Origin of the sequence: Paraburkholderia sp. GAS32 (assembly GCF_050434225.1) — a bacterium.
GTDB lineage: Bacteria > Pseudomonadota > Gammaproteobacteria > Burkholderiales > Burkholderiaceae > Paraburkholderia > Paraburkholderia madseniana.
Window position 1 is genome coordinate 57,672 of record NZ_JBNPVS010000038.1, and the last position, 47,824, is coordinate 105,495.

At 62.4% G+C, this 47,824-nt stretch carries 36 protein-coding genes, 2 pseudogenes and 1 riboswitch (1 of these 39 running past the window's edge); of the genes and pseudogenes, 27 read left to right on the forward strand and 11 right to left on the reverse strand.

Features of this window, described 5'->3' with window-relative positions; all coding sequences use genetic code 11:
• Both xylG and P3T25_RS34610 read left to right on the forward strand, forming a co-directional pair.
• On the forward strand, window positions 1-1,258 hold the 3' portion of the coding sequence (xylG, locus tag P3T25_RS34605) for a D-xylose ABC transporter ATP-binding protein (RefSeq protein WP_154557821.1). Its footprint begins 311 nt before the window's first position; 1,258 of the gene's 1,569 nt are visible here — the last part of the coding sequence; its start codon lies beyond the left edge, outside the window; it ends in the stop codon at window positions 1,256-1,258.
• Window positions 1,255-2,454, forward strand: coding sequence for a sugar ABC transporter permease (locus P3T25_RS34610; protein WP_429361493.1), 1,200 nt, complete (start codon window positions 1,255-1,257; stop codon window positions 2,452-2,454). The genes xylG and P3T25_RS34610 overlap by 4 nt, the downstream gene beginning before the upstream one ends.
• Window positions 2,455-2,517: 63 nt before the next feature.
• On the opposite strand, the gene P3T25_RS34615 is transcribed toward P3T25_RS34610, so the two are convergent.
• A complete protein-coding gene (locus P3T25_RS34615; RefSeq protein ID WP_429361495.1) occupies window positions 2,518-3,960 on the reverse strand; it encodes an aldehyde dehydrogenase family protein in 1,443 nt (480 codons plus the stop codon).
• A 100-nt stretch (window positions 3,961-4,060) separates the two neighbouring features.
• On the opposite strand from P3T25_RS34615, the gene P3T25_RS34620 reads away from it, so the two are divergent.
• The 3 genes from P3T25_RS34620 (at window position 4,061) to P3T25_RS34630 (ending at window position 7,987) form a co-directional block, all read left to right on the forward strand.
• The gene (locus P3T25_RS34620; protein WP_266238172.1) at window positions 4,061-4,948 is read left to right on the forward strand and encodes a LysR family transcriptional regulator; all 888 of its coding nucleotides are present in this window, start codon (window positions 4,061-4,063) and stop codon (window positions 4,946-4,948) included.
• 281 nt (window positions 4,949-5,229) lie between these two features.
• Window positions 5,230-7,500 carry a xanthine dehydrogenase family protein molybdopterin-binding subunit gene (locus P3T25_RS34625; RefSeq protein WP_154557817.1) on the forward strand — a complete coding sequence of 757 codons (2,271 nt, stop codon included), beginning with the start codon at window positions 5,230-5,232 and terminating at the stop codon, window positions 7,498-7,500.
• 25 nt (window positions 7,501-7,525) lie between these two features.
• Window positions 7,526-7,987 (forward strand): (2Fe-2S)-binding protein, encoded by a 462-nt coding sequence (locus P3T25_RS34630; protein ID WP_171925854.1) that lies wholly within the window; start codon window positions 7,526-7,528, stop codon window positions 7,985-7,987.
• 259 nt (window positions 7,988-8,246) lie between these two features.
• Here P3T25_RS34630 and P3T25_RS34635 read toward each other — a convergent pair whose 3' ends face one another.
• The 6 genes from P3T25_RS34635 to P3T25_RS34660 form a co-directional block, all read right to left on the reverse strand.
• Entirely contained in the window at window positions 8,247-9,785 is a 1,539-nt protein-coding gene (locus P3T25_RS34635; protein WP_429361498.1) for an efflux transporter outer membrane subunit, read from the reverse strand.
• Complete coding sequence (locus P3T25_RS34640) at window positions 9,782-10,807, reverse strand: efflux RND transporter periplasmic adaptor subunit (protein WP_429361500.1); 1,026 nt, start codon at window positions 10,805-10,807, stop codon at window positions 9,782-9,784. The genes P3T25_RS34635 and P3T25_RS34640 overlap by 4 nt, the downstream gene beginning before the upstream one ends.
• Window positions 10,804-11,013, reverse strand: a complete 210-nt coding sequence (locus P3T25_RS34645) for a DUF1656 domain-containing protein (RefSeq protein WP_054040146.1) — start codon at window positions 11,011-11,013, stop codon at window positions 10,804-10,806. Before P3T25_RS34645 ends, P3T25_RS34640 begins: the two co-directional genes overlap by 4 nt.
• A 45-nt stretch (window positions 11,014-11,058) precedes the next feature.
• The gene (locus tag P3T25_RS34650) at window positions 11,059-13,161 is read right to left on the reverse strand and encodes an FUSC family protein (protein ID WP_429361502.1); all 2,103 of its coding nucleotides are present in this window, start codon (window positions 13,159-13,161) and stop codon (window positions 11,059-11,061) included.
• Between the two features lie 6 nt (window positions 13,162-13,167).
• Window positions 13,168-13,302 (reverse strand): hypothetical protein, encoded by a 135-nt coding sequence (locus P3T25_RS34655; RefSeq protein WP_429361537.1) that lies wholly within the window; start codon window positions 13,300-13,302, stop codon window positions 13,168-13,170.
• A 100-nt stretch (window positions 13,303-13,402) separates the two neighbouring features.
• On the reverse strand, window positions 13,403-14,311 hold the full coding sequence (locus P3T25_RS34660) for a LysR family transcriptional regulator (protein WP_429361504.1): 909 nt from the start codon (window positions 14,309-14,311) through the stop codon (window positions 13,403-13,405).
• Window positions 14,312-14,647: 336 nt separating this feature from the next.
• Between P3T25_RS34660 and P3T25_RS34665 the strand changes: the two genes are divergently transcribed.
• From P3T25_RS34665 to P3T25_RS34680, 4 genes and pseudogenes are all read left to right on the forward strand, one after another.
• Window positions 14,648-15,724: an alpha/beta hydrolase gene (locus P3T25_RS34665; protein WP_429361506.1), complete on the forward strand. Its 1,077-nt coding sequence runs from the start codon at window positions 14,648-14,650 to the stop codon at window positions 15,722-15,724.
• Window positions 15,721-17,078 (forward strand): annotated as a pseudogene (locus P3T25_RS34670) (MFS transporter). The gene P3T25_RS34665 and the pseudogene P3T25_RS34670 overlap by 4 nt, the downstream one beginning before the upstream one ends.
• A gap of 43 nt (window positions 17,079-17,121) precedes the next feature.
• The gene (locus P3T25_RS34675) at window positions 17,122-18,132 is read left to right on the forward strand and encodes an alpha/beta hydrolase (RefSeq protein WP_429361508.1); all 1,011 of its coding nucleotides are present in this window, start codon (window positions 17,122-17,124) and stop codon (window positions 18,130-18,132) included.
• A gap of 45 nt (window positions 18,133-18,177) precedes the next feature.
• Entirely contained in the window at window positions 18,178-18,618 is a 441-nt protein-coding gene (locus P3T25_RS34680; protein WP_154557809.1) for a hypothetical protein, read from the forward strand.
• Window positions 18,619-18,655: 37 nt separating this feature from the next.
• On the opposite strand, the gene P3T25_RS34685 is transcribed toward P3T25_RS34680, so the two are convergent.
• Window positions 18,656-19,270 (reverse strand): histidine phosphatase family protein, encoded by a 615-nt coding sequence (locus P3T25_RS34685; protein ID WP_171925860.1) that lies wholly within the window; start codon window positions 19,268-19,270, stop codon window positions 18,656-18,658.
• Window positions 19,271-19,365: 95 nt separating this feature from the next.
• Window positions 19,366-19,453: riboswitch (adenosylcobalamin (AdoCbl) riboswitch) on the forward strand.
• A gap of 53 nt (window positions 19,454-19,506) precedes the next feature.
• On the opposite strand from P3T25_RS34685, the gene P3T25_RS34690 reads away from it, so the two are divergent.
• The 4 genes from P3T25_RS34690 to P3T25_RS34705 all read left to right on the forward strand — a co-directional run bounded on the left by P3T25_RS34690 (window position 19,507) and on the right by P3T25_RS34705 (window position 22,762).
• Window positions 19,507-19,728 carry a CbtB domain-containing protein gene (locus P3T25_RS34690; protein WP_154557807.1) on the forward strand — a complete coding sequence of 74 codons (222 nt, stop codon included), beginning with the start codon at window positions 19,507-19,509 and terminating at the stop codon, window positions 19,726-19,728.
• 11 nt (window positions 19,729-19,739) lie between these two features.
• A complete protein-coding gene (locus P3T25_RS34695) occupies window positions 19,740-20,486 on the forward strand; it encodes a CbtA family protein (protein ID WP_154557806.1) in 747 nt (248 codons plus the stop codon).
• A gap of 224 nt (window positions 20,487-20,710) precedes the next feature.
• A complete protein-coding gene (locus P3T25_RS34700; protein WP_429361511.1) occupies window positions 20,711-21,895 on the forward strand; it encodes an ABC transporter substrate-binding protein in 1,185 nt (394 codons plus the stop codon).
• 57 nt (window positions 21,896-21,952) lie between these two features.
• Complete coding sequence (locus P3T25_RS34705) at window positions 21,953-22,762, forward strand: VOC family protein (protein ID WP_154557804.1); 810 nt, start codon at window positions 21,953-21,955, stop codon at window positions 22,760-22,762.
• 274 nt (window positions 22,763-23,036) lie between these two features.
• Here P3T25_RS34705 and P3T25_RS34710 read toward each other — a convergent pair whose 3' ends face one another.
• Window positions 23,037-23,861 carry a 2OG-Fe(II) oxygenase gene (locus P3T25_RS34710; protein WP_429361513.1) on the reverse strand — a complete coding sequence of 275 codons (825 nt, stop codon included), beginning with the start codon at window positions 23,859-23,861 and terminating at the stop codon, window positions 23,037-23,039.
• A 251-nt stretch (window positions 23,862-24,112) separates the two neighbouring features.
• Between P3T25_RS34710 and P3T25_RS34715 the strand changes: the two genes are divergently transcribed.
• A complete protein-coding gene (locus P3T25_RS34715) occupies window positions 24,113-24,955 on the forward strand; it encodes an FAS1-like dehydratase domain-containing protein (protein WP_154557802.1) in 843 nt (280 codons plus the stop codon).
• Between the two features lie 114 nt (window positions 24,956-25,069).
• Here P3T25_RS34715 and P3T25_RS34720 read toward each other — a convergent pair.
• Window positions 25,070-25,657 (reverse strand): annotated as a pseudogene (locus P3T25_RS34720) (type VI secretion IcmF C-terminal domain-containing protein); the annotation flags it as partial.
• Window positions 25,658-25,668: 11 nt separating this feature from the next.
• On the opposite strand from P3T25_RS34720, the gene P3T25_RS34725 reads away from it, so the two are divergent.
• From P3T25_RS34725 to P3T25_RS34785, 13 genes are all read left to right on the forward strand, one after another.
• Complete coding sequence (locus P3T25_RS34725; protein ID WP_325099678.1) at window positions 25,669-26,499, forward strand: ImpA family type VI secretion system protein; 831 nt, start codon at window positions 25,669-25,671, stop codon at window positions 26,497-26,499.
• A gap of 244 nt (window positions 26,500-26,743) precedes the next feature.
• On the forward strand, window positions 26,744-28,243 hold the full coding sequence (gene amaB / locus P3T25_RS34730) for an L-piperidine-6-carboxylate dehydrogenase (RefSeq protein ID WP_429361515.1): 1,500 nt from the start codon (window positions 26,744-26,746) through the stop codon (window positions 28,241-28,243).
• A gap of 156 nt (window positions 28,244-28,399) precedes the next feature.
• A complete protein-coding gene (locus P3T25_RS34735) occupies window positions 28,400-29,572 on the forward strand; it encodes an NAD(P)/FAD-dependent oxidoreductase (protein ID WP_168435508.1) in 1,173 nt (390 codons plus the stop codon).
• Window positions 29,573-29,695: 123 nt separating this feature from the next.
• Window positions 29,696-30,892 carry a PLP-dependent aminotransferase family protein gene (locus tag P3T25_RS34740; RefSeq protein ID WP_429361517.1) on the forward strand — a complete coding sequence of 399 codons (1,197 nt, stop codon included), beginning with the start codon at window positions 29,696-29,698 and terminating at the stop codon, window positions 30,890-30,892.
• Window positions 30,893-31,381: 489 nt separating this feature from the next.
• A complete protein-coding gene (locus P3T25_RS34745; RefSeq protein WP_429361519.1) occupies window positions 31,382-33,172 on the forward strand; it encodes a DUF2138 domain-containing protein in 1,791 nt (596 codons plus the stop codon).
• Window positions 33,173-33,904 carry a DUF1175 domain-containing protein gene (locus tag P3T25_RS34750; RefSeq protein ID WP_408382072.1) on the forward strand — a complete coding sequence of 244 codons (732 nt, stop codon included), beginning with the start codon at window positions 33,173-33,175 and terminating at the stop codon, window positions 33,902-33,904. It abuts the gene before it with no gap.
• A 5-nt stretch (window positions 33,905-33,909) separates the two neighbouring features.
• Entirely contained in the window at window positions 33,910-38,706 is a 4,797-nt protein-coding gene (locus P3T25_RS34755; protein ID WP_429361535.1) for an alpha-2-macroglobulin family protein, read from the forward strand.
• A gap of 11 nt (window positions 38,707-38,717) precedes the next feature.
• Window positions 38,718-40,634 (forward strand): DUF2300 domain-containing protein, encoded by a 1,917-nt coding sequence (locus tag P3T25_RS34760; RefSeq protein ID WP_429361522.1) that lies wholly within the window; start codon window positions 38,718-38,720, stop codon window positions 40,632-40,634.
• A 203-nt stretch (window positions 40,635-40,837) separates the two neighbouring features.
• Window positions 40,838-41,617, forward strand: a complete 780-nt coding sequence (locus tag P3T25_RS34765; protein ID WP_171925887.1) for a YfaP family protein — start codon at window positions 40,838-40,840, stop codon at window positions 41,615-41,617.
• 22 nt (window positions 41,618-41,639) lie between these two features.
• On the forward strand, window positions 41,640-42,437 hold the full coding sequence (locus tag P3T25_RS34770; RefSeq protein ID WP_429361524.1) for a YfaP family protein: 798 nt from the start codon (window positions 41,640-41,642) through the stop codon (window positions 42,435-42,437).
• A gap of 147 nt (window positions 42,438-42,584) precedes the next feature.
• Window positions 42,585-43,691 carry a YjgN family protein gene (locus P3T25_RS34775; RefSeq protein WP_408516674.1) on the forward strand — a complete coding sequence of 369 codons (1,107 nt, stop codon included), beginning with the start codon at window positions 42,585-42,587 and terminating at the stop codon, window positions 43,689-43,691.
• Between the two features lie 19 nt (window positions 43,692-43,710).
• Complete coding sequence (locus P3T25_RS34780; protein ID WP_429361526.1) at window positions 43,711-44,163, forward strand: M48 family metalloprotease; 453 nt, start codon at window positions 43,711-43,713, stop codon at window positions 44,161-44,163.
• A gap of 386 nt (window positions 44,164-44,549) precedes the next feature.
• Window positions 44,550-44,930, forward strand: coding sequence for a hypothetical protein (locus P3T25_RS34785; protein WP_154557790.1), 381 nt, complete (start codon window positions 44,550-44,552; stop codon window positions 44,928-44,930).
• 62 nt (window positions 44,931-44,992) lie between these two features.
• On the opposite strand, the gene rpoD is transcribed toward P3T25_RS34785, so the two are convergent.
• Window positions 44,993-46,996, reverse strand: coding sequence for an RNA polymerase sigma factor RpoD (gene rpoD, locus P3T25_RS34790; RefSeq protein WP_429361529.1), 2,004 nt, complete (start codon window positions 46,994-46,996; stop codon window positions 44,993-44,995).
• Between the last annotated feature and the right edge of the window lie 828 nt (window positions 46,997-47,824).

Sequence of the window (47,824 nt, forward strand, 5' to 3'; positions counted from 1 at the left end):
TCTCGGCAACGAAATCACGCTGCCCGGCGGCAGAATGAATTACGCCGCGATGTATCAGCGCGCCGACGAACTGCTGCGCGAGCTCGGCATAAGCGGAATCAACTCCGCGCAACCAGTGATGAATTACGGTGGCGGCCACCAGCAGTTGATCGAGATCGCGAAGGCGCTGAACAAGCGCGCGAAATTGTTGATCCTCGATGAACCGTCGTCGTCGCTGACGGCTACGGAGATACACATCCTGCTGGATATCGTGCGCGATCTGAAGCGGCGCGGAGTTGCTTGCGTTTACATCTCGCACAAGCTCGACGAAGTAGCGGCCGTATGCGACACGATCAGCGTGATTCGCGACGGCCGCCACGTCGCGACCGAACCCATGCGCGCGCTGACCACTGATCGCATCATCTCCCTGATGGTGGGCCGCGAGATCAAGAACCTGTTTCCGCGTGAACCGCATCCGATTGGCGACGTGATCTTCGAAGCGCGCCACGTGACCTGTTTTGACGTCAACAATCCGCGCCGAAAGCGCGTGAACGATGTGTCGTTTGCGCTGCGGCGTGGCGAAATTCTCGGTGTTGCCGGTTTGGTCGGCGCGGGGCGTACGGAACTGATGCAGGCGATCTTCGGCGCGTATCCCGGTGTGAGCGAGGCGACCGTGGTGATGGACGGCAAGCCGGTGAAAATTCGCGCCCCTGTCGATGCGATTCGCGCCGGCATCGGTATGGTGCCGGAAGATCGAAAGCGCCACGGTATCGTGCCGGGTCTGAGTGTCGGCCACAACATCACGCTTGCGGTGTTGCAACGTTTCGCGAAGGGCGGTCGCATTGATTCCGCGGCCGAACTCGACACGATTCACACGGAGATGAAGCGGCTTTCGGTGCGCGCGGCGCATCCGATGCTCTCGATTGCGAGTCTGTCGGGCGGCAATCAGCAAAAGGCCGTGCTGACGCGCATGCTGCTGACCGACCCGAAAGTACTGATCCTCGACGAACCGACGCGAGGCGTCGATGTCGGCGCGAAGTTCGAAATCTACAAACTGATTTTTCAACTGGCACAGCGCGGCATGTCGATCGTGATGGTGTCGTCCGAATTGCCTGAAGTGCTTGGCATCAGCGATCGCGTGCTGGTCATCGGCGAAGGCGAATTGCGCGGCGATTTCGTCAACGACGGCCTCACGCAAGAGGACATTCTCAGCGCCGCCATCCGTCCTGTGCAGCGATCCCTCAACCCGACCGCACCAACCGAAGCGAGTGCCGCATGACTCCCGACGTCACTTCCCAACCCGCCGACAGCCCTGCGTCGCGAGGCGCATTCGGTGGCCCGCAGCGCATTCAGCAACTGTTCGCGCGTTACAAGATTCTCGCGTTGCTGATCGCCGTGGCCGCGATCTGGCTTTTCTTCCCCTTTCTGACGCACGGCGCGTTCGTGACGCCGCGCAATCTGTCGAATCTGCTGCGGCAGATGTCGATTACGGGCATGCTCGCGTGCGGCATGGTGTTCGTGATCATCGCGGGCGAGATCGATCTGTCGGTCGGGTCACTGCTGGGTTTGCTCGGCGGCGTCGCGGCGATTCTCGATGTGAACCGGCATTGGCCGATTGGCGTCACCGTGCCTGTGGTAATGCTGCTTGGCGTGCTCGTCGGCATGTTCAACGGATGGTGGTCGACGTACCGGCGTGTGCCTTCGTTCATTGTCGGCCTGGGTGGCATGCTGGCATATCGCGGCATTCTGCTTGGCGTTACTGGTGGTTCGACGATTGCGCCGGTCTCTGACGGTTTCGTGTTTGTCGGTCAGGGGTATTTGCCGCGTTTTGCGGGCGATACACTTGCCGTCGTGCTGTTTGTCGTATTGGCCTTTCTGACCGTGCGACAACGAAGCAACCGCGAGCGTTATAAGTTGCGGGTGGTGCCGATCTGGCAGGACGTCGCGAAGGTGGTCGGGGCGGGCGTGATTCTGGCCGCGTTTGTTGCCACGCTCGATCGTTATGGCGGGATTCCCGTGCCCGTTTTACTGCTGCTCGCGCTGCTGGGCATTTTCACGTGGATCGCGACGCAGACCGTTTTCGGGCGGCGTATTTACGCGGTGGGGTCGAACCTGGAAGCAACGCGGCTCTCCGGCGTGAATACCAATCGCGTGAAGCTGGCCATCTTCGCACTGATGGGACTGATGTGTGCGTTCGCGGGGATCGTCAATACGGCGCGACTCGCGGCCGGCTCACCGTCGGCGGGATCGATGGGCGAACTCGACGCGATCGCCGCGTGCTTTATCGGCGGGACATCGATGCGCGGCGGCTCCGGAACGGTCTACGGCGCGTTGATCGGTGCACTGGTGATGGCGAGTTTGGACAACGGCATGTCGATGCTGGATGTCGACGCGTACTGGCAGATGATCGTGAAGGGCAGCATTCTTGTGCTGGCTGTGTGGATCGATGTCGTGTCGGGATCGAACCGACGGTGAAGCTTCTGGCGGTGCGTCATGCAAATGCTGACGCACCGCCGGCTGAGCGATTAGCCTCGCTCTTCAATCAGCAAGGCGCTGTTTTCGGTTCACGCCGAGCAACGACTTCGGCTCCATGAAGGCTTCCAACCCGAACGTGCCATATTCCCGCCCGATGCCCGATTGCTTGAAGCCGCCGAACGGTGCGGCCGGCTCGTGTGCCAACGTGTTGATCAGTACGCGTCCTGCGTCGATACGAATGGCGACTGCGCGAGCACGCGCCGCATCGGCTGAGAGTACGTACGCTTGCAGCCCGTAGCTCGTGTCATTGGCGATTGCAATCGCTTCCTCGGTATCGCGATACGCAATGATCGACAGCACCGGCCCAAAAATCTCCTCACGGGCAATCGTCATGTCGTTGCTGACACCGCTAAATACGGTCGGACGCACGAACCAGCCATGCTCCACTCCCTCCGGTCGGCCCTCGCCACCGGCAATCAATCTCGCACCTTCATCGATGCCGATGCCGATGTAGCGCTGCACGCGCTCCCACTGCTTGCGGCTGACCATCGGGCCGATCTGCGTAGCCGGATCGCGCGGATCACCGGCTTGCGTGCGAGCGACTTCAAAGCGCACCCGCTCTTCGAATTCCGCAAGGCGGCTCTGCGGCACAAGAATCCGCGTACCGGCGATACACGCCTGACCGCTGTTCATGAACCCTGCCTGGAGCGCCAACGGCACCGCTTCCGCGAAATCGGCGTCGTCGAGTATGACCACCGGCGATTTGCCGCCCAACTCCAACGTGACGCGTTTCAATGTCTCCGCGCCGGTGCGCAGAATCGTCTTGCCGACAGCCGTCGATCCGGTGAAGGAAATCTTCGCCACGTCCGGATGCGCGCTGATTTCCGCCCCCACCGTGTCGCCCCGGCCCGTGACGATATTGAACACGCCCGCAGGCAAGCCGGCCTCGTGCAGCGCCTCGGTGATGATGCGTGTCTGGATCGCGCTCATTTCGCTCGGCTTGATGACGGCCGTGCAGCCCGCTGCAATCGCCGCAGCCAGTTTCCCGCAGATAAAGCCGCCATTGCTATTCCACGGCGTAATCAGTCCGGCGACGCCGAGCGGCTGCATGACGACGTCGGCCGTGCCGGCGCGGCGCGTGAAATCATAGGTCTGCAAGACCTTGACGACTTCCGCCAGCACGTCCGCCGGGTATTTCGCCATCCAGCGCGCGCGTGACACCGGCGCACCGTATTCCTCGACGATTGCTTCGTACAGCTCGTCTTCTCTCGCTTGAACCGCGGCGTGCATGCGTTCGAGCAGCGCGATTCGCTCCTCCTTGCTGGTGCGGGAAAACGCCGGGAAGGCGCGTTTGGCGGCCGCGATCGCGCGGCGGGCGTCTTCCGCGTCGGCCAGACGCACCTTGCCGATCACCGTTTCCTTAGCCGGGTTGTGAAGATCGAACCACTCCTCGCCGTGCGGCGTGACGAACGCGCCGTCGATATAAATCTTGTCGATTTGCTGCATGAAAGCTCCTACCCAGAAAGTTGTTGCCTCAAAGATAGGCTCAATCGATTAAGCCGACTAGCCATATAATCAAGGATGATTAGTTGAGCAGGATGGGATAATGAAGACGCCGGGTTTGAGCGAACTGGAAGGCGTGCTTGCGGTGGCGCGCCATCGCAGCTTCCGCGCGGCGGCGACGGAACTTGGCGTGTCGACATCGGCGCTGAGCCATGCGATCGCGGCGTTGGAAGCGCGCATCGGCGTGCGGCTCTTTAATCGGACGACACGCAGCGTGTCGTTGTCCGAAGCGGGCGCGCAATTCGTCGACAGTGTGGCGCCGGCGTTGTCGACCATCCGCGTGGCCATCGAGCAGGCCGGCAGCTATCGCGACACGCCCGCTGGCACGCTGCGCATCAACACATCGACGGGCGCGGCGCGCCAGGTGATGCCCTTGTTGCTGGAATACCTGCGGCGTTATCCGGAGATGAAGCTGGATCTCGTCACCGAGGGGCGCATGATCGACATCGTGGTGGAGGGTTTTGATGCCGGCATTCGGTTGGCTGAGATTGTGCCGCAGGACATGATCGCTGTGCCGTTCAACCGGCCGCAGCGATTTGCAGTTGTTGGGAGTCCCGCCTATTTCGCCGAAAATCCGAAGCCGCGCAAGCCGGACGATCTGCGTGCACACCGTTGTATCCGGATGCGCATGCCGAGCGGACGTATTTATCACTGGGAGTTCGAGCGACGCGGCGAGGCTTTCAGCGTGGATGTGCAGGGCATGCTGACGCTCGATGAGCCGTTGCTCATCATGGAGGCGGCCCGCGAGGGCTTCGGACTGGCGTATATGACCGAATGGAACGTGGCGGCGGATCTGGAAGCGGGCACGCTGCAGCGTGTGCTGGAAGATTGGACGCCGGCGTTCGACGGGCTATGTCTTTATTATCCTGGGCGGCGTCATGTGCCGGCGGGGTTGCGGGCGTTGATTGAGATGATTCGGGAGGGCGGGTGAAAGCAAAAATCCGCCACCTCTCGCATTTTTCCGCCGTTCAAGCCAGTTGCGCTGCAGCGTGCCACCACGCGACGAATAACATTTAATGAACTGACACACGGCTTGCATTCGCCCTTTCCTCGAAGGGCATCCGCCAGCACTGTGCAGGTCGGCTGAAACCCCTTAGCTTTCAGTCCCCCACCCACTTTCCCGTCTTACTACTGTTCCGACGAAACAAACTCCCGCGCCAGCCCGCGCTTTCACAGCGTCCCCGCCACCGTGCAAGCTGATCGAGCCATACGATGTTAAAGCGCAGAACCTTCCTGCTAGGCGGCGCCGGCGCGCTCGGCGTGCTGCTGGTCGGCTGGTCGGTGCTGCCGCCGGGCCAACGTCTGACACCCTCCACGCCACTGCCGGCGGAAGGCAACCAGGTCGCGCTCAACGGCTGGGTCAAAATCGCCGCGGACAACACCGTGACGATCGTGGTGTGCAAAGCGGAAATGGGGCAGGGTATCCACACCGGCCTTGCGATGCTGCTGGCCGAAGAACTCGACGCCGACTGGTCGCAGGTTCGAGTGGAAAACTCGCCGATCGACAAGATCTACAACAGCGTGCAGAACATCGTCGACGATCTGCCGTTTCGCCCGGACGACGACAGCACGGTCAAGCGCGCCACGGTCTGGATGACCCGCAAGCTGGTGCGCGACGCCGGCACGATGATGACGGGCGGTTCATCGAGCATGAACGATCTATGGACGCCGATGCGTGAAGCCGGCGCCTCGGCGCGCGCGATGCTGATCGGCGCGGCGGCCGCGCAATGGAAGGTGTCACCCGGCGAGTGCCATACGGAAAGCGGCTACGTAGTGCACGCAGCAGGCCACAAGGCGAGCTTCGGCGAGCTGTCCACGATGGCCGCACAGCAACCGCTGCCACGCAAGGTCGCGTTGAAAGATCCCGCTGAGTTCAAACTGATCGGCAAGCCGATGCGGCGTATCGAAGCCGCGTCGAAAATCAACGGCACGGCGCGCTTCGGCATTGACGCGCTGCCGGACGGTCTCATCTATGCGAGCGTGGTGATGTGCCCCACGCTGGGCGGGACGGTGGCGCATTTCGACGCTTCGCCTGCCAAGAGCATGCCGGGTTTCATCAAGGCGTTTTCGCTGAAGCCCTACGCTGGTGGCAGCGGCGGCGTCGCGGTAATCGCCGACAACCCTTTCCGCGCGATGAACGCGGTGAGTGCGATCGACGTGGTGTGGAATGACGGCCCCGCAGCCACGCTGTCGAGCGCAGACGTGGACACCCAGCTTACGCAAGCACTGGACGACAGCAACGGCCACGCCTACTACCACCGCGGTGACGTCGACGCTGCATTGAGCGGCGCGGCGCGAACGATCAGCGCCGAGTACCACGCACCGTATCTCGCACATGGCGCGGTCGAGCCGGTGAATTGCACGGTGCAGGTTGCGGACGGCGCGGCCACCGTTTGGGTCTCCACGCAAATGCCGGCGCTCGCGCGGCAGCACGTCGCGAAAGTGCTGGACATCGACGCCGACAAGGTCGACGTGCAAACGCAATTGCTCGGCGGTGCTTTCGGGCGCCGTCTCGAACTCGATTTCATCGCGCAAGCCGCGGCGATTGCGCGCGAAGGCGGTGGTCGTCCGGTGCAAACGATCTGGTCGCGTGCGGAGGATTTCACCCACGATTTCTATCGTCCGGCGTGCGTGTCGCGACTCAAGGCCGGTCTCGACAAAGACGGCAAGCTCGTCGCGTGGCAAGCCACTTCAGCGAGTCAGGCGATCGTGCCGGAATCGCTTGCGCGTTACTACGGCGTGCCGCGCATCCCCATCGACAAGACCACTTGCGAAGGCGCATTCGATCAGCCCTACGAATGGCCCACTGTGCGCGTGGCGCACAAGATCGTCGAACTACCGATCCCGATTGGATTCTGGCGCTCGGTCGGCCATTCGCATCAGGCGTTTTTCACCGAAGGTTTTACCGACGAACTCGCCGTAGCCGCCGGTCAGGACCCGATTGCGTTTCGCGCGGCGCTGCTCGCGCAGCATCCGCGCCATCTGGCGGTGTTGAGGCGCGTTGCAGCTTTATCGGATTGGGGACATCCCTTGACACATGCTGCCGATGGCACAAAGCGGGCACGCGGCGTCGCGCTGCACGAAGCGTTCGGCAGTGTCGTCGCGCAGGTGGCGGAAGTATCGGTCGGTGCGAACAAGCAGATTCGCGTGCATCGGGTGGTCTGCGTGATCGATTGCGGACTGCCGGTGAATCCAAACCTGATTCGTCAGCAGATGGAGGGTGGCATCGTATTCGGCCTCTCGACTGCGTTGCAGGACGAAATCACCATCGTCGGCGGGCAGGTGACGCAGAAGAACTTCGTCGATTTCCCGGTTGTGCGGATGAACGACTGTCCGGTGATCGAAGTCGACATCATGCCGAGCCAGATGCACCCGCAGGGCGTCGGCGAACCGGGCGTGCCGCCGGTTGCCCCGGCGGTGGCCAACGCGGTATTCGCGCTGACCGGCCAGCGCTTGCGCGCGTTGCCGTTGAGGGTTGCGTGAAACGCTTCAGATTGACGGAGAAAACATGGGATCGCTAAACATCAACGGCCGCGTGGTTGCTGTGCAAGCTGAACCGGATATGCCGCTCCTGTGGGTGCTGCGCTGCGACCTCGGCATGACCGGCACCAAGTTCGGCTGCGGCGTGGGCATTTGCGGCGCGTGCACGATCCACCTGGACGGCAAGGCGGGCCTTGCCTGCCAGACGCCGATGTCGAGCTTGCACTCGCAGAAGATCACGACGATCGAAGGCGTGCAGGGCGCCGAAGCGCAGGCGCTAAAAGCGGCGTGGATCGATCTCGACGTGGTGCAGTGCGGGTATTGTCAGAGCGCGCAGCTAATGGCGGCCTGCGCGCTGCTCAAGCAGAAGTCCAATCCCACCGATGCGGACATCGACGCGGCGATGTCCAACATCGTGTGCCGTTGCGGCACGTATCCGAGGGTAAGGGCGGCGATTCACCAGGCGGCTGCGAAACGGCGGCCCGCTTAAGGCCGGCATCACCGCAGACAGAGACGCCTGGGTGAGCCGATCACGAGCCCGGCGGGCTCAGTTCGCCAGCATCTCCACGACCGCGACCACTACCGTGAAAACGCCGATACAACCGCCCAGCGTGGCTGCGCCTTGCATGAATTGCGACATACGTGACCCCGTACCGTGTGATGTTGAGGCTCGTATTTAACCTGAATTGAAAGGCAAAAGAAAGCTTGTCAATAATAGCGATTTACCCGGATGAGACGAGGCGGGAGGGTTAGGGCGCTTTGGTGGCCGCCGTCGGCATGGCCGCCTTAGCCGGCGCCGCAGCAGCGGGAGTCGCGGCGTTAGACACTGCTGTCCCAGGCGCCGTCTGCGCATCAGTCTCCCACCCACCGCCCAGCGCGAGGAACAGGTTGATCTGATCGATCGCCACCTGACCTTCCGCTGCCGCAACCTGAGACTTCGTCGAAGTCAGCGTGCGCGTCGCATCCAGATCCGAAATGAACGACTCGCGTCCGGCTCGATACAAGCGATGCGTTTCATCCGCCGACGCGGTGGCCGACTTCAGCGCAGCACGCAAGGCGTCGGCGCGGGCGTAGTCGGACGCGTAGGTCGCGAGGCTGGTTTCAGTTTCGCGCAACGCGGTCAGCACCACGCCGTCGAACTTTGCCAACGCAACATTGCTTGACGCTTGCGCTTCACGCACACGGCCCCGCGCGCCATTCGTGGGGAAGGTCCAACTGATCAGTGGACCGAAGGCCCAGCGTGCCGTCGGCGAGGTGCCGAGGTCCTCCAGAATCCCCGTCAAACCCGCCGACGCACCGATGCTCACCGTCGGATACAACGCGCCCGTCGCGACGCCGATGCGCGCCGTCGACGCTGCCAGTTGGCGCTCGGCCTCGCGCACGTCCGGGCGGCGCTTGAGCAGCGCGGCGCCATCGCCGACCGGAATCGGCTGACGGATCTGCGGCAGCATGCTGCAGGCCAGCACGGCTGGCGGCAAATCGGACGGTGCGCGTGCGAGCAGCGCCGCGAGCCGGTATTGCGCAATCTGGCGGCGCGCCGTATAGCGCGGAATATCCGCCGCCAGCGTATCGACCTGGGTTTGTCCGCGCGTCACATCGGGCTGATTGCCGCGACCCGCGTCGCGCAATCGGCGCGATACGTCCACACGCTCCTTCTGCAAGGCCAGCGATTGCTGCGCGATCCTGAGCTCCTCGGCGGCCGAGCATTGGTCGACATACGAGCGCACCACATCCGCGACCACCGTGATCCGCGCGAGATCGGCGGCCGCCTGCACGGATTCCGTATCCGCTGCCGCCGCTTCGACACCACGGCGCAGCTTGCCGAACAGATCGATTTCGTACGAGATGCTGATGCCGATATCGCCTTCGTTAGTGACCGGCAGTTTGTTGAAGAGCAGATACTGTTCGGCCGATTCCTGCGCCCGCTCGACGACCGCCGACGTCTTTCCTGAGAAGCCGCCTTGAGCCTGCGCGACACCCAGCGCTTCACGCGAACGCGCGAGGTTCGCCGCCGCGACGCGCAAGTCGGTATTCGACTGCAGCGCTTCGTCGACGAGGTTGTTCAGCACCGGATCGTCATAGAGCTTCCACCAGATCACAGGCACGTTCTGCCGCGTGGTCAGCTTGGCATCGGCGCCTTCGATAGGCGCATTGGCGAGTGGCGCGTTGACCAGCGTCTGCTTCGGCAGCGCGTAATCGGGGCCGACATTCACGCAGCCGTTGAGCGCGATGCTCAACGGCAAGAGTGGCAGCAGCGGCAATAAGGGAAGGGCGCGTGACAGCTTCATTGCGACGCGCCCGACATGACGGCAGCAGACGCCGGTTGCGCAGTAGAAGTAGCGGAGGCAGCCGGAACAGCAGCCGAAGCCGAAGCCGAAGCCGAAGCCGCCGAGGCATCCACCGTACCCGAAGCGCCTGCAGCCGGACGCGGCTTGCCGGTCGGCGACAGATCGCGCACCGACACGGTCGCGGTGCGTCCGGCGATCATGCGGAAGTCGGCAGGCACCTCGTCGAGCGCAACGCGCACCGGAATCCGTTGCGCGAGCCGCACCCAGCTGAATGCCGGGTTCACGTTCGGCAGCAGATTCGATCCTTGCGTGCGGTCGCGGTCTTCAATCCCCGCGACGATGCTTTGCACGTGGCCGCGCAGCACGTTCGGCTCGCCCATCACCTGGATGTCGACCCGCTGGCCGATGTCGATGCCGCGTAGCTTGGTCTCTTCAAAGTAACCGTCGACGCGGAATGAATGCATATCCACCACCGCGAGCACCGCACGGCCCGCCGAAACGAATTCGCCGGTACGCGGCGCGCGGTCGTTCAGATAACCGTCGACCGGACTCACGATGGTAGTGCGTTGCAAATTCAGTTTGGCGGTATCGATTGCGACGTTCGCATCGGCGAGCGCGGCTTCCGCCGTTTCGACACGCGAGCGGCTTTCTTCGGCGACTTCCGCCGCAACCAGGTTGCCGAGCTGGCGATTGCGCGCGTCTTCGCGGCGCGCCTGATCGAGGGTAGCGCGGCGTTGCTGCGCGGTGGCCTGCGCCTGGCGCAGTGCGAGCGCATAGCGGGCCTGATCGATCACGAACAGCACCTGGCCTTGTTTGACCTGCTGGTTGTCCACCACCTCGACCGATGAGATCAGCCCCGAGATATCCGGCGCGACCTGGATCACGTCGGCGCGCACGTGGCCGTCGCGAGTCCACGGCGCGAACATGTAATAGGCAACCAGTTTCCACAGCACGAAGGCTGCAACCACGACGACGATCAGGGTCAGCAGAATTTGACCGACTGAGAACCAGGTTTTTTTCACGTTATTAGTCTGTGCGAAACGACGACGACAAGGCCCAGCACCAGCACATAGATGCCGAGATCGAAGATGGAGCGATGCCAGACGAAGCGGTAAAAGCCGACGCGTTCGAACACCGTGCGAATGGCCAGGTTGATCAGATAGGCGATCAACATCAGCACCAGCACGGCCGGCACGAACACGCCGAAAATATCGATTTCACCGATCATCGCGGGAACGGGCAAAGGAGAGGATTGGGTTGCGGGACGGGCGCATCAGGCAGCGGCCTCCGGTTCGGGCGGCGTGGGTGTGATTAGCGTGGCCGGAAACAGCGAAAGACGCAAGCCGACCAGCGCGTGCAGCGCCTCGCGCAATCTGCGCGCCGAGGTTTGCGCGGTCGGGCCCGGCGCACCGGCATTGGCGAGGCCTTGTGCGGTGACGCGCGCCACGGCTGCATCGATCGACGACATCAGGCTCTCGGGCACCGGTTGGCGCGCGCGCTGGTCGATGCACCATTCGAAGTATTCGCGCACGTCGTCGAGGACATGATCGATCGCGGCCGGCGCTTCGCCGCCGAGCTTGCCGGTCAGGCGGCGCAGATCGAGCGCGTTGAAGGCGATGCGCAGGTCGCGGAAGCTTTCGATCGACGGATGGCGGTGGTCGTCCGTGGCCGCAAGACGCGGGATCAATTGCATCAGGCGGTCGAGCATGCGCGCGGCGAGATTGCGCGGGTCTTCGATCGTCCGGGTGGACGCAGTCAGCACCACGTCGGCCCAGCTCGAGCGCAACAGCCGCGAGGCCGCGAGTTCGGCGCCAAACGGCCGCGTCGCGCGGGTCCACAGATACGCATACAGCAAGCCGGCAAGGCCCGCGAGATTGCTGTTCAGGAAGATCAGGAAGTCGGCCGAGTAGGCATCCTGAATGCTGATGAAGGTGGCCGTATTGACGGCCACGAGCACCGTCACCATGCTGAACTGCGGACGCGGAATTAGCGTGCCCACAAGGATGAACGGCCCGGCGAACAGGACGACCAGCATCGGGAAATCGTGCACGTGAGGCAGCACGGCGAACAGATAGATACCGGCGGCCACCACGGCGATCGCCGTGGCGACGAAGAACTTGAACACCATGGGCGCGGGTTCGTCGAGCGCGGCGAAGAAGCAGCACGCGATGGCGGCCAGCGTCACCGCGCTGGCGCCGTCCGCCCAGCCTGAGCCGATCCACAGACTGCACGCGATGATCACGGCGGCGCCCGCTGAAACCGTCGAAAACAGCATGATGCCGCGGTCGAAAAACTGCTCGGTGCCGCCCAGCCGCCAGTGGCGAAAACGTGGCCGCCACGAGCCTTCTTCGCGCGTGATGATGATGCGCAGCGAGCGGCAGTCCTGCCAGATATCGATCACCTGTTTCATGCGCCACAGCGCGTTCGAAAGCAGCGCGCCGTCCCAGGTCGCCAGCGCGGCCGGCAGCGGCTGCATCGCGGCGATGCGCTCGCGCAATGCGTTGGCTTCCGGGTCGGGGTGATAACCTTCGCTGGCTTCAGGAAGCGGCGCATGGAACCATTTGATGACGTCGTTGAGCAACGTTTCGAGACCCTCGGGCCATGTCTGGCGGCCGCTGTTGTAGAGGGCGATCAGCGGATCGGCCAGCGCCGACATGATCGGCAGCAGCAACTGCATGCGCCCGCGCAACTCGTGAGCACGCGCCAGGATGTCCGGCCGGGTGTGGTCGTAGGCAAGCTGGCTCAGCAGCAGTTCCAGCCCGTTGATCGTGCTCGCGATGCGCTGGCGGGCCCCCGAAATCGCCGAGCCCGCAATGCGCCCGGACAGCGTTTCGGTCGCATAGAACGCGGCGTCGCGAAACCAGGCGTCGGTCCGCTCGATGATGGTGGGCGCGAGCCGGCTAGGAAACAGCGAACTGCCGACAATGCTCGCGCACACGATGCCGAGCAGGATCTCCTCAGTGCGGCTGATTGCCAGATCGAACACGCCGCCTGGATTGGTCACCGAAGGCAGCGCAATGATCGGCATGGTGTAGGCCGCCAGCATGAAGACGTAGCTGCGCGCGGTGCGATCGGCCACCGCCAGATACAGCAGCGTGCCGATCCACAACGCGACGATCACGCTGAACAGATACGGCGATTCGACGAACGGCGGCACCAGCAGCACCGCGGCCGACGCGCCCAGCATGGTGCCGAGCGCACGATAAAGCGCCTTGGAGCGGGTCGCGCCTACAAACGGATTCGACACGATGTAGACGGTGGCCATCGCCCAGTACGGGCGCGGCAATTCGAGCGAGAGACCGATGTAAAGCGCGATCATCGCCGCGGCAAACGTCTTGACGGAGAACAGCCAGTCGCGGACGGAGGGATAGACCATAACCCGTTACCCGGCATCCCGGGGATTGGGCGGCGCCGCTGCGTCGGCCGCGAGCACGCCATGGCTCGTGCGTCGCCATTTTCTGGCAGCGACGACCAGGGTGCTGCTGACGGTGCGGCGCAAGGTATCGAGATTCGACATGGCCGCTATTGTATTTCCTAAATATTCGTTAGCAAGCTATTGAATCGGAATTTTTTGTGAAGCGCGGCTTTCGTGCCGCTGTCGCAAAAGCCCGGCTCATTTAGCCGTAAACGCGCTCCTTCACCAGTTCGATAAAGCGGGTCGCCGCGCTATTGCGCAGTCCCGCAGGGTAAGCAAGATGCAGCGGAGCACTTAACTTCGCGGGATTCGTCAATGTGCAATAGACGGTGCCAACCTGGTCGTAACGTTGCATCGACGCCGGCACCAGCGTCACCCCCAACCCTGCTGCGACCAGATTGATCCCCGACACCATGCGCGGCACCTCGCGCGCAATCCGCGGGACGAACCCGGCTTGTCTGCATGCTGCCAGGATATCCGCATACATGCCGGGTGCGCCCGGCCGGCGCACCAGAATGAAGTCCTCGTGCGCCAATGCCTTCAACGACACCTGCGGCCGTTTCTTGCCCGCTCCTTTCAGCAACGGATGCCCGACCGGCAATACCACCACCATCGGCTCGTCGAGCAACAACTCGAACGCCACGCCCTCGCGCACATCGACCGGCTTGCGGAGAAACGCGGCCTGAATCTGCCCCGCGGCCAAACGCTCGATAATCTCCGCCGCATTGAGTTCGGCAAGCTCCACGGCGACCTCGGGACACACCGCGCGAAAAGCCCGGATCGTCTCCGTCGTAAAAGGATGGAACGCCGCCGAACTGGTGAGGCCGATCGAGATCGTGCCGAGCTCGCCGCGCGCAATCCGGTGCGCTCTCTCCACCGACTGTTGCAGGTCCTGCAGCAAGCGTTGTGCGTCTTCCGCAAAGGCCTGGCCCGCGGGCGTCAAGCTTACGCCGCGCGGCATGCGCACAAACAGTTCGAAGCCGATCTCTTCCTCCAGCGTTCGAATCTGCTGCGAGAGGGGCGGCTGTTGCATGGCCAGCCGCTCGGCTGCACGCGTGAATTGACCTTCCTCGGCAACCGCCAGGAAGTAGCGCAAGTGGCGAAGCTCCATCGTGTTCTGTCTCCTCGGTCGTGCCTTGCTTTCTGTGCATTGCCATATCGTATAGATATGGATGGTGCATAAAACAGGTATTTTACATTTACCACGCCCAATCCTACGATCTCGTCTATCGCATCGATCGAGGCCCGCGTTGCTCACGGCAAGCAGGCTCGAGCGCTCCGCGACATAAAACTAAATCGACTGGAGACGATAGTGATAGTCATGCCAAACTGGCCTTCCGCGTGACGCTCGGCATCCGCCACCGGTTCTGAGTTTTCGAACTTTTCAACGACGGATCTGACGATGCACCGCGTTCAAGACAGTGCACGGTGATCAGGAGCAAGCTGCATGACATTGAATTTTTCACGACGTCTGGCGATGGGGTGTGCGGCAGTGGGTACCGCCATGCTGACATTGCTCACGCAACCGGCATTCGCGGTGCATGCCTACGAGTCGCATCTGAAGCCGGTGGCGACGATCTCGGACACACGGTTCGTGATCGACACGCCGCAAGGGCAAGCTGAATTTCCGCTGTACCTGTCGAAGGATTGGAACGTCGCGCAGCCGCAGGTGACGCGTGCAGTGATTGTGATTCACGGCAAGTTGCGCAACGCGGACGTGTACTTCCGCACCGCGCAGAATGCACGTGCCGCCGCTAATGCGGAGCCTGACAGCACACTTCTGATTGCTCCGCAATTCCTCGCCACGCTCGACACGCGCGTGCATCACGAACCGGCCGATCTGCTGCGCTGGACCGGCGACGCGTGGATGGGCGGCGAAGCGGCGCGGGCTCCGCAGCCCATCAGTTCGTATGCGGTGCTCGACGCGATCGTCACGCGCCTTGCGGATCGCAAGCTGTTTCCGAATCTGCGGCACGTCGTATTCGCGGGGCATTCAGGTGGCGGGCAGGTCGTGCAGCGTTACGCGGTGGCGGCGCATAACATCGACGTGCTGACGAATGAGGGCATCGACGTGCGCTACGTGGTGGCGAGTCCGTCGACGTATGCGTATTTCGATGCACAACGGCCGACCGCGCAAGGTGTAGCAGCGCCGTTCGATGCCGCGCAATGCGCCGATTTCAATCAATGGAAATACGGCATGGACAATCGGCCGCCATACCTCGACGACCGCTCGCCCGCACAACTCGAAGCGACTTATGCGTCGCGCCGTATTGACTACCTGGTCGGCGGCGCGGACGACGATCCACAGCAAAGCGCGCTCGATAGAAGCTGTGCCGCCGAAGCGCAAGGTCCGCAGCGTGTCGCGCGTGCCGAGGCGTATTACCGGTACCTCCAGTCGCGTCATCCGGAAGGGCTGAAGCAGGGTTTTCATATCGTGCCGGGTGTGGGTCACAACGGCGCGCGCATGCTGACGTCGGTCTGCGCATTGTCGGCAATGTTCGACACCAAAGGATGCGAGCAATGAGCGGGGCGAGCTTGAATCAGCGTGACGATGCGGCGTTCGCTACGGAGGCATCGAACGGACTGAGCCCGGCGATGGTGCGGCGCGCGATCTTTGCCTCGGTGCTCGGCAACGGGCTCGAATGGTTCGATTTTCTGATCTACGGCTACTTCGCGAAGATCATCGCGCTGGTGTTCTTTCCCGGCGGCAGTGGTTTCGTGTCGATCATGCTGACGCTCGCCACGTTCGCCGTCGGCTTTATCGTGCGACCGATCGGCGGCATTCTGTTCGGTATTTACGCGGACCGGGCGGGGCGGCGCAAAGCGCTCTCGCTGCTGATCATTTCGATGGCGGCGAGCACGCTGTTGATGGGCCTCACGCCGGGTTATGCCAGCATCGGCATCGCGGCGCCGTTGCTCGTGGTGCTCGCGCGGCTGTTGCAAGGGCTCTCGGTGGGCGGGCAGTTCGCGACGGCATCGGCGATGCTGGTCGAGTACGCGCCGCCGCACAAGAAGATGTTCTACGGCAGCTTCAATATGTCGGCGCAGGCGTTCGCGTTGCTGCTTTCGTCAGGCGTCGGCTATCTGCTGACCACGCAGCTCACGCATGAGCAACTGGGGCGTGGGGCTGGCGCCTGCCGTTTCTGTTCGGCGCGTTGGCGGGGCCGTTCGGTTTCTACATCCGGCATCGCGTGGCGGAATCGCCGGAGTTCGGGCGCTTGCTCGATCAAAAGGATAAGCCGCCGCGCGCAACGGTGCGCCAGTTCTTCCACGATAACGGAGACGCGGCGATTTGCGCGATGGGCGTGATCATCATCGGCGCGGCGACCAATTATGTGTGGCACTCGTATTTGTCGGTCTATGTCGAGCGGCAATTGCATCTGCCGCTGTCCACCGCGCTGCTCGGCGCGTTTGTGTCGGGCGTGCTGAATCTGTTCCTGTTTCCGCTGTCCGGCAAGCTTGCCGATCGTTACGGCGCGTACCGGCTGTTCTATCCGATCGTAATCACGTGGATGGTCTGCGTATATCCGCTTTATCACTTCGTCGTGACGAATCCCACGCCGGGGCATCTGTTCATCGCGCAGATGGTCGCGACGGTGTTCCTCGCCGCCATGTCCGGTTCGCACCCCGGCATGCTCGCGACGCTGTTTCCGGTGCGCAGCCGTTCGGCGGGCGTGGCGCTGTCGTACAACATTGCGGTGACGCTGTTCGGCGGCATGGCGCCGCTCACCATCACCGGCTTGACGCATCTGACTGGCAGCAGTCTGACGCCGGCGTTCTACCTGATCTTTGCCGGTTGCGTGTCGCTCGCGATGGTGTATTTCACGCGCTCGGGACGTGAGCCGGGCGGCGCAACGGCGAAGTTCGTCACGCGTTAACCGCCACTAGCCAGACTGATTAGATGACCCACGAGCTTATTGCATGACCCAGCCTTTGATAACAGATGACGAACGCGCACCGAATGAACGTCCGGTCGCTGTCGTCGCCAGCCGGCACCTGAGTGTCGCGACGCCTGCGGGCAGCGGCACCGTGCCGGTGTTCGCGAACGGCGACTGGCTTGCGCCGACGTGTGACGTCAAGCGTGCCGTGATTCTGATTCACGGACGCCTGCGCAACGCGGACACGTACTTCCATCTGGCGGAGCGCGCGTGCGCACTTGCTGGTGGCGATGCAGCCGATACGCTGCTGATCGTGCCGCAATTCCTCGCGAGTGCCGACGTTAGCGCGCATGTGTTGCCGTCATCCACGCTGCATTGGGAATGGGCTGGCTGGATGGGCGGCGACAACGCCGAAGGTCCGGCGCCGCTCAGTTCGTTCGATGTACTCGACGCCATCCTGCAGACGCTGGCGTCGAGCGCGCAGTTTGCGTCGCTAACCGAGGTGGTGATCGCCGGGCATTCGGGTGGTGGCCAGGTGGTGCAGCGCTATGCCGTGGTGACGCGAGGTGAGGCGCCGCTCGTCGCGCGCGGAATCGCGCCGCGCTATGTGGTCGCGAATCCTTCGTCGTATGTGTACTTCGACGCGATGCGGCCGACCGCGTCCGGTGAATTCGCGGCGTTCGATGCGGCGGCGTGCCCGTCGTTTAATCGCTGGAAGTATGGGCTCGAAGATTTGCCTGCCTATGCTTCGAGTGGCGGGGAGGCGGGCTCCGCTGATGCGCTCGAATCGCGCTATGCGCGCCGCGACGTCACTGTGCTGCTCGGCGGCGCGGATTGCGATCCGCAGCATCCGGCACTCGACCGTTCATGCGCTGCGCAGACTCAAGGCGAGCATCGGCTGGGGCGCGGACTGGCTTACGCGCGCTATATGGCGGCGAGGCATCCGGAAGGGGCGGCGAAGCATCGTACGTTTGTGATCGACGGCGTTGGGCACGATACGAAGGGGATTTTTGCATCGGTGCAGGGGCTGGCGGCGTTGTTCGGCAAGGCATGAAGCGTGCTACTGCGATAAGGCCAGCTTTCAAAGGACTGTGCCGACATGAACAAGACCCGAATCCTCGCGGCCACGATCGCCGCTGTATCGCTTAGCGCCTTGCTGCCGTGCAGCGCGAATGCCGACGATGCGCCTAGCCCGTGCGCATCGCTCAAACGGATCGTTGCGGCTGCGCCGGACGGCCTGGCTTCACTGACACCGGAAGACGGCAAGGGCGTCGCGCAACCCTACGGCGATGACGCCCAGTGTTCGGCGAGCCGCGGGAGTTATCAATGCACGTGGACGCCGCATCACGACGCCGGTTCGAGTGCGGACGCGCTGCAGGGCGTCGCGGCGGACATCGCCTCGTGCCTGCCGGACGCGACGCATGACCAGAATTCACCCGGACGTCAGCATTTTTATCTGGGCACGCGCGCCAAACGGACCGATATCACATTGACGCGGGCTGATTCGAGCAAGTTGCGGCTGGTTGTATCGGGCAAATGAGTGGGCAGATGCGTTTCGGGCTGTCCGCGCGCGGCCCTTATTGCGACGCCGGCCACCATGTCCAGCCGCGTCGCGAGCGTCGCAACTCGACCATCGAGAGCGGCGCGATCTCGATGCGTGGAAACACGGCCGGCGGCGCTCCAAGCGCATGAACGATCGCGGCCCGGATCACAGGCGCGTGCGTGACGGCGACCACGTTTTGCGTGTTGCCTAGTATGACGCCCTCGCTCAACGCACCGTTTAGCGCATCGAGCCACTGTCCCACCCGCTTCACGAGTTGACTGAATGACTCGCCGCCGTGCGCGGCTGCGTCGGGATCATGTGTCCAAGTGGCGAGGTCGTGCGATGCTTCGAGCGCGAGATCGGCAAGGCGGCGGCCATGCCACAGGCCGTAGTCCATATCCGCCAGTCCTTTGTCGACCGATGTGCCTTGGCCCAATGCCGCGGCACCGAGCCCCAGGGCCGACGCCGTGTCGCGCGCACAAACGGCCGGGCTGACGAAAACCGCCGCGTCGTCCGGAATCGACAGGCGTGCTCGTGCGGCGGCCGCTTCGGCGAGGCCACGTGCATCGAGCGGGTCGTCGGCGGGGAAGCGGCCCGCGCGCATCGCCGCGGTCGATGCGTGGCTGATCAGTAACAGCCGTGTGTCCATTCAGTTGATTTCCATAAAGACCGGACTAAAGCGGGACGCCGCGTGCATGCTTTACGTTGCCGGGAGGCAAAGTTTAGCGCGTAGAATAGCGTCACTGCGAAGCACGGAAGCCGGTGAGAGCCCGGCGCGGTCGCGCCACTGTAATCGGCATTCACGAGCCGAAAGCCAGACCTGAGCTTCGCACCATCCCTCTTCAATCGACTATCGGGGCGCGTTACCCCCAGGAGATGTCAATTATGACCAACGCTGTTTTCGATTCCACGACACAGCCTGTCGCCCAACCCACGCCGATTCCGCTGCGTGAATTGCTGCCTTGGGTCGTGTTTGGCGGCTTGCTGCTGTTGCTCGCGCTGTATTTCGTTGGTGCGGAACAGGGTGCCACGTCGCTGGTGCCTGGCATGTATGTGCATGAATTCGTGCACGACGGCCGCCATCTGCTCGGCTTTCCCTGCCACTAACGGAGTCGAACATGGTTGGTAAATTGTTGGTACGCGGGATGCTTGCAGGCATCGCCGCGGGATTGCTCACGTTCGGCTTCGCGAGATTGGTGGGCGAACCGCAGGTCGACCAGGCGATTTCCTTCGAGGAAAAGGCCGACGCCGCCAAAGGCGAAGCGCCCGAATCCGAACTGGTGAGCCGCGGCACCCAGGCGGGCCTGGGATTGTTGACTGGCGTGGTCACGTACGGCGCCGCGTTCGGTGGCCTGTTCTCGCTGGTGTTCGCGTATGCGTATGGCCGCGTCGGCGCGCTGAGTGCGCGCGCGTTGTCCGCATGGCTCGCGCTTGGCGCGTTTATTGCGCTGGTGATCGTTCCGAACATCAAGTACCCGGCGAATCCCCCTTCGGTGGGCGACCCCGAGACGATCGGGACGCGGACCGGCTTGTTCTTCCTGATGATCGCGATCTCGCTGGCCGCAATGGTGTTCTCGCTGAAGGTTCGGCGCCGCGCGGCGCTGAAGCTGGGCGCGTGGAATGGCTCGATTGTGGCGGGCCTGGTGTTCGTCGTGATCATTGCTGCCGTGCAACTGTCGATGCCGACGATCAACGAAGTGCCGGCGGCTTTCCCGGCGGTGCTGCTGTGGAAGTTCCGCGTCGCGGCCATCGGCATGCAGGTGGTTATGTGGACGACAGTTGGGCTGCTGTTCGGCGCCCTCGTCGAGCGAAGCAAATTGCTGGCTCCCGCGAGCCGCAGCGCCGCGAAGTCCGCTTACCTTTGATGTGAATGGCGTGACCGCGCGAGCCGCGGTCACGCCGGCGTGCAGCGCGAGAGAAGTTAAATACATCAAGTACTTGGCGCGTTTGCAGGAATGTTATCCACAGGCTTGCGAACATTTTCTGTGGACAAGTTCCATGGCCGCATAACGTTATGCGAATCGCTTGGTTGCCCGAAGCCGGGGCAAATCCGACACACTCCAATCTCAAGCAAACCGAGCCTGGAGCCATGTCGAATACATCAAACCTGCGCCCATCATGGGCCACTCGCATCACGACACTTCTGCTGCTGGCCGCATCGGCAATAACGACGACAACGGCAATCGCAGCGCCACCTTCGGGCGATCCGATCCTGATAGGCGTCAGCGGCCCGCTGACCGGACAGAACGCTCAGTACGGCGCGCAATGGAAAGCCGGCTTCGATCTTGCATTGGATGAGATCAACAGCCACAACCGCATCAACGGCCGCCCGCTGAACTACGTCTTCGAGGACAGCCAGAGCGACCCGCGCCAGTCCATCACGATCGCGCAGAAATTCGTCAACGACCCGCGCATCCTGATCGAACTCGGCGACTTCTCCAGTCCGGCTTCGATGGCCGCCTCGCCGATTTATCAGCATGCCGGCCTCGTGCAACTCGGTTTCACCAACTCGCATCCTGACTTCACCAAAGGCGGCGACTACATCTGGAGCCCGTCAGTCAGCCAGGCCGACGCCCAGCCGCTGCTTGCCGACCTCGCCGTGAAAACGCTCGGCCTCAAGCGCATCGCCGTGCTCTATCTGAACACCGACTGGGGACGCACCAGCAAGGACGTCTTCGTCAAAGCCGCCAACGAACGCGGTGCGCAAGTCGTGGCGGCAGAGGGCTATCAGTCGGCCGAGAAAGATTTCCGCGCGACGCTGGTGCGCGTGAGCGCTGCGAATCCGGATGGCATCGTGTTGATCTCGTACTACTCCGACGGCGCGCAGATCGCCCGCCAGGCGCGCACAAGCGGTATCAACCTGCCGATCGCCGCAGCCAGTTCCGTGTATTCGCCGAAATTCCTCGAACTCGGCGGGACGGCTGTCAACGGTGTGGCGACGAACACCAGCTTCTTCCCTGGTGAATCCGGGCCTGAAGTGCAAAGCTTCGTCAAACGCTTCGAGGCGAAATACCACCGTGAGCCGGACGCTTTCAATGCTTATGCGTATGACGCTGTCATCATCGCCGCCTATGCGCTGCGCGCCGGCGGCCCCGACCGCAAAGCCGTGCGCGATGCGCTGCCGAAGCTGCATGACATTCCGAGCGTCGTGTTCGGCAAGGCCAATTTCGATCCGGCGACGCGTCGTGTGATCGGCGTGAAAAACATCAACGTGGTGGTGAAGAACGACAAGTGGGCGTTGCTTGAGAGTAAGGCGACGGTTGCCCAGAAGTAGGTATTTCGCTGTATGTCGAACGCTCCGAACATTCACAACATTCACGTCTTTTGTGCCATGAGCCTTTTACTCGACCACATTGTGATTCGCGTCCACGACCTGACGCAGACCATTGAAGATTTCACGGCGCTCGGTTTCACCGTGCAGCAAGGCGGTACCCATGCCGATGGCGTGACGCACAACGCGCTAATCGGTTTCGCCGACGGCAGTTACATCGAGCTGATCGCTTTCTTGCAGGCGGCGCCGCAGCGTCGCTGGTGGGATGTGGGGCAGCGTCATGGCGATGGATTTGTTGATTACGCGTTGTTGCCGTCGAGCGTGGGTGCTGTGATTGACGCCGCGCATGGGCGGGGCTTGCAATACGACGGGCCACAGGCAGGTGGGCGCGTCCGCCCGGACGGCGCGCGGCTCGAGTGGCAGACCGGCCGCCCGCAAACCAGCGACTTGCCATTCCTGTGCGGGGATATCACGCCGCGTGATCTGCGTGTGGCTGAAGGCGCAGTGCGTGAACATGCGAACGGTGTGCGAGGGGTGGCGAGCTTGACGGTCGCTGTGGAGGATTTGAAGGCGAGTTTGCAGCGGTATCGGGCGTTGCTTGGTTTTGCGGACGCGCGGACGGTGGCTTTGCCGGGGCTGGGGGCAGCGTCGGCGACGGTGTCGATTGGTGATGCGTCGGTTGTGTTGCTGAGCCCCGTGCATGTCGATGCCGCGAGTGTTACCCCCGAAGGCGCGGCGTTGCGCCGGCAACTCGCCACGCGTGGGGAAGGGGTGTTGGGTGTCGCTTTGCGCGCTGATGGTAAAGCGCAGTCGCGAGTGCTCGACCGTGATCGCACGCATGGCGCGTGGTTCGAGATCGTCGCGGGATGAGGGGAATCGCCTTTCGGCGCGCAGCGTGCAGCGCTTAGGAAGTTAAGTGGATCAAGTAGTTGGTGCTGTTGTGGGGTTGTTATCCACAGGCTTGCGAACATTTTCTGTGGACAAGTTCACAACAGCTACCGTCCCTTAACGCCGTGGGCAAACAGAATCCGAATCCCATCGCCGCTTACGCGCTCCTACGCCTAAGCGCCCAATTGAACGCGGGACCGGTCCGTGGCTTGGCGGCGCGTCCAGCCGGGACGGGTGGTCATCGTGTGGAGCGCAATCAGGTCGCGTCGTGGAAAATCACCCCGAGCGTGTGCCGGTGACCCGACCGCAGGCGGCTCACGCCGTGTCGCAGATTCACCCGATACACGCCGCGCGTGCCCTGCACCGGCCGGTGATGAACCGCAAACACCACTGCGTCGCCCTTGCCGAGCGGCACGACTTCCGTGCGCGACTGCATCCGCGGACGCTGCTCCGTCATGACGAACTCGCCGCCCGTGAAATCCTGGCCTGGCTCCGAAAGCAGAATCGCGACCTGAAGCGGGAACACGTGTTCGCCGTATAGATCCTGATGCAGGCGGTTGTAGTCGTCCTTGGCGTATTGAAGAATCAGGGGCGTTGGACGCAGCTGGCCGGCGGCGTGACAGCGCTCGATAAATTCGCCGTGGGCGACCGGATAGCGGACATCGATATTCATCGCCTCGTTCCAGCGATTCGCGACCGGCGCGAGGCGCGGATAAAGCTCGGCGCGCAACTTCGCCACCAGCTGCGGCAGCGGATACGCAAAGTACTTGTATTCACCACGACCGAAGCCATGGCGCGCCATCACGACGCGGCTGCGGTACAGATCGTCGCGCGGATAGAGCGCTGTCAGCGCGTCGCATTCCTGCGCACTGAGCAGATTGCGCAGCATCGCGCAGCCATATCCGTTCAGTTCTTCTTCGACATCGAACCAGTCGATCGCGTCGACGCGCTGCGTAAGCGAACCGGTGACGGTGCTGGCGCCTGACTCCCATGCGCCAGCGTGTTTCAGGTCGGGCTCGAACCCCAGTTCCAGTTCCAACTCCGGCGACTGTGAGTGCAGATCCTTCGCGACCGTATTCATGAGCATTCTCCGTAAGGCGATTCATCGAACCATGACCGAGTGTAAGCACACGCCCAAGGCCACGCACTCCGACTCTTGCTCTCCAATTCCCGTATCGTTATGGCCGAGCCGCTCCAATCCGCCGCGTGGGTGTCCGGAGCGTCTTAAGCAAAAGCGAAGGCCCGGTTCGAAAATGCAAACTTCGCGAAACCTGCCGCAAGGTTTATCGTAAGACCTATTTCGTCCAATCAGTGTGTTTGGAGACTTTGCCCATGTCTGCTTCCCTAGAGAAACTCGACGACTGGCTCAACAAGGAAGCGGTGACCGAAGACGACATCACCGCGTTTCCGCTGACGGCAATGGCCGCCACCCTGGACCGGGAAGAAAGTGGCGATACGGTGCCACCACTCTGGCACTGGCTGTACTTTCTGCCGATCGCGCCGCTGTCCGAGGTCGGTCCGGACGGTCATCCGAAGCGCGGTGACTTTTTGCCACCGGTGCCGTTGCCGCGCCGAATGTGGGCCGGTGGCCGCCTGACGTTCCATGCGCAGCTCAAAGTCGGCGAGCATGCGAAACGTACGTCGACCATCGCCAATATCGAAGACAAGACCGGCCGCTCGGGCCGTCTCGTGTTCGTGACGGTGCAGCACGCGATCGAAGTTGGTGGTGAACTGAAGCTCGAAGAAGAGCACGACATTGTCTATCGCGATGCGCCACAAGAGGGCGCCCGGCCACCGCAAGCGGCGCTCGCACCCGAGGGCGAAACGTGGACTCGTACGATCGATGCGGACGCTGTGATGTTGTTCCGCTACTCCGCGTTGACCTTCAACGGCCATCGCATTCACTACGACTACCCGTATGTGACCGAGGTGGAAGGCTATCCCGGGCTGATCGTGCACGGGCCGCTGATCGCGACACTCCTGGTTGATCTGGTGCGTCGTGAACAACCGGACGCGGTGGTGCAGAGCTTTGCGTTCAAGGCGTTGCGGCCTACCTTCGCTGGCCAGCCTTTTACGGTATGCGGCAAACCGGCTGCCGACGGTAGGACCGTCGACTTGTGGGCCAAAGACCACGAAGGTTATCTGACTATGCGGGCTACGGCCGCGCTTGCTTGAACTCTGGGAGAGTTGTTTGCGCGAACTACGCGGCAGGATTGGCCCAGGAGATTTGAGGGGCAATCATGAGACCAATGAACCGCTCTTCGATAACCTTGGCGGTCCTTTCCCCTGTCAATTCACCGCCTGGGTGACCGGCAACCCTGGCGGCAACCCCACCGGCGGTCCGCTATCCGGCAAACTGAACATCGCCATGGAACTGGGGCATTGAAATCCCCTCAGCACATCGCCCGTCAGTGGATTGGCGACACTGCCCGCACTCGCAATATCGAGCACGGCCTTGCGTCCGTCGAAATCGAACTCAACGCGTGTGCGGCCACGGGTCGCCGTATTGATCAGCGTCCCTTTGCTTAGCAGACGCAACAGCGCCCACGGGCCGTCGGTCGAAATCGTTGAGGTATCCGGACGAATGCGCGGGTTCGCTGTAATTTCCCCATGCGCACCGCCACGTGGCCCGGGCCAAGTTATGGAAAACGGCCGGACGGGGCCATGCTGGTATTGCTCGCTCTGACCGTCAATGTCGAGCACGAGTCCGGTGATCGTCGGGTCGAGTTCAGGGATGGTGATATCGGCTTTCCAGGCTAGTTTCTTCTGTCCTGGGTCTGTGAAAAACACATCCCTGATGGCCTTCGCACGCTCGAACGGCGCCAGACTCGGCCCCTGCACGGGCTCGGTTGCGCCTGGAAGCGTTTTGTAACGCCATCCGGCTCGCCGTGCTGTTCGCTCGGAGCCGGACAAAGCTGGCCGGCAGTGCTGGTTTCGCGGAGGGCATGGCTTTGCTGGCAAGCTGGCTCGACCTCTACCCCGACACGATCCATCCACAACTCGCGGTGGATGCGGATCGCGATGCTGCGTTAGAGATACGATCGAACGCACTCCAGGCGCTAACCGACGTCGATGGCCTGCTGTCGGATCTGCGGGAAATATTCCTCGTCAAGTCGACCGCTACGCGCCTGCAGGTCCGGGACGTGGAACGTGCATTTGCCCGACCACGCCCAGCCGACGCGCTTTCGCAGGACTCGGTGCGACAGCAACTGGACGATCTGCGCGCGCAGACTTGCGCAGTGTTGAGTGGATTCGATCAGGCGCTGGCGAGTTTCGAGGGCATCGAGACATGGTCCGAACTGCATCTGCATTCATTTGCCCCGGATCTGTCCGCGCTCGGTAACGTGCTGCGGCTGTTTGCGCGGCCAATTGAAAGCCTGGCCGCGCACGACGGCGTTCTGGAAGACGCAGCCGCTTGTGTAACGCAGGTCGGCGATATGGGTGCGCCACTCGACGTTACAACTACCGTACAGGTTGCGACAACGCCGCATGCAGCCGAGCCGGGCCAGCCCATGCGGAGCGCCTGCACGTCCGCGACTGATCGACTGATGGCTCTGGAGAAAATGCGCGAGGCACGGCATTGGTTCGAAACCCACGAGCCCAGCAGCCCAATTCCGGTGCTGCTACGGCGCGCAGAGCAGTTCGTGGGCAAGCGCTACGCGGAGGTGGTGCAGGCAATCCCGCCGGAGCTGCTCGTGCAGTGGGATTCCGAGGCGTGAAGGTCGTTTGCGAATTTCCAATAAGAAACGACTGAACAAGCCATACCGCGCTGCCGGGGTGTCGGCAGCCGTGGCCCACGACACCGCCCGACGCCCCGCCATCTCTACGGCGCACCAAGCTCACAAGCCCATCCAGCCCGATCCGCCACCCAACCCCGGGGCAAATACCCTTGCCGCCGCAAAATCCCGCGTGTATAGTTTCCGAACTTACTCTTGTTTCGCATCGGAAATTAAAGGGATTCTCATGGACGCTTCCACCATCCTCGCCGACCTCGGCATCGCCCACGCGGCGCAAGCCGGCGACATCGCGGTTCATTCGCCCATTACCGGTGAACTCATCGGCCGTGTGGCCAGCAACACAGTGGCGGAAGTCGACGCGGCCCTCGCCAATGCGAAAGAGGCATACACGGCCTGGCGCAACGTTCCGGCGCCGCGCCGCGGCGAACTGGTGCGCCTGCTCGGCAATCGTCTGCGTGAAAAGAAGCACGCACTAGGCAGCATCATCACGCTCGAAACCGGCAAGATCCTGCAGGAAGGCTTGGGCGAAGTGCAGGAAATGATCGACATCTGCGACTTCGCGGTCGGTCTGTCGCGCCAGTTGTACGGTCTGACGATCGCCTCGGAACGCCCCGGCCATCGTATGGCTGAAACGTGGCATCCGATGGGTACGTGCGTCGTCATTTCGGCGTTCAACTTTCCGGCCGCGGTGTGGTCGTGGAACGCGGCGCTGGCGCTGGTGTGCGGCAACGCAGTGATCTGGAAGCCGTCGGAAAAGACGCCGTTGACCGCGCTTGCCGTCAACCAGATTCTCAGCGAAACGCTGAAGGAATTCGGCGACGCGCCGGCCGGCCTGACCGCACTGATCAACGGTGGCCGCGATGTCGGCGCGAAACTGGTGGCGGACCCGCGTGCATCGATCGTCAGCGCGACGGGCAGCACGGAAATGGGTCGCACGGTCGGTGTTGAAGTGGCGAAGCGCTTCGGCCGCTCGCTGCTCGAGCTCGGTGGCAACAACGCGGGCATCGTCGCGCAAACGGCGGATCACGAACTCGCGATGCGCGGCATCCTGTTCTCGGCAGTGGGTACGGCGGGGCAGCGTTGCACGTCGCTGCGGCGTCTGTTCGTGCACGAGAGCGTGTACGACAAGACCATCGAACGTCTGAAGCAGTTGTATAGCAAGGTGCCGATCGGCAATCCGCTCGAAAAGGGCACGCTGATGGGACCGCTGATCGACAAGCAATCGTACGCTCGCATGCAGGAAGCGCTGCAGCAGGCTACGGCCGAAGGTGGCAAGGTGTTCGGCGGCGAGCGCGTCGAGGTGAAGGGCCATGAAGGCGGTTACTACGTGCGTCCGGCGATCGTCGAAATGCCGTCGCAAACGGCAGTGGTGCTGAAAGAAACCTTCGCCCCGATTCTTTACGTGCTGCGCTATTCGGATTTCGCAGATGCGGTCGAGGCAAACAATGCGGCGGTGCACGGTTTGTCGTCGTGCGTGTTCACGACCGATCTGCGCGAAGCTGAACGTTTCCTGTCCGACTCGGGCAGCGACTGCGGTATCGCTAACGTGAACATCGGACCGAGCGGCGCGGAAATCGGCGGCGCGTTCGGTGGCGAAAAGGAAACCGGCGGCGGTCGTGAGTCGGGTTCGGATGCGTGGAAGGCCTACATGCGCCGCGCGACCAACACGGTCAACTACTCGTCGGCGTTGCCGCTCGCGCAGGGCATCGACTTCAATATCGACTGATTCGGTCAGCAGCAATACAGCGATAAAGCAATCGATCAGTAGAGCATTCAGCAGAAAGCAGCGGCGCATTCACGCGCCGTTGTTCACAACTTCTTTCAGCAATTCGTTTGCGCCGCCCGCCGTTCCAGAGCGGCCACGCTACTCGTGGAGTAAGACGTGAGTTCCAAAGTCGTGATCGTCGGCGGTGGGGTGATCGGCAGCTCGATTGCGTATTTTCTGCGGCTCAATGATCCGTCGGTCAGCGTCACGGTGATCGAACGCGATCCGACGTATGCGCGCTCGTCGTCGGCGTTATCGGCGGCATCCATTCGCCAGCAATTCTCTACACCGCTTTCCATTCAGATGTCGCTATTTGGCATCGAGTTTCTGCGCTCGATCGGCGAGCGGCTCGAAATCGACGGCTCGAAGCCCTCGATCGATCTGCACGAAGGCGGCTATCTGTTTCTCGCCACGCCCGCCGGTGAGGCGACGCTGCGTGAGAATCACGCGCTGCAAAAGCGTCTTGGCGCCGATATCAGTTTGCTCGATAAAGACGCGTTGCAAGCGCGCTTTCCCTGGCTCAATACCGACGACCTCGTTGCCGGCGCTTTCGGCGAAAGCGGTGAGGGCTGGTTCGATGGTTACGGCCTCGTGCAGGCGCTGCGCAAGAAAGCGCAGGCGCTCGGCGCGCGCTACATTGCCGCCGACGTGACCGCGCTGCATCGCGACGGCAAGCATGTCACGCAAGTGCGAACCGCGGATGGTGAGGTCTACGCCTGCGATTTCGTAGTGAATGCGGCGGGCGCCTGGTCGCGCAAAGTCGCGCAGATGGCCGACATCGATCTTCCGGTGTTCGCGCGACGGCGCAGTATTTTCAATGTCACGTCGCCTGCGCGACTCGAACACTGTCCTTTGCTGATCGATCCCAGCGGCGTGTATTTCCGGCCTGAGGGCAACTCGTTCATTTGCGGTACATCGCCGTCAGCGGATAACGATCCCGACGATTTGCCGCTCGACGAAGTCGATCACGCACTATTCGACGACGTGATCTGGCCGACGCTCGCGCATCGCGTACCGCAATTCGAGGCGCTGCGCGTGCAGAACTGCTGGTCCGGCTACTACGAATACAACGTGCTCGATCAGAACGCAATCATCGGCTACCACCCGGACGTCGATAACTGCATTTTTGCCAATGGCTTTAGCGGGCACGGTTTGCAGCAGGGCCCGGCAACCGGCCGCGGTGTCAGCGAATTGATCCTTCATGGCCGCTATACGACGCTTGATCTTGGTTCGCTGAGTTTCACTCGTGTGCTCGAAAACCGGCCGATCGTCGAGAAGAACGTGGTTTAGCGCGCGCGTTCGAGGTGATGCGGAAAACGCAATACGTAGTGCGTAGATATCGTTTGCCGCCCACCCGGACGATGGCCACAATCGACGCGGATCTTCCATCGATGAAATAAGCGGCCCGTCACCATGTTCAAGTTCTATCCTGCATTCGAAGCGCCGACCGGTTCGCCGATCCGCGAGCTGTTCAAGTATCTGGCGCAACCCGGCATGATTTCGTTTGCCGGCGGCTATCCGGCGAGCGATCTGTTCGATCGCGAGGGTTTGGATGCGGCCGCCGCGCGTGCGTCGCAGCAGCCCACGCTCTGTCTACAATATGGCCCGACTGACGGCCTCGCCGTCCTCAAGGAACAACTCGCCCATTTGATGACGCGGCGCGGTACGCCGTGCACGCCGCAGGAATTGCTCGTCACGACGGGTTCGCAGCAAGGCTTCGATCTGCTGTTGCGCGTGATGGTCGCGCCGGGCGACGTGGTGCTGGTCGAACAGCCTGCCTATCCGGCGACCTTGCAGGCATTGAAGCTGCAGGAGGCGGACGTGGTGACGGTGCCGGTCGATCAGGACGGACTCGATGTCGCCGCGCTTGCCGCGTTGCTCGAAGCGGGCACATTAGCTCGCCCACCGAAGCTGCTCTACACCGTCCCGACCTTTGCCAATCCGACTGGCGCGACCTTGTCGCTCGAACGCCGCATGGCGTTGTTGAAGCTCGCGGCGCGTCATCATTTTCTGATCGTCGAAGACGATCCCTATGGCGATCTGCGTTTCAGCGGCGCGGCGCTGCCGTCGCTGCTCGCGTTGAGCGATCAGGTGCCCGGTTCACGCGACTGGGTCGTGCATTTTTCGAGTCTGTCGAAGATCGTCGCGCCGGGTTTGCGGGTCGGCTGGATGATCGCGCATGCGGAAATTTTGCGCCGTTGCGTGGTCGCCAAGCAGACCGTCGACCTGTGCAGTTCGCCGTGGACCCAGGCGATCGCCGCCGAATACCTCGCGAGTGGAGCGCTGGAGCGTCATCTGCCGAGGATCATCGACGCGTATGCCGTGAAGTGCCGCACGCTGTGCGATGCGCTCGATGAGCATCTGGGTGACGCCATCGCGTTTCATCGTCCTGCCGGCGGCATGTTCGTGTGGGCGCGATTGAAGGGCGGTCAGAATGCGTCCGACACGCTGCGCGCCTGTATCGAGCGCAATGTCATGTTCGTGCCGGGCGTCGCTTTCTATAAAGACAATATCGATTTGACGGCACTGCGCCTGTCATTTGCAGCGCCCGGTGTCGCCGAAATCGAAACCGGCGTGCAGAGAATGAAGCAGGCGCTCGCACTGTTTTGATGACAGCTAACGCGGCTAACATAATATTGGCGGTAAAGCAGTAAGGGCAATACATGAAATAACCCGGTGAGCACGTTGTGCGTAGCCGGGTTTTTTTATGCAGGTGCTAAGTCGCTGAGATTTAGCATAACCATCCCGATCCGGTAAAGAGGCATCAGGCCACGCCTAGCCGGACTACGCCAGCGGGCTCTCTTTTGCGCTGTTCAAGCCGGCAGCGGGCGCAAGCATCCCTTCCTTTGTATGCCGCCGCTTTCAGCCACCGTTTAACTCAAGCCGCTGCTTCAAACGAGCCCGCTTTCTAAAGATTTAATTTCGCTTGTTCAATATTTCCGTCAAACTCCTGAAACATGGCTGAATGTTAAATGGAGAGTCCCGCTGGTTTTGGGCTAAAAATATCGGTTATCATCGCTGCCTTCGGCGAATGATTTCGGTGAGTTAATTCATCGGCCATCCACGTTAATACCGTCGCATCGAACCAGAAAAAATCAGATGAAGATGTCGCGAAAAAAGATTGCAATCCTGGTAGTCGGTCTTCTGGTCGTGGCCGGCGTGGTCATTCAGGCGGTGTGGCGTCCCTTTGCGCACCGCAAAGCCGCCGGGATCAGCGAAATCGTGCTCGATATTCATCACCCGGATGCGGTGATCGACAGCGAAGCGCTTTCGCGTTTGCCGCGCGACATCTTGCGTGTGCCGCTGTTGCACGACGTGCTGACTCAGGATTTCGTCGACTATTACGAATCGAACGACACGCGGTTGTCCACGGAAGGCGCGCTGCGTCGTCTCGCGTTCGAACATCAACTCGACTGGCGTGATGAACTGATCCGCCGCGTATTCGACGAACCCGCGCATGTGCTGCTGTGGCGCTCGCCGGACGGCCGCCTCGGTTACTGGGTGATGTCGATACACCGCAACGGTCTGGCGAAGCTGCTGCAAAGCTTCGGCAACGTCGCCGCAAGCGATTCGCAGTTGAGCCAGGTCGCCAAACTCTCCGGCGACGTACCGGTCTACGCGTTGAAGCTGGCAGTTGGCCGCACGATTCTGTTCGCCACGAAGGACGACCGGCTTGTCGTGATGTCCGCCCCGGGCGTGCTGCTCGACGCGAAAGGCAGCTTGCTGGGCGAGCGAGCCGACGCCGTGTCCGAGATGCTTTCTTCCGGCCGCGACGATGCGGCGCGCGCCTATCAACTGGACGCGCCGGGCGATGCGCCGAAGGGACACCGGCTAGTGGTGTCGGCCAACTATTTGTCGTTTGGTTATCAGGCGTTTTTCTCCGGTATCGACGCGCTGCGATTCGATTTTTCGCCGAACGGCAGTGCTGCGGCGAACTGGCAGACTTCCGCTTTGATCGAGCCGGGCAAGTTGCCGCAGGCCTGGAATAGCGCCGACTTGTGGCGCGCCTTGCCGGCCAATCCGGCTGCATGCACGAGCTTGCCGGCGGACTGGAAGGGAGCGTCGGACTTGTTGGGCAAGGTGGCCGATGTGGGCGCGGATGGCGCTGCTGCGATCGGCGATCAGCTCACCGGTCCCGCGGCCGTCTGCTGGTATGCGAAGTCCACATTGGTTGCGCCGGTGTTCGTCGCTCGCGTGAAGACGCAGGACGCGGCGAGCATCGCTGCACTGCAGACCGCGCTCGGCAAGACCTTTGGCGACGTGATCGGCGCGTATGAGGCGAAGGCCGCCAAATCCGGCGACGCTGATTCGGGCTATCGTCGCTTGCCGGTCACGAAGCATGATCAGGGCGCCGGCGTTACCGTGTGGCAACGGCCGGTCAGCGCGCTCTCCGGTACGGCGCTGTCCAGCAAGGCGTCGTTTGCATCGCAACTGTCGGCGGAGCGCTATTTCCCGGTGACGCTCGCGCTGGCGCATGGTTATCTAATTTTCTCCCCTGATTCACGTCTAGTCGACGACACGCTCGCCGTGCTCGACAAGCGTTATCCGGCGCTGGCCGATACGCTCGCGCCGCAGCGTCTGCCACGCACGATTCTCACGCTGACACCTTCGTCCGCGGCTGCGTTGATCGAACGCGAAGCGGGCGCGGCGTTGCCGGCGGACCAGGAAGCGGTGTTCCGCAATGCGTCGCGCACCCATCTCGTGCCGAAGCTGCATGCGCTGGCACATTACCCGCCGGTTTCGTTGACGCTGCCGCAGAACTTGCCGGGGTCGACAGGTTGGGTCCCGGTGGAGTGGTGGTTCGATCGCGCGAAGGCGGGTGCGGATTCCGGCGCCACCGCGGGAGTAGCAGACTCGCCTGCAGATCAGCCCGGCACCGAGGGCGACTAAGTGCGCCGCCTTCACGTCCCCGACGTGGCATTCGCGACGAGTGCGTGCACGTCACGCCGCATCTGGCTCGCGCGCGCTGCGTCAGCGCTCGTCATGGCCAGCCTCGCGCCGTACGCGAACGCGCTCACCAGCACAACCGCGTCGCCCGACCCCGACGCGCTCTCGCCACAGCAATCCGCCGCATTTCGTGCGTGGTTCGTGCGCATCGTCGATCAGCAAATGCGCCGCGGCCCGACGCCGCGCTGGACGCAGCGCGATTGCGCAGGCCTCGTGCGCTTTGCCGTCGGCGAGACGCTCAAGCCGCATGACACCAAATGGTTGCGCGCGAACGGCATGACCAGTCTCACGGACACCAGCAGCATGCCGCCCGAATTGCAACTGTCCACGTCGCAACGCGGAATCGCGAATCGTTGGACGCGGCTCGACGGTTCCACCGGCGCGTATGCGTCGGCGATCGCACTGATTCAACGCAATAGCCGTTTTGTTTCGAAGGACGTGAACCAGGCGCTGCCTGGCGACCTGTTGTTCTTCGACCAGGGCGACGACCAGCATCTGATGATCTGGCTGGATCGCTACATCGCTTATCACACAGGCACCGTTACGCCGACCGATACCGGTCTGCGCGCCGTGGCCGTCTCCGACCTGATGCAATGGAAAGATTCCCGCTGGCAGCCGCTCGACGGCAATCCGAATTTCGTTGGCGTGTTTCGTTTGGACTTTCTCACACCATGACCCGAATGAACTCCGTCACCGCGTCGCGCGCCTGGCTCGGCAACCTGAAACGCCGCGCAGGCTTCACCGTGGTCGCGCTCTTTGCGGCCCTGACGCTCGCCATCGCACCAACGGCCTATGCCGACGACGTCGCCTCGAGCAGCGCCGCCGACACCAACATCGCCGCGAACCCGACGCTGCAGACAGCGCCATCGAGCAACTTCGCGTCGCAGAAGGTCGACGGCCAGCCGTTCTTCCTGCTCTCGGATGCGAGCTTCGGCAGCGATCAGTTGGCGCAGGTGCGTCTCGAAGCGCCCGGGCGCGAGTTCAAGGATGCGCTGCAAGCGTATGGCGGTGCGGATATCGTCGTGTATCGCGTGCCGAAGCCGCTGGACTTTTTGAAGGCGCAGAAGAATCTGCATCGCCTGAACGTCGCGCCGAATTATCAGGGCGAAGGGCTGGCAAATACGCTGGCCTATCTGTGGGACCGCTGGTTCACCGAAGCGCGCCGCGCCTGGCAACGTGTGCTGTCGTTCGCGACGCGAAGCAAGGCAACCGAAGCCGAGCCTCAATTCAAGCTCGGCGAGCAGACCGGCAAACAGACGCAATTCCAGCGGAACTCGCAGTTCGCGCCGCTGAAGGGCTATGACATGGTCGCGCGCTTTCGCTATCCGATTTGGGACGCGAAGGTGATCGAGCCGCCGAAGGGTGTCAATCTCGAAGGCAGCAGCAGTAACTTCATCGAAGCGAGTTCGGGCAACGTGATGATTCCGGTGGGCAAGCTGCCGCCGGGGCTGTATATCGTCGAGGCGGTGATCGGCAACTATCGCGCGCATACCTTGCTGTTCGTATCGGACACGGTTGCGGTTGTGAAAGCGGCATCGAGTGGCATGCTGGTGTGGACCACCCGGCGCGATAACGGCAAGCCGGTGGCGAATACTGACGTGAACTGGACCGACGGCGTAGGTGTGCTGCAAAGCGGCGCCACCGGCAGCGACGGCGCACTGGTGCTGCAACACGTGAGCCCTGAGCGCAGTTACGTGCTCGGCACCGATCCGCAAGGCGGCGTATTCGTTTCGGAGAATTTCTACTACGACAGCGAGATCTACAACACCAAGATCTACGCGGTGACCGATCGTCCGATGTACCGGCCGGGCGACGCAGTGCATGTGAAGTTCATCGGCCGCACGTTCCAGAACGCGACGCAATCCACCGCGCCTGCAGAAGCCGATATCAAGCTCGACGTGCTCGATCCGAACGGCGCACCGGTGGCGACCAGCAAGGTGCATTTTGCTTCCGATACGGGCGCGGACGCGTCCTTCACGTTGCCCGCCGATGCTACCGCCGGTGGCTATACGCTGCGCTTCGATTACAACGGCGATGTATACGGCAGCGCATTTCGCGTCGCCGAATATGTGAAGCCGCATTTCGACGTCAACCTGTCGATGGATAAAACCGACTATGCGACGGGCGAGCAACTGAAGGGCAAGATCCAGTTGCGCTATCCGGATGGCAAGCCGGTCCGCGACAGCAAGGTTTCGGTTACGCTGCGCGCGCAGAAAGTGACGATCGTCGATGGTGAACTGCGCTACGCAGGGCTGTTTCCGGTCAAGCTGGAACAGCAGGAACTCACAACCGATAGCGACGGCAATGCAAGCCTCACGCTGCCCGCTGCAAAAGAACCGAGCCGTTATGCGTTGACCCTGTTCGCGCAGGACGGCGCGGCCTACAAGGTACGTGTGACGCGTGAGGTGCTGATCGCGCGCGGCGCGACGCCTTATCGCTTGTCAACGGCCAAGTCGTTTTCGCAGCCGAAGGAAGCGGTCAAGTTCGATCTGCAGGCGCTCGGCACGATCGATCCGTCTTCGCGTGCGCCGGCCAAGTGGGAATGGACACGCCTTGAATCGCAGACTCATGGAGAAGGCGCAATCAAGGGAGCAACGGCGGGCGGCAAGCTGTCGTTCCCGGTGCAATTCGACGAACCGGGTTCGTACATGCTGTCGGTCAAGGACGACACCGGCAATCTGCTCGCCGCCGCGAGCCATTGGGTGGCGGGCGATGGCCTGAAGGCGATTCCGGGCAGCGTCGAGATCGTGTTCGATCGCGACAGGTACAAGATCGGCGATACCGCCGAGGCGCTGATTACCTTCCCGATGCCGGTCGACGATGCCCTCCTGACGCTGGAGCGCGACAACGTCGAACATCGCGCGTTGCTGACGGCCGGCGGCGACTGGCTGCAGTTGCAACGCGTGGCGCCTTCGCAATGGAAGGCGCGCATCAAGGTCGGCGAAGCATTCGCGCCGAACATGACGTTCTCGGTGCTGTACGTGCATGCCGGCGAATACGTGTTCCAGAACGCGGGCATCGTCGTCGCGCAACCGCAGATCGAACTGAATGTGAAGAGCGACAAGCCGGTGTACGGTCCCGGCGATACGGTCACGCTCAGCTTCGACAGCGCGCTGAACGGCAAGCCGGAAGCGGCGAATCTGACGGTTAGCGTGGTCGATGAAATGGTCTACGTGCTGCAGCCGGAAATCGCACCGAATATCGTCGACTTTTTCTATCATCCGCGTCGCAACAATGTGCGGACGTCGTCGAGCCTGTCGTTCATTACGTACGACCTTGCGCGCTCGCCGTTGAAGGGCGCACCGGGCGGTCCGCAACGCGCCAACTACAACGAGCGCGGTGTGAAGGTGCTCGAACGGCCGCGTCGTGACGATCAGGACACGGCCGCGTGGGAAGGTACGCTGAAGACCGACGCGAATGGCCACGCCACCATGACCTTCAAGATGCCGGACTCGCTGGCCCGCTGGCGCGTCACCGTGCGCGCGGCGGCGCCGGACGGCATGGTCGGACAACGTACCGCGTATGTGCGTTCGGACAAGGCGCTGTATCTAAAGTGGAGTGGGCCTTCGCATTTCCGCGTCAACGATCAGCCGGCCATCGACATGATCGCCTTCAATCAGACCGACGCGGATATGGACGCCGAGTGGGTGGTCGACGGCGGCGGTCTCTCGTTGAACCAGAAGGTCACGCTCAAGCGCGGCGCGAACTACCTGCGTTTGCCGACCGGTGCGTTGAAGGCGGGTGTGATCAACGCGAGCTTGCGTCGGGCGGGTAAGGATGTGGATCGCTTGCAGACCACCATCCGGCTCGATGCGAGCGGCTGGCTCGATCTGCATCAGAACACAGTGGCGCTCGACGGCTCGAACAAGCCGCTCAATCCGCCGCAAGATGCGCAGGACGTCAGCGTGCGCTTCATCGGCAGTGCCGCGAGCCAATTTGCACGTGTCGCCGACGATCTGATCAACTATCCGTACGGATGCGCCGAGCAGACGTCGAGCCGCCTGATTCCTTTGGCGCTCGCACACGATGCGATCGGCCGCGGCCTCGGTGGTGACAGCGGCGCCAGTTCGACGCAGGGGCTCGAAGCGCTGTTGCGCAATCAGCGGCAACGTCTGGCGATGTTGGCGGGTGTCGGCGGCACGTTCGGCTGGTGGGGCGATACGACCGGCGGCAGTTCGCTGATCACGACCTACGCGTACTACGCGGACTGGCTCGCGAGCCGCAGCCTCGGCATTACGCTGCCCGCCGACAACTGGCAGCATGCAATGGACGTCTATCGCGATGCCGGTGCGAAAGAGCCGCTGCTGCATCGCGCGTTGGCGCTGTGGTTCATGCAGCAGATGGGCCTGCCGGTCGCGACGCCGGTGTCGGGTGTTGCGGCGGACTTGCAGAGCGATGCAGCGGCCTCGGCCAATGCTTCCACTCCTGCGCGCAACGGCACGTATGGCGCGTCGGACAGCATCGTGTTCGCGCAAGCCGATTCGCCGCGTGGCAAGCAGACGGCGACGCTGCTGGTCGCCAATATGGCGCGTAGCACGAGTGCTCAACTGCCGGACGGCTTTGATGCAGCGGCGAGTGCCGCACGCACGGCATTGGTCAACGATCCCGCACCGCTCGTGCAAAGCCTGCTTTACATGACAGGTGGCGACGGCGGCGCGGCGATCGATGCATCGGCCTTGCTCGCGAAGAGCAGCGCCGACTACCCGACGCTCGATCGCGCACTGACGTTGCTGTGGGTGCGTAAAGCGCTAGGTGGCGACACGGCGCCGGCTTCGTTGCCGTTGCTGCAAGGTGCGGGTTGGACGCGCGCTGCGACGCCGACTGGCACGCCGCTGTGGAAGTGGACCGGCGCTGCTTTGCCTGCCACGCTCGATGCAGGCAGCGCGCGCACCGACGTGAACGCGCTGGTTGCGTTCCGCAGTCATACGAGCGAGGACAGCCGACTGAACATCACCGTCGAACGTCGTTTCTACAAGCTGGAGCCGCTCGAAGTGAAGGTCGACCCGAAGAAGGCGGGGGCCGCCGAGAGCCAACTGGGTCGCTCGGCATTTACTGCGCGCCTGGTAAAGCCAGGCGATGCGATCGACAGCAATGCGCTGTACGTCGACGAAGTCACGCTCACACCGCGCTCCGGCAATGCGTACCACTACGGTCTGCTCGACGTGCCGCTGCCGCCGGGCGGCGATGTGGAGGCGACAAGCTGGGGCGTGTCGATTGACGGGTTGCCGGGCGAGAAGGAAGGGGTAAGCGGTCCGCAGCCGTTTGCGCGTGCCGCTTCGTATGAGATGGGCGAGCTGGCCTATCACCAGCCGGTGCCTTTGCTCGATCGTCCAGTGAGGCTGCGGCAACTGGTGCGCTTTGCATTGCCGGGCACGTTCGCGTTGCCGCCTGCGCGCTACTTCCGCATGTATCAGCCGGACGCCAAGGCGTTCGAAGGCGGCAAGAGCGATCGCATGACGACTCTGCGTATTCAGTAAGCGAGACCGCTATGTTCTCCGCTCTTCGGCACTCGCGCGATCGTCTGGCAGCTACGCTGCGGATTGCGCTCGCTGTGGGAGTGGGGTGTGTTTTGAGTGGCGCGGGTGTGGCAGCGACTGCGGCGATGGCATTGTCGACTGCGTCACTAGCTGCGGTGGCAAGCTCGGCGCCGAACGCGTCGTCAAGGTCGGCGACGAGCTCATCGCTAAATGTGCCGTCAACGTCGTCGCCAAGCTCATTGCCAGGATCGGCGTCAACCATATCGCCAACCTCGCCGTCAGCCGCACCACCGGTAAACATGCTGCGCTTCGCCTGGTTGCGCGACGGTCAATCGCAGCTTTGGCAATTCAACGCCGGCGGCGGCGCGGACGGCCTCGCGCCGCAGTCGGCGAGTCCCTTGCCCGCGACGCTGGAGACGCCGCTCGGCAGCGTGTGGAAGCTGTTCGTCTACGGTTATCTGGTCGATCGCAATATCGCCACGCCGGATTACACCTGCAGCGGCGGTGATCCTGAAGAAGTGTATTGCTGCATGACGGGCGGTCACATCGACCGCGAACATGCGCTGGTGCAATCGTGCGGACGCTTTTTCGAGCCCGCACGCCTGCAACTCGATCCCGCCGATTGGCGCAAGTATTGGACCGCCGCGCATGCACCCGCGTGGCTACGCGACCTTCACGCGATGACACCGACGCACCGCGTGCCCGTGACCGACCTGCTCGCTGCATTGCAGGCGATGCCAGCCAAGCCGCGCGAAGCGGCGGCGAGTACGCTGGTGTCGGTGCTGACGAGCGGGCGCGGCGAAGGCACCGTGTCGCTATATGGCAGCCTGCTGCGCGCCAAAACCTGGACGATGCCGGATCCCGCGCGGCCCGGCGCCTCGATCGGCGGCGCGGCAGGCTGGCTCGCCGATGGCACGCCGGTGTGGCTCGGCGGCGCCGGCGGCAGCGCGCGCGTGCTGGCGGCCGCCGCGCCGCGCATCGCGCCGTTGCTCACACAAGTCGCTGTACCGGACGACAACGCGTGCGTGCTGGTCGACTTCTTCAGCCGTTATCCGATTCGCCAGGTGCTCGGCGACAAAGGTCCGGCTGCGGTACCGGACGGCCCGTTGCGTGGCGAGTTCCGGATCGGCTTCGTCAATGGCAACTGGGCACGTGTGGAAAGTCGAGGCGAACTGCGGCTCGATCGCGACGCTGCAGGCGCACCGCAAGTAGTCGGCCGTTTCGGTATGAACGACTACGTCGCGCGAGTGGTCGAGCGGGAGGGCGACACGAGCCAACCGGAAGCGGCCAAGGCGTTGGCGGTAGCGGCGCGGTCCTACGTCGTGCAGCACGGCAATCACGATCATGGCTGTTTCCGTATCGATGACAGCAGCAACACGCAGCGCGTCCTGCCGCGCGTGCCGACTGCCGCCGCGCGTCGTGCCGCGGATCTGACCGATGCGCTGGTGCTCACCGGCGTGCCGGTTCAGTATCACCACGACAAGGCCGCGCCCGGTCAGATGAGCTGGCTCGCCGCGAAGGCGTCCGCGCAAACCGGCCTCACGTTCGACACCATTCTCTCGCGCACCTGGCCGCAAGCGACCTTGACGTCGTTCGAGAGCCCCTTGTCCGGCGATTGCATCCAGGTGGCTGGCGCCCAGCAATGGCTGCAACGCAACGCGCCGTTGTGGGCGCGGCGTATGGACGGCGCGCCCGGCTACGAGACGCCCGATCTGCCTGCTGTGTGCGCGGTGCGCGAAGGTCGGCCGTATGCCGATGCGCAGCGCAATCGCGTGTACGTGTATCGCTTGCAGACCGAAGAAGACCGTATCGCGCTGGCGCATGAATATATTCACCTCGCGTTCCAGCATCATCCGCGTGGGCTCGATGAAGAATTCGTCGAACGTACCGCGCGCACGCTGATCCGTACCGACAATCCGATCCAATGAACACCGTCTCGCGCTCGCTTTCCGCCGTGTTCCGCGCGCTTCCTGTGATGCGCCACGTTCGAATTCCTGCGGCCATTGCCTTGGCGCCTCTTATGCAGTGCGTTCGAGTTTGCGTTCGCGTGGCTGTTACCTTGCCACCTCTTGCGCGCGGTGTTCGTTTTCACATGGCAATTGCTGTGGCCTCGGCTGCGTTGGCGGCGAGTATGGTGACGAACGTGCAAGCCGCCGGCGCGGACGGCAATGGCGGAGCGCTCGCCGACCTCACCGGCGCGTTCGGCGGCTGGCGCCACAGTGGGCTGACGAACGAAGGCGAGCACTTCGTCGCGGCGTATCCCCGGCCGCCGGTCGACCGTGGCGCGCAACGCTATCGCACGCTGATCGAAGGGCGCCTGAAGCACATCGACAAACACGCGCGCAAGCCGCCCACGCTGGTCGTCAACGGCAATCCAACGCCGCTCTATACCGACGACGAAGGCGCATTCGCACGCCCGTGGGCATTCGGCGCAGGCTCGAACAGCATCGAGTTGATTTCCGCCGACGGCAAGCAGCGCCAGCGCATGCAGTTCTACGAAGCCGACCGCAGCAAGCCGCAGGCGAAGCTGCGCGCGATCGTCACGTGGGATGATCCGAAAGCGCAGGTGGATCTGCACGTGATCACGCCGGACGGTCTGCACGCGTTCTTCGCCAATCCGACTCTCGAAGACGGTAGCGGCTTCGATGTCGATTCGGTGGACGGCGCGGGGCCGGGGATATTTTCGTCGGCGGCACCCGAGCACGGTACATGGCTGTTCTTTCTGAACTACTGGGGCAACTTCGATTCGACCGGCTACAACTTCGACGCCGCCGCGCACGAGCGCGACGTGATTACCGCGACGTTGACGCTGGTGTTCAATGAAAACACGCCGAACGAGCGGCGTGAAACGATGGTCGTGCCGCTGCGTAAGATCGGCGACCTGCAGCTCGTGAAAAGCGAGCGACTCTGACAGCGGGATGGGAGCAGTGACGATGAAGGTCAAGACGACGGGTTGGATGAAGGCTGGCTGGATGATGCTCGTCGTCGCCTGTTTGCAGGCTGCGACGGTGGCGCACGCGAGCGATATCGACTTCGGCGCGCCGTTGAACGGCTGGCGCAACACCAGCGGTGACAGCGAGCGCTATACGCAGGACGTGCACTATCCGGCGGTGTCGGTATCGACACCGGAAGGGCAGTCGAAGTTCGCGTTGATCGAAGGGCAGATCCGCAACACGCCGAAGAAGAAAAGCACCACGGTGGGCACGCTGGTGGTCGACGGCACGCCGTTGCCGCAGCGGGTGGAGGAAGACGGCAAGTTTTCGCGGCCTTACGCGTTTCCGTCCGGCAGCAACAGCGTGGAACTGCGGGCGCCGGATGGCTCGCGCAAGCGCGTGCAGTTTTACGACGCCTACAGCGGCAAGACGCAACCCAAGTTGCGCGTGGTGCTCGCATGGGACACCGACGGCACCGATCTGGACTTGCACGTGGTGTCGCCGGACGGCGTGCACACCTGGTATGGCGACCGGGTTGCGCCGAACGGCGGCGCACTCGACGTGGATGTGACTACCGGCTACGGGCCGGAGATTTACTCGTCGGCGGCGCCCTTGAAGGGCACGTATCTGGTCTATGTGAATTACTACGGTAACGGGAGCAGCGGCAGCGATATGACCGTCGCGCAGGTGACGATCATCACGAACGAGAACACGCCGAACGAGAAGAGCGAAACCATTCGGGTGCCGATGCGTAAGCCGGGCGAGCTGACGCTCGTGAAAACATTCGTGATGCCGTAAAACAGTTGCTCTCTTGCGGGCCAGATTTCAAATTTTCACGCTGTCGTAGTCAGTTTTGCGAAGGAAAGACCACCCGCCCGCCGTGCATATGCGCTTATGCGCATGCGGGCCTCAAAAACGTATATTTGCCAGCCGGGGGAAGAAAAAATGAACTCACTCGACCAGAAGCAGCCGCTGTTGAGCTACGACGGCAAGGTTGGAGAGCTGTACGGGATATTCATCAAGAATCTGTTGCTGCAGATCATCACGCTTGGCATTTATCGTTTTTGGGCCACCACGAATACCCGCCGATATATCTGGTCGCGCATGCGTTTTCAAGGTGAGCGATTTGAGTACACCGGAACGGGCGGCGAACTGTTCAAAGGTTTTCTACTGGCGATTGCGATTATCTTTGGCGCGATTGTCGGTGCTGGCATTCTTAGCGCGATTCTGCGCGCCATCACAGGGAGCGCTGCACTGGCTCTCGTGCCGATCATTGTGCTCTACATCGTGATCGCGGTGATCGCAGCAGGGGCGTATTTCAGCGCGCAGCGTTACCGCTTGAGCCGCACCCAATGGTGTGGGATTCGCGGAGGCATGACCGGCTCGTCGTGGGTCTACGGCGCGTATGCATTGCTGTATGGCCTGCTGTGCATCGTCACTCTGGGACAGATGGTGCCGTGGGTGTCCATGCGCCTTGCGGAGCGACGCATCAACGCGAGCAGTTTCGGCAGCCTGCCGTTTCATTTTGAAGGCCGCGCGCGTGCGCTGTATGGCGCGTTCGTCGGCACGTTTTTGGGCGTCGTCGCGCTGTTCGTCGTGCTCGGGGCAGTTTTCCTCAAGAGCATCATGGCGTTCCTGCCCATCGGGCATGCGCCGCTGAAGGCTCATGATCCCGCCGCGTTCGCAGCATTCGGCTCGATATTTCTGTTCTACGTGCTGTTCATCGTCGGTGCGTTGCTGATCCAGTGCTTCTATCTGGCGCTGGTGACGCGCCATGTCATGGGTAATACGACGCTTGGCACGCAACTGCGCTTCGGCAGCAGCATTACCGCCGGGCGTCTGCTCGGAATGATGCTGGGCAATCTGGCGATCATCGTCTTTACGCTGGGTCTGGGTTTTCCGATCGTGTTGCATCGCGTGATGCGCTTCGCAGCCGATACGCTGCAGGTGTCCGGTCAACTCGACCCGCAGACGCTCGGTCAAAGCGATCAGCAACCGCCGCGCACGGGCGAAGGCATGCTGAACCTGCTCGATCATGGCGGCGCGTTCTGACGCCGTTGTGGAACCTTCAGTGCCGACCGGCACACGCTATTACGACGGCAATACCGCCGCGCCTCACGTGGCAACGCTGCGCTGGAGCGAGGCGTTTCTGTCGATGTTTCGCAGCGCCGGTATCACTCTGATCAGCACAACCTTGGGTATCCATCTGGGTTTCGCAGACGTTTCTTCGCTGGCGGGGCGATTAGTGGGTTTGTCGTATAGCCGTGACATGGAACGTCTCGCCGATGCGAACGGCGTTGCCTATCTGCAAGCGAGCGGATTGCGCAGTGATGGGCTCGCGGCATTTTTTGCGTTGACGGAGAAGCGTAGCGGCAGCGCCAGCGCCAGCGGTGCGATCGAGTTTCTGTCGGATCATCCGCGTACGCTCGACCGGGAAGCACGGAATCAGGGATCGCCGGTCGGCGAGAGTGCGTTGACGGCGCAGCAGTGGGCGGCGGTTCGGGCAATGTGCGGGAAGTCGTGAGCCGTGCGACCTGTCGTGTCGGAAGCGTAGATGTGAAAACCAATGCGCTCAACGAGTTGGGTGACTCTTGCTCAGGATATCCACAGGCTTCTGAACAGTTTCTGTGGACAAATCGAACTATGGAATCCGTTCTGTAGAACCGCGTGTTGCGCAGTCGTCGTATACATTTCTGGCAGGCTCGTCGAGTGATCGGCGTGTGATGGCGCAATGCCATCCGATGGAGCTTACCGCTTCTTTCCGGCGCTCAAGTTTTGGCTTGCTGCCGTCGATAGGTCCTGTAAGCGGTCGTGCGTCGAACCGCCGTGTGCGAGCGTAATGGGTCTGTTTGCATTGCCACAGCGAACCGGAGGCGGCGCATGCGTTGGGCGAAATAAACGGAGGTTGCCATGCAAATCGACAGTGCGCTGTCGTCGACACTGCCGGAATCGGATCGCGCGACAACGAAGAGCCGGTCCGCAACGGACGACACGGCCACGCAGACTACAGCGTCAAATACATCCGGGCAGGACGACGCCGTCCATATCTCCGCCGAAGGCGCAGCGACGGCGGCGCAAGAGGGCAATACGGTTCAGGATGGTGCGGTAAGCGATTCAGCGGGAGAGGGCGCATCGACAACCGACGTCTCGGCGGTCAAGGCGTTTGCATACGGTACGCTGGGTCTCGAACGCCCGGATCAGCCTCATGAAGAGCGTAATGCGTTCTACACGGCTGGGCGTTGGCTGGCAGCGGGAATCACCATTGGCGGGATCATCTCGTTGCTTGCTTGAAATGGGAGAGAGAGATGCGCTTGTCGTGCATGACGCACGACAAGCGCAACGACCGGCTTGGCTTAGCGGTCGAGGAACGACTTCAGACGATCTGCACGGCTCGGATGCATCAGCTTACGCATGGCCTTGCTTTCGATTTGACGAATCCGCTCGCGCGTGACGTCGAACTGCTTGCCGACTTCTTCGAGCGTGTGGTCCGACTTCGTGTTGATGCCGTAACGCATACGCAGCACCTTCGCTTCGCGCGGCGACAGTGAGTCGAGCGCGTCGTCGATGGCGGCGCGCAAGTCGGCCTGCATTGCTGCGTCGGCCGGCGAGGAAGCTGCCGAATCTTCGATCATGTCGCCGAGCGTGGCGTCGCCGTCGTCGCCGACTGGCGTTTCCATCGACACCGGCTGCTTGGCGATCTTCAGAATGCCGCGCACCTTCTCTTCCGACAGTTCCATGCGTTCTGCCAGCACCGACGGATGGGCTTCCTGACCGGTCTGCTGCAGGATCTCGCGCGAAATGCGGTTGAGCTTGTTGATCGTTTCGATCATGTGCACCGGCACGCGAATCGTGCGCGCCTGATCGGCGAGCGAGCGCGTCACAGCTTGACGAACCCACCACGTTGCATACGTCGAAAACTTCCAGCCGCGGCGGTATTCGAACTTGTCCACCGCCTTCATCAGACCGATGTTGCCTTCCTGGATCAGGTCGAGGAACAGCATGCCGCGGTTGACGTACTTCTTCGCGATCGAGATCACGAGACGCAGATTTGCCTCGATCATTTCGCTCTTGGCCTTGCGCATCTTCGACTCGGCCGCGACCATCTGACGATTGATCTCTTTCAGATGCTTGAGCGGCAGCGAAACGGTTGCTTCGATGTCGATCAGCTTCTGCTGTTCCGACTGGATTGCCGGCAGATGGCGCTCCAGTGCCGCGCCGAACGTCGACGCACCGCGCGCGGCGTGCTCGGTCCAGCCCAGATCGGCTTCATGACCCGAGAACGATTCGATGAACTGTTCGCGCGGCATGCCGCTCTTCGTCACGACGATTTGCAGAATGCGGCGTTCGATCGCACGAACTTGCGCGACCTGGTGTTGCACGTCGCCGCACAGACGGTCGATGGTGCGTGCCGTGAAGCGGATCTTGGCGAGGTGCTGCTGAATCTCTTCGCGGGCGCGCAGGTAAGCCTTCGAGCTGACGTCGCCGCGCGTGTGTGAGGCGTTCTGCTGGTCGGACAGAATGCCGACTTGCGCGAAGATTTCCAGGCAATCGCTGGTGAGTTGCTTCAGGCGTGCTTCGTCCGCTGCCGAGGAGTCGGCCGGACCGGCATCGTCGTCGTCTTCGCTATCGCTGTCGTCATCGTCGGTCGCGTCGGCGTCGACGTCCGCTGCGGCGTCCGCGCTCGCGCTGGCGTCTTCCGCCGCAACCGTTTCTTCATTCAGACCGTCGACGAGCTCGTCGATACGCAGTTCGCCGTCCGCGACCTGTTGGGCGCTTGCCAGAATGGCGGAGATCGCGAGCGGGCAAGCGGCAATCGCCTGCACCATTTCGTGAAGACCGTCTTCAATGCGCTTCGCAATCGCGATTTCGCCGGCGCGGGTCAGCAGCTCAGTTGCGCCCATTTCGCGCATGTACATGCGCACGGGATCGGTCGTGCGGCCGAACTCGGAATCGACGGTCGACAACGCGACTTCGGTTTCCTCGTCTGCCTGATCGTCCGACACCACGGCGGGGGCGTTCGAGTTGAGCAGCAGGGTTTCCGCATCCGGAGCCTGCTCGTAGACCTGCACGCCCATGTCGTTGAAGGCGCTGACGATGCTGTCGATCGCCGCCGTCTGCGCGAAGTTGTCGGGCAGGTGGTCGTTGATCTGCGCGTGGGTCAGGTAGCCTTGCTCCTTGCCCAACTGGATCAGCGCGCGCATCTGGCGCTGGCGTTCTTCAGCCTGTTGCGGCGGCAGTTCAGCCGCTACGGGGATCGCTTTGCCTGCGCCTTTGCCCTTGGCTGTACGGCCAGCGGGTGCCTTGGCGGTGTATCCGGCAGTTTCGTGTTGCGAATCTTCGCGATCAAAAGGGTTCACGTATTCTCCTCTAGAGGCTTCGCTATGAGACGCAAGACGCTACCGTCAGGCGTTTCGAGCATGGCTCAACATCACCTGAGTGACTCAACGCGGTTGTTTGGCTGTGCTCTGGGGAGCAAAAAAGATGAGCCCGCGCGAAGCGGGCCGATAGAAATGTGCGAAATTCGCGCGGCTCGCATTATATACGAGCTTGCGCCTTCGCGCGCATTATGAGCACACCAATTTGTCATGCGCTCTTGTCGCAGGGTCCCTTCATCGCCTGTCATCCGTAAGTTCAGGTGGGGGCAGAAGGCAGCACTTCAACTGCTCGTCGTGCGCGTATGCAGGCTCTTCACTATAGGCTATGTCGGCCACTCCCGCACGACCGGATGACTTTTCGTCGATCTTGCTCCATATAGTGGGGTGCATGTTTCGGCGTCAAATCGCACTTGGTCAAAAGAAAATTCACAAAAGGGGGTTGACGACCTGTCGGTCGTTCTTCATAATCTCGTTTCTCTGCTGCTGATGCAGCGACGCAGAACGAAGCGGTGCCGGGTGGTTGTGATGTTGACGACGCGCGGCGCTGTTCCGGTAGTGAATGCGTACTCGATCTTTAAAAATTAACAGCCGATAAGTGTGGGCGCTTGATGCGCGACGCGCCGGTGGACTCTTCGGGGTCTGCCGGGAAGCGAAAGTATCAAGTCTCACACGAGTATTAAAGGAAGGTTTTCCTGTCGGGGTGGATTCACGCCGGCAGGTTAATCATTCGTCAGTACGTTGAGTGAGCGACCGGTTCTTAACTGAACCGAAAAACAGTAACAGGTTTGAACTGAAGAGTTTGATCCTGGC

Excerpts from the sequence above, each read along its gene's own strand:
- P3T25_RS34610 (WP_429361493.1), top strand. The coding sequence starts at position 1,255 with ATGACTCCCGACGTCACTTCCCAACCCGCCGACAGCCCTGCGTCGCGA.
- P3T25_RS34615 (WP_429361495.1), bottom strand. The coding sequence starts at position 3,960 with ATGCAGCAAATCGACAAGATTTATATCGACGGCGCGTTCGTCACGCCG.
- P3T25_RS34620 (WP_266238172.1), top strand. The coding sequence starts at position 4,061 with ATGAAGACGCCGGGTTTGAGCGAACTGGAAGGCGTGCTTGCGGTGGCG.
- P3T25_RS34625 (WP_154557817.1), top strand. The coding sequence starts at position 5,230 with ATGTTAAAGCGCAGAACCTTCCTGCTAGGCGGCGCCGGCGCGCTCGGC.
- P3T25_RS34630 (WP_171925854.1), top strand. The coding sequence starts at position 7,526 with ATGGGATCGCTAAACATCAACGGCCGCGTGGTTGCTGTGCAAGCTGAA.
- P3T25_RS34635 (WP_429361498.1), bottom strand. The coding sequence starts at position 9,785 with ATGAAGCTGTCACGCGCCCTTCCCTTATTGCCGCTGCTGCCACTCTTG.
- P3T25_RS34645 (WP_054040146.1), bottom strand. The coding sequence starts at position 11,013 with ATGATCGGTGAAATCGATATTTTCGGCGTGTTCGTGCCGGCCGTGCTG.
- P3T25_RS34650 (WP_429361502.1), bottom strand. The coding sequence starts at position 13,161 with ATGGTCTATCCCTCCGTCCGCGACTGGCTGTTCTCCGTCAAGACGTTT.
- P3T25_RS34655 (WP_429361537.1), bottom strand. The coding sequence starts at position 13,302 with ATGTCGAATCTCGATACCTTGCGCCGCACCGTCAGCAGCACCCTGGTC.
- P3T25_RS34660 (WP_429361504.1), bottom strand. The coding sequence starts at position 14,311 with ATGGAGCTTCGCCACTTGCGCTACTTCCTGGCGGTTGCCGAGGAAGGT.
- P3T25_RS34665 (WP_429361506.1), top strand. The coding sequence starts at position 14,648 with ATGACATTGAATTTTTCACGACGTCTGGCGATGGGGTGTGCGGCAGTG.
- P3T25_RS34675 (WP_429361508.1), top strand. The coding sequence starts at position 17,122 with ATGACCCAGCCTTTGATAACAGATGACGAACGCGCACCGAATGAACGT.
- P3T25_RS34680 (WP_154557809.1), top strand. The coding sequence starts at position 18,178 with ATGAACAAGACCCGAATCCTCGCGGCCACGATCGCCGCTGTATCGCTT.
- P3T25_RS34685 (WP_171925860.1), bottom strand. The coding sequence starts at position 19,270 with ATGGACACACGGCTGTTACTGATCAGCCACGCATCGACCGCGGCGATG.
- P3T25_RS34690 (WP_154557807.1), top strand. The coding sequence starts at position 19,507 with ATGACCAACGCTGTTTTCGATTCCACGACACAGCCTGTCGCCCAACCC.
- P3T25_RS34695 (WP_154557806.1), top strand. The coding sequence starts at position 19,740 with ATGGTTGGTAAATTGTTGGTACGCGGGATGCTTGCAGGCATCGCCGCG.
- P3T25_RS34700 (WP_429361511.1), top strand. The coding sequence starts at position 20,711 with ATGTCGAATACATCAAACCTGCGCCCATCATGGGCCACTCGCATCACG.
- P3T25_RS34705 (WP_154557804.1), top strand. The coding sequence starts at position 21,953 with ATGAGCCTTTTACTCGACCACATTGTGATTCGCGTCCACGACCTGACG.
- P3T25_RS34710 (WP_429361513.1), bottom strand. The coding sequence starts at position 23,861 with ATGAATACGGTCGCGAAGGATCTGCACTCACAGTCGCCGGAGTTGGAA.
- P3T25_RS34715 (WP_154557802.1), top strand. The coding sequence starts at position 24,113 with ATGTCTGCTTCCCTAGAGAAACTCGACGACTGGCTCAACAAGGAAGCG.
- amaB (WP_429361515.1), top strand. The coding sequence starts at position 26,744 with ATGGACGCTTCCACCATCCTCGCCGACCTCGGCATCGCCCACGCGGCG.
- P3T25_RS34740 (WP_429361517.1), top strand. The coding sequence starts at position 29,696 with ATGTTCAAGTTCTATCCTGCATTCGAAGCGCCGACCGGTTCGCCGATC.
- P3T25_RS34745 (WP_429361519.1), top strand. The coding sequence starts at position 31,382 with ATGAAGATGTCGCGAAAAAAGATTGCAATCCTGGTAGTCGGTCTTCTG.
- P3T25_RS34755 (WP_429361535.1), top strand. The coding sequence starts at position 33,910 with ATGAACTCCGTCACCGCGTCGCGCGCCTGGCTCGGCAACCTGAAACGC.
- P3T25_RS34760 (WP_429361522.1), top strand. The coding sequence starts at position 38,718 with ATGTTCTCCGCTCTTCGGCACTCGCGCGATCGTCTGGCAGCTACGCTG.
- P3T25_RS34765 (WP_171925887.1), top strand. The coding sequence starts at position 40,838 with ATGGTGACGAACGTGCAAGCCGCCGGCGCGGACGGCAATGGCGGAGCG.
- P3T25_RS34770 (WP_429361524.1), top strand. The coding sequence starts at position 41,640 with ATGAAGGTCAAGACGACGGGTTGGATGAAGGCTGGCTGGATGATGCTC.
- P3T25_RS34775 (WP_408516674.1), top strand. The coding sequence starts at position 42,585 with ATGAACTCACTCGACCAGAAGCAGCCGCTGTTGAGCTACGACGGCAAG.
- P3T25_RS34785 (WP_154557790.1), top strand. The coding sequence starts at position 44,550 with ATGCAAATCGACAGTGCGCTGTCGTCGACACTGCCGGAATCGGATCGC.